This is a genomic window from Actinosynnema sp. NPDC004786 (assembly GCF_053601135.1).
This window is the reverse complement of record NZ_JBSGBG010000012.1, coordinates 1-57,394: the sequence shown is the minus strand read 5'-3', so window position 1 is coordinate 57,394 and position 57,394 is coordinate 1. Positions and strand designations below refer to the sequence as shown.

Genomic DNA, 57,394 nt, shown 5'->3' with positions numbered 1-57,394 from the left:
GACGGCGGTCGTGGCGCTGGGGCTGGTGGGCGCGGCCTGGGTGGCGTTGCGGGGGCGGCGGCACGGGCCGGCGTTCGCCTGCACGGCGGTGGTGTGCGCGTTGCCGGTGGTGGGGGTGTTCGGCGCGCGGTCGGTGGTGACGGTGTCGGTCATGGCGGACCTGCCGACGTTGCGGGTGTTGACGTGGGCGGCGGTCGTGGTGGTGCCGCTGGTGCTGGTGTTCCAGTGGGCGACGTGGTGGATGTCCCGTGCGGCACGGTGACCGCAGGTACGTCGTCGTCCTGTCGGCGCTGGCGGTCGTCACGGCCGCGGTGGTGTTGGCGCAGGCCGAGGTGGTGGCGTCGGTGCTGGCCGGCGGGTGGTCGGCGTGGTGGCTGGTGGCGGTGGTCGCGGCGCGCGGGCTCGTGGTGTGGGGCGGGCGGGTCGTGGCGCAGCGGCACGCGGCATCGGTGAAGGCGTCGTGGCGCAAGCGGGTGCTGCGCGGGGCGGCCGGGTCCGGGGAGCGGGCCGGGTCGGTGGCGACGCTGGTGGTGAAGGGCCTGGACGCGGTGGAGCCGTACTTCGCCGGCTACCTGCCGCAGCTCGTGGTGGCGGCCGTGGTGCCGGTGGCGGTGGTGGCGCGGTTGTCGTTCGCGGACCTGGCGTCGGGCCTGGTGGTGCTGGTGACGTTGCCGTTGGTGCCGGTGTTCGCGGCGTTGGTCGGGATGCGCACGCGGGACCGGACGCGGGCGCAGTGGGCCGGGTTGGCGGTGGTGGGCGGGCACTTCCTGGACGTGGTGCGCGGTCTGGGCACGTTGACGGTGTTCGGGCGGGCGGCGGCGCAGGCGGGGACGGTGCGGGCGATGGCGGGGGCGCACGCGGAGGCGACGTTGCGCACGTTGCGGGTGGCGTTCCTGTCGGCGTTGGTGCTGGAGCTGGTGGCGACGCTGTCGGTGGCGCTGGTGGCCGTGCCGGTGGGGTTGCGGCTGCTGGAGGGCGGGGTGACGTTGCGGGTGGCGCTGCTGGTGCTGCTGCTCGCGCCGGAGGCGTACCTGCCGCTGCGCGCGGCGGGCGCGCAGTTCCACGCCTCGGCCGAGGGCCTGGCCGTGCTGGAGGCGGCCGCCGCCCACGCGTCCCCGCCCGGTGCGGTCACGCGGGATGCCGGGTCGGAGGGGGCAGGGGAGCCGGCGGACGTTTCCTCGGCCGCGCAGGGGTCTCGGCCGAGCGGATCGCCGACCGCGGCGCTTTCCCGGCGGGACGAGCCGCCGGCCGCGCGAGGGGGCGGGCTGTCGGCCGCGCACGGCTCGCCGCAGGGTTCGCCGCCGGTCGAGCCGCCGGCCGCGCACCGGTCACAGCCGCACGAAACAGCCACCGCGCCGCGATCCGGGCCGCACGCATCGGCCGCACACCGGTCCCACCCGGCCGAAGCGCCGGCTGCGCAGGCGTCCCCGCCCGGGGGATCCCCGATCTTCATGCTGCCACAACGGAACGGCGGGGCGAAGGGCGCGGACGCGGCCTGTGGACAACTCGGCGTGCCGGCACCCGACCTGCGGTCCGCCGAGATCGTGGTCGACCGGGTGGTCGTCCGCTACCCCGGCCGCGCGAGCCTGGGCGAGCTGTCGTTGCGCATCGCGCCCGGCGAGCGGATCGCGGTCGTCGGGCCCAGCGGCGTCGGGAAGAGCACGCTGCTGGGCCTGCTGCTCGGCTTCGTGACGCCCGCGTCCGGCCGGATCACGGTCGGCGGCGTGGACCTGCGGGACGTCGACCGGCGGTCGTGGCTGCGCCAACTCGCCTGGGTGCCCCAACGGCCCACGCTGTTCCCCGGCACGGTCGCCGACAACATCGCGCTCGGGTCGTCCGGTGACGTGCGGGCCGCCGCGGCGGAGCTGGGGTTGGGGCACCTGGTGGACGCCGGGCACCCGCTGTCCTCCGGCGAGCGGCAGCGGGTGGCGTTGGCGCGGGCGTTGCTCCGGGACGAGGCGCGGTTGCTGCTGTTGGACGAGCCGACGTCCCGGTTGGACGGCGGGACGGAGGAGGCGGTGTTGCGGGTGACGCGGCGGTTGGCCCGGGGTCGGACGGCGCTGCTGGTGGCGCACCGGCCCGCGGTGCTCGACGAGGTGGACCGGGTGGTGGCGCTCCGGTGAGGCGGCTGGTGCCGGCGGTCGCGGCCGGGGTGGCGGCCGAGTTGGCCGGGATCGGCCTGATGACGACGGCCGTGTGGCTCGTCGTGCGGGCCGCCGGGCAGCCGCCGCTCGCGGCGTTGACGGTGGCGATCGTGGCGGTGCGCGCGTTGGCCGTGGCGCGCGGCGGGCTGCGGTACGCGGAACGGCTGGCCGGGCACTCGGCGGTGCTCCGGCACCTCGCCGACCTGCGCGGACGGGTGTACGACGCGCTGCTGCGCCGCCCGCTGGCCCGCGGTGACGCGCTGACCCGGCTGGTGTCCGATGTGGACCGGGTGCAGGACGCGCTGCTGCGCTGCCTGCTGCCGGGCGCGGTGGCGGCCGTGGTGGGGCTGGTCGCACTGGCGGCCACGGGGTTCGCCTGGCCGCTCGTGCTCGGCCTGGTGGCGAACGCGTGCGTCATCCCGGCGATCGCGCACCGGATGGCGGTCCGGCACCTCGACGCCCTCGCCCCGCTGCGGTCCGAGCTGGCGGAGCGGACCGTCGTGCTGCTGGACGGCGCGGCGGAGCTGACCGCGTTCGGCGCGCTGGACCGGGAGCTGGCCGCGACCGGCCGGGTGGTGGACGCGCTGGCCCACCGGGAACGGCGGGGCGACGCGGTCGCGGCGGTGTGGGCCGCGGCGGCCGTGGTCGTGCAGTTCGGGGTGGCGCTGGCGTTCCTGCGGTCGGGCGCGCCGGCCCACGTCGTGCTCGGCTCGGTCGCGGTGCTGGAGGTCACCCTGCCCCTGGCCCCGGCCGCCCAGAGGTGGGCGGAGGCGCGCGGCTCGGTCCGCCGCGTCCGCGACGCGCTCCGCGCCGAGCCGGTCCCCGCGCCGCACGTCGAGCTGCCGGCCGGACGCCGGGTCGGCGTGGTGGGCGCGAGCGGCGCGGGCAAGAGCACCTACCTGCGGGCGTTGGCCGCCGCCCACCCCGGTGTCGCCAAGGGCGTGCTGGACGACGCCCACGTCTTCCACGCCACCGTGGAGGCCAACGTGCGCCTCGCCCGCCCGGACGCGTCACGCGAGGAGCTGGACCGGGTGGCCGCCGTGGTGGACCTGGACGTGCCGTGGGACACGGTCGTCGGGGAGGACGGCGACGCCCTGTCCGGCGGCCAGCGCCAACGCCTGCTGCTCGCCCGCGCGCTGCTCGCCGACCCGGACGTGCTGCTGCTGGACGAGCCGGTCGAGGGCCTGCCCGTCGACCACGGCGACGCCGTGCTGCGCCGGGTGCTCGACCACGCGCGCGGCGCGGTCGTGCTCGTCACCCACCGCCTCGCCCCGCTGGCCGGCTTCGACCACGTCCTGGTGTTCGAGGACGGCCGCGTCGCCCGGGAGGGCACGCCCGCCGGGCTGGCGGCGTCCCCCGGCCACTACCGCGACCGCTGGAGCACCGAGCGCATGGCGGGCCGGTCCTCCGCGGGCACGTCCACCGGCGACGGCAGCCACTCCCCGTCGAACGGCTCGAACTGCGTCAACGTGGAGGACGCCACCGGCACGCCGCACCGGCGCAGGGCGGTGACCGCGATCTGAGCCGCCATCGGCCCGAGCTGCCGCAGGTCCCGGTTGCGGTGCTTGCGCACCCCCAGGTTGACCTGGGCGATCCCGTCCAGCCCGTAGCGGGCGTGCGCGTCGAGCAGCAGCCCGATCTCCACGCCGTAGCCGGGCGCGAACGGCACCGACTCCAGGAACTCGCGCGTGCCCGCGTACTCGCCGCCCAGCGGCTGCACGACACCGGCCAGCTCGGGCCGCAGGGCGTTGAGCAGGGGTCGGGCCGCCAGCTCGGTCACCCGGCCGCCGCCGGTGCTCTCCAGCCGCAACGGCCGCCGGTAGAAGCCCTTCACCAGGTGCACGTCGCGGGTCAGCAGCGGGCCGAGCAGCGCGGGCACGAACTCCGGGTCCGGGTCCACCAGGTCGGAGTCCAGGAACACCACCAGGTCGCCGGTCGTCGCGGCCAGCGACCGCCACAGCACCTCGCCCTTGCCCGGCCGGGGCGCGAACTGCGGCAGCACGTCGGTCCGGTGCACGACCCGCGCCCCGGCCGCCGCCGCGCGCGCCACCGTCCCGTCGCTCGACCCGGAGTCCACGACCACCAGCTCGTCCACCAGACCGCCGAGCAGCGGCCGGACCACGCCGACGACGCCGCCGACGGTGGCCTCCTCGTCCAGCGCGGGCAGCACCACGCTGACCGTGCGGCCGGCCTTGCGGGCCACCAGCTCCGGCACCGTCCACCGCGGGCGCTGCCAGGTGTTGGCGGCGAACCAGTCCGCCATCAGGCCAACGCCCTCAGCACCCGGGCCGGCGGGCGCGTGCCCGCGATGCTCGCCACCATCTCCACCACATGCCGGGTCTGCCGCACCTGGTGCGCCCGGAACACCTTCGCGCCGGTCCACGCCGCCACGGACGTCGCGGCCAGCGTGCCGTCCACCCGGTCGTCCACGTCCGCGCCCAGGGTCTCGCCGACGAAGTCCTTGTTCGACAACGCCATCAGCACCGGCCACCCGGTGGCCACCAGCTCGTCCAGCCGGCGCAGCAGCTCCAGGCCGTGCCAGGTGTTCTTGCCGAAGTCGTGCGTCGGGTCGATCAGCACGCCCGCCGCGGGCACGCCCAGCGCGACCACCCGCTCGGCCCGCGCCACCAGCTCGGCCGCCACGGACGCCACCACGTCGGCGTACCGGACGCGGTGCGGGTCGGTGCGCGGTTCGAGGCCGCCGGTGTGGGAGCACACGATGCCCACGCCGAACTCGGCCGCCACCTCCGCGAGCCGCGGGTCCGCGCCCGCCCACGTGTCGTTGATCAGGTCCGCGCCCGCCTCGCACACCGCGCGGCCGACCTCGTGCCGCCACGTGTCCACGCTGATCACGAGGTCCGGGTGCCGCTCGCGGACCGCCGCGACGAACGGCACGACCCGCCGCGCCTCCTCGGCGGCGTCCACCACCTCGCCCTTCGAGCCGGCGCGCACCCCGCCGATGTCGACGATGTCCGCGCCGTCGGCGACCGCCCTGTCCACCGCGGCCATCGCCGCGTCGTCGGCGAAGGTCGCGCCCCGGTCGTAGAACGAGTCGCGCGTCCGGTTGACGATGGCCATCACCAGCGCGCGATCCCCGGCGACCTCTCGTGACCCGAACCGCATGACCGCATCGTGCCACGTCGCCCGACGGGGTGAGCTGCGTCACAGACTTCTGCTACTGACGAGTACGGTTCGTGTTTACTCGCCGGTAACACCCTGCGTGATCCCGGTCACGGTCAAGGAGGACCTCGTGCGCCGATCACTCCCCCTGCTGCTCGCCGCCCTCGTGGCGCTCGTCCCCGCCCCGCCCGCCCAGGCCGCGCCCGGCTTCGCGGTGTCCTACGAGACCATCCCCGGCGAGGGCGGCACCCCGTTGCGGGCCTTCGTCGTCACGCCCACCGGCCGCGGCGGCGGCCCCTTCCCGCTGCTCGTGATGCCGTCGAGCTGGGGCGTCAACAACATCGAGTACGTGGGCGCGGCCGCCAAGCTCGCCTACCGGTCCGGCTACTCGGTGATCAGCTACACCTCGCGGGGCTTCCACGACTCCGGGGGCGAGATCGACGTGGCGGGCCCGGACACCGTGGCCGACGTCAGCCGGGTGGTCGACTGGGGCCTCGCGCACGCCCACGGCGACCCGGCGCGGATCGGCGTCGCCGGCATCTCCTACGGCGCGGGCCAGTCCCTGCTCGCCGCCGCGGCCGACCCGCGGATCAAGGCCGTGGCCGCGCTGAGCACGTGGACCGACCTGGCCCGGTCGCTGTACCCGAACGAGACGGTCGGCACGCAGGCCGTCGAGCTGCTGCTGGCCGCCGGCCGGCTGACCGGCCGGCCCGGGCCGGTGCTGCGCGAGGCCGAGGCCGCCTACCGGGAGGGGCGGTTCGCCGACGTGCTGCCGATCTCCCCGCCGCGCTCCCCCGCCACCCGCGTGTCGTCCATCAAAGCCGCGGTGATGATCGGCAACGCGTGGAACGACGGCCTGTTCGCGCCGAGCCAGATCACCGACTTCTTCGAGGCGCTGACCGGTCCCAAGCGGCTCATGCTCTCCCCCGGCGACCACGCCACCGCGGAGCTGTTCGGCGCGGCCGGGCTGCCCGACGAGATCTGGGCGTCGGTCGGCCGCTGGTTCGACCACCACCTCGCCGGCGTGGCCAACGGCATCGACCGCGAGCACCCCGTGCAGGTGAAGCCGAACAACGGCGGCGGCTGGCGGTCGTTCCCCACGTGGGCCGCGGCCACCGCCCGGACCGAGACCGTGCCGCTGGCCGCGGACCGCATCCGCGCCGGGTGGCCCACCATCGCCGAGAGCGGCACCGTGCTGGTGTCCGGCGCGTTGCAGGGCTTCCTGAACCTGCCGGTGGGCGTGGCCACGCCGCTGGTGGACCGGGGCGCGGCGGCGGTGTGGCGCGGACCGGTCCAGTGGACCGCGACCACGGTCAGCGGCACGCCCCGCGCGCACCTCACCGTGACGCCGAGCGCCGCGAGGACCACCCTGTACGCCTACCTGTACGAGGTGAACCCGCTGGGCCTCGGCGCGCTGGTCACGCACAAGCCGGTGACGCTCGCCGGCACCGCCACCCGGACCGTCGACCTGGACCTGGAGCCGGTGGTGTGGAACGTGGCCGCGGGCAACCGGCTGGTGCTGGTCGTGGACACGGTGGACGCCCGCTACCAGGGCTCCAGCACGCTCGGCTCGACGGTCGCGTTCGGCGCGGACTCGTGGCTGCGCGTGCCGCTGGGCTGACACCTCGCCCGGCCGACACCTCGCAGGGCCGACCGCACCACACGGCCGACCGCCCCACACGGCCGGCGTGCCGCTACGCCTCCGGCAGCGCGGTGACGGCGGCCTCGGCCAGGGTGGTCGCGAGGTCGCAGAGGGGGCGGTCCCCGTCGGCCCCGGGCTCGCGCACGGACAGCTGCACCAGCTCGGTCAGCCGCCCGTGCCGGCCGGGGTCGGACCGGTGCACGGCGCGGACGGTGCAGCTGCCCTCGCCGTCGTAGCCGGGCGTGACGAACGCCGCCCGCCCGGCCAGCCGGGTGGGTCGCCCGTCGCCCGCGTCCAGCGGCGCGGACCGGTCGAAGCGCAGCTCCACCTCGACGTCGTCCACCGCGCCGTGCCAGCCGCACTCCCACCGCCCGAACCCGACCCGGGGACGGGCGACGTCGATCCCGGGCACGGCCGCGGTGAGCGCCCCGGCGTCGAGCAGGGCGCAGGCGTCGAGGTGCGCGAGCGACCCGGACGGGAAGGCCGGCCGCCGGGCGATCCGCCCACCCGAGGCGTGCGCCCGGTCCAGCACGCCGGCGGCGGTGTCGGCGGCCACGTCGGCGATCTCGCACAGCGGCGCGGTCCCGCGCTCGTCCGCGTAGTCCGCGCGGACCACGACCACCGGACGACCGTCGCCGGGCAGCCTCAAGGCGCGTTCGCACGAGTCGCTCTCCTCCGGCCACGCCACCACGTCCACCGCGCCCACCCGCCGCGCGGCCGTCGCGCCCTCCTCCGGCCGGGAGTCGGTGAACCGCACCTCGACGTCGACCCGGGCCGCGCCGCCGCCGGGGTCGATGATCACGTCGCACCGGTGGAAACCGCCATAGGCCGGGTCCAGTTCGGTCCGGCCGAACCCGCCGAGAGCCGCCGGCCGCACGAGCGCGCACGGATCGGCGGTGCGCGGGTCGCCGAACACCTCCACCCCGCCGAACAGGCCGAACGCCCAGCCGAACCCGGCCGCCGCCTCGACCGCGACGGCCGCGACCACCGCCACCCAGCGCCACCACTTCACCGGCCGCCGGCCCGGGACCCGCACCGGTCGCGCCACGACCAGCCGCACGTCGCCGTTCGCCTGCACCACCGTGTTGGCCGAACCGGACACGAATGCCGACTGGGTGACCGGTGACGCACGGCGAGTGACCTCATCACGCACCGCGCCAGGGTGCCGCGCGCCCGTGGTGTCCGCAGGCCGAAACGCGATGACCCACGTGTCGAACGACCGACCCTGACAGCGGTTGACAGGATTTCCTGACAGGATCCCCGCCATGGAATCCAAGTCGACGTTCAAGATCACCCGATGGGACCAGACCGTCTACGACGAGGCGGAGCCGCAGCTGGGCCGGGCGTTCGTGGACAAGACCTACAGCGGGGTCATGGAGGGCACCAGCACCGCCGAGCTGACCATGTGCCAGCCGTCGGACGGCTCGGCGGGCTACGTGGGCACGGAGCGGTTCGTCGGCACGGTCGACGGCCGCGCCGGGACGTTCGTGCTCCAGCACGGCGCGATCATGTCGCCCGCCGGCGAGCAGTTCTGGGGCCACATCGTGCCCGGCTCGGGCACCGGCGAGCTGGCCGGCATCTCCGGCACCGCCCGGCTGGAGCACGAGCTGATCACCCTGGACGCCGACCTTGGCTGACCGGGAACGGGTGATCGCCTACCGGGTCGCCGCCCACCAGTTCGACCGGACCACCGCCGACGCCGCCGACCTGCGCGTGTTCGACCTCGGCGTGCAGGACTCGGAGCGGTCGGCGGCGCCGGCGCTCGCCGCCCGCCTGGACCGCGTGCCCGACCTGGCCGCCGCGTTCACCCTCACCTGGAGCGTGCGGGGCGCGCCGCACTGGCACCGCGCGGACGAGGCGCCCGCGCTCGCGGCCCGGCTGTGGCCGTTGAGCGACGGCGACGCGGTCGCCCGGATGGACCGGCCGCCGGTCGAGGACGGGCGGGCGGCCCTGCGCGAGGTCGCGTCGGCGCTGCGGGAGGTCGTGACCGAGCCGATGACGAAGGGCGAGGCGTCGTCCCGGCTCACCGCGCGGGTGCGGCCGGAGCTGACCGCGTGGTGCCGCGGCTGCGACGCCACGCACGTGCTCGACCCGGTGTTCCGGCAGGCCGTGCTGCCCGCCGGGCTGCGGTTCGACCCGGCGCAGCGGACGGTCACGTTCGTGCCGCTGGAGCACCGGCGCGCGGTCCCGGACGCCACCGAGGGGTTCGACCGGCTGGTCACCGCCTACCTGCGGCTGCACGGGCCCGCCGGGCCGGCCGAGGTGGCGCACTACTTCGGCGCGCCGGTCCGCGACGTGAAGGACGCGTGGCCGGACGACCTGGTCGCCGTGTCGAAGCGGGCGTGGCTGCCGGCCGACCGGGTCGAGGCGTTCGAGAACCCGCCGGAGCCCGAGGTGGTGCGCCTGCTGCCGCCGCTGGACCCGTACCTCAACGCCCGCGACCGCGACCTGCTCGTGCCGGACAAGGCGCACCAGAAGCAGGTGTGGCGCACCCTCGGCCGGCGCGGCGCGCTGCTCGTGGACGGCGACATCCTCGGCACGTGGCAGGCCAGGGCGACCGGCGGCCGGCTGGACGTCAAGGTCTCGCCGTTCGTGCCCCTGGACGTCGACATGTTCGCCGAGGAGGCCGACCGGCTGGCCGCCGCCCGCGGGCTGGAGGAGGCGCGGGTCAGCTAGCGCACGCGTCGAGCGCCGCGTCCACGTCCTGCGTGACCACGAGGGAGTCGAGCGCGAACCGGGACACGAACCCGCGTTCGCGCAACTCCTCCAGCCACGACAGCAGGCCGCGGTAGTGGCCGTCCACGTCCAGCAGCACCACCGGCTTCGCGTGCATGGCCAGCACCCGCGACGTCCACACCTCGAACAGCTCCTCGCAGGTGCCGATGCCGCCGGGCAGCGCCAGGAACGCGTCGCCGTGCGCCTCCATCAACGCCTTGCGGTCCCGCATGGTCTCGACCACCAGCAGGTCGTCGGCGTCGGTGTCGGCCACCTCGCGGTCCACCAGGCCGCGCGGGATCACGCCGGTGGTGCGGGCGCCGCCCTCGCGGGCCGCCCGCGCCACCGCGCCCATCATCGACGTGCGGCCGCCGCCCCACGTCAGCGACCAGCCGCGGGCCGCGATGCCCGCGCCGACCGCGGTCGCCAGCTCCAGGTAGCCGTCCGGGACCGTCCGCAACGACCCGCAGTACACCGTGACGGCGGTCAATGCGCGTCCGCCCAGGCCTTGTGCGCGTCGTTCACCACGCGCACCGCGTCGTCGATGTCGTCGGTCAGGTACAGCAGGTCCAGGTCCTTCTCGCCCACCTTGCCGCTCGCCAGCACCGAGTCGCGCACCCAGTCGTACAGGCCCTGCCAGTACTTCGTGCCGAACAGCACCACCGGGAACTTCGTGACCTTCTTCGTCTGCACCAGGGTCAGCGCCTCGAACAGCTCGTCCAGCGTGCCGAACCCGCCCGGCAGGCAGATGAACGCCTGCGAGTACTTGATGAACATGGTCTTGCGCACGAAGAAGTAGCGGAAGTTCACGCCCAGGTCGACCCACGGGTTCAGGCCCTGCTCGAACGGCAGCTCGATGCCCAGCCCCACGGAGTACCCGCCCGCCTCCGAGCAGCCCCGGTTCACCGCCTCCATCGCGCCCGGACCGCCGCCGGTGATCACCGCGAACCCGGCCTCGGCCAGCGCGCCGCCCAGCTTGCGGCCGATCTCGTACTCGGGGTGGTCGCGGCCGGTGCGGGCCGAGCCGAACACGGTCACCGCGCTCGGCAGCTCGGCCAGCGCGCCGAACCCCTCGACGAACTCCGCCTGGATCCGCAGCACCCGCCACGGGTCGGTGTGCACCCAGTCGCTCGGGCCGCGCGAGTCCAGCAGGCGCTGGTCGGTGGTGGTCAGCTCGTCCCGCCGCTCCCGGCGCAGCACGACCGGTCCGCGCTGCTTCTCCCTGGGGTGCTCGTCCACGCCATCCTTCATTGACCGGAGTCTAGCCGCGCGGCCCGGCTCACCCGAGGAACCGGCGCAGGACGTCCGCGCACCGCACGATCTGGTCCACCGGCACGTTCTCCTGCCGGGTGTGCGCGAGCGTCGGGTCGCCGGGCCCGAAGTTCACCGCGGGCATGCCCAGCGCGGCGAAGCGGGCCACGTCCGTCCAGCCGAGCTTGGCCACCGGGTCGCCGCCGGCGGCCGCGACCAGCTCCCGGGTGGTCGGCGCGGTCAGGCCGGGCAGCGCGCCCGGCGAGCTGTCGGTCACCGTCACGTCGTAGCCCTCGAACACCTCGCGCAGGTGCAGCTCGGCCTGCTCCGGGGAGCGGTCGGGGGCGAAGCGGTGGTTCACCGTGAGCACCGCCTCGTCCGGCACGACGTTGCCCGCCACGCCGCCGCTGACCCGCACCGCCTGCAGGCCCTCCCGGTAGCGGCAGCCGTCGATGTCCACCTGCCGCGCCTCGTACGCCTCCAGCCGGCGCAGGGCCTCGCCGAGGGCGTGGATCGCGTTCACGCCCATCCAGCCACGCGCGGTGTGGGCGCGGGCTCCCTTCGTGCGGACCTCGACGCGCATCGTGCCCTGGCAGCCCGCCTCGACGACGCCGTTGGACGGCTCGCACACGATCGCCAGGTCGCCGCGCAGCCACTCCGGCAGGTCCCGCTCGACCCGGCCCAGGCCGTTGCGGACGGCCTCGACCTCCTCGCAGTCGTAGAACACGAACGTGAGGTCGTGGCGGGGCTCGGCGACGGTCGCGGCGAGGTGCAGCATCACCGCGTCGCCGCCCTTCATGTCCACCGTGCCGCAGCCGTGCAGCACGCCGTCCTCCAGGCGGGACGGCAGGTTGTCGTTGACCGGCACGGTGTCGAGGTGGCCCGCGAGCACCACCCGGGACGGGCGGCCGAGGTTCGTGCGCGCCAGCACCGCGTTGCCGGACCGGGTGACTTCCAGGGGGGTCTGCTCGCGCAGCGACCGCTCGACGAGGTCGGCGAGGCGGGCCTCGTCGCCGGAGACGCTGGGGATGTCCACCAGCGCGGCGGTCAACGTGACGGGATCGGCGGCGAGGTGCAAGGTGTCGGCCACCCGGCGCACGTTACCGTTGACAGCCGTGAGCACCGCAAACCCCACCGGCGCGTACGGCGTCGGACTCGCCACCGTCACCCCCACCGGCGCCGTGCTGGACACGTGGTTCCCGTCGCCGTCGCTCGGGACCGCGGAGCCCGGCGTGGCCCTGCTGTCGGCCGCGGAGGTCTCGGCCGAGCTGGGTGAGGCCGCCGCGAAGCAGCTCGGCGCGGACGCCGAGCGGGACGTCGAGGTCGTCGGCGTCCGGGTCGGCATCGGGTCCCTGGCCGACGCGCCCACCTCCACCTACGACGTGTGGCTCCGGCTGCACCTGCTGTCCACGCGGCTCGTGCGGCCGCACGGCGCGAACCTCGACGGCGTGTTCGGGCTGCTCAACAACGTGGTGTGGACGAACTTCGGGCCGTGCGCGGTGGAGGGGTTCGAGCAGACCCGGCTGCGGCTGCGCGCCCGCGGGCCGGTCACCGTGTACGGGGTGGACAAGTTCCCCAGGATGGTCGACTACGTCGTGCCGAGCGGGGTGCGGATCGCGGACGCGGACCGCGTGCGGCTGGGCGCGCACCTGGCGTCCGGGACGACCGTGATGCACGAGGGGTTCGTGAACTTCAACGCGGGCACGCTCGGCGCGTCCATGGTCGAGGGCCGGATCTCGGCCGGCGTGGTCGTGGGCGACGGTTCGGACGTCGGCGGCGGCGCGTCGATCATGGGCACCCTGTCCGGCGGCGGCAAGCAGGTCATCTCGGTCGGCGAGCGGTGCCTGATCGGCGCGAACGGCGGCCTGGGCATCTCGTTGGGCGACGACTGCGTGGTGGAGGCGGGCCTCTACATCACCGCGGGCACCAAGGTGACCGGCGCGGACGGGGCCGTGGTCAAGGCGGGTCAGCTGTCCGGCATGTCCAACCTGCTGTTCCTGCGCGACTCGACCACCGGCGTGGTCAAGGTCCTGCCCCGCAAGGGCACGGGCGTCGAACTGAACGCCGCCCTCCACTCCAACACCTGACCAACCCCCGCGCGTGTCCTACGTTCGGAACGCGCGTGTCCTACGTTCACGTACCCCGAGTTGAACGTTCGGAACGCTGCTGGTTGTTCTGAACGTTCAACTCGGGTGTTCCGAACGTAGGACACGCGTGACGCGAACGTAGGACACGCGGGGTTAGGTGGTCAGGCGGGTGGTGGCGGTGGTGATGGCGTGGTCGGAGGCGGTCAGGGCGATGCGGACGTGCCGGTCGCCCGTCGGGCCGTAGAACGTGCCCGGCGCGACCAGGATGCCCCGGTCCGCCAGCCACGCGACGGTGTCCCAGGCGTCCTCGCCGTCCCGGCTCGACCACAGGTACAGCCCGGCCTCCGAGTGGTCCACGGTGAACCCCGCCGCGGTCAACGCGGGCAGCAGCACGTCCCGCCGCGCCCGGTACCGCTCACGCTGCTCCGCCACGTGCGCGTCGTCCTCCAACGCCGCCGTCATGGCCGCCTGCACGGGCCGGGGCACGATCATCCCCGCGTGCTTGCGCACCTCCAGCAGCGACGCCACCAGCGCCGGGTCGCCCGTCACGAACCCCGCCCGGTACCCGGCCAGGCTGGACGACTTCGACAGCGAGTGCACCGCGAGCACGCCGTCCAGCGAACCCCCGGTCACCGACGGCGCGAGCACGGACACCGGCGACGCCATCCACGCCAGCGCCAGGTAGCACTCGTCGGACGCCACGACGGCCCCCACCGCCCGCGCGTCCGCCACGGCCTGCGCCATCCGCTCCGCGTCCAGCACCCGGCCGGTCGGGTTGGACGGCGAGTTCAGCCACACCAGCGCCGTCCCGGGCGGCGGCGGCTCGCCGTCGGCCAGCCGCACCACCGACGCCCCGGCCAGCCGCGCGCCGACCTCGTACGTCGGGTACGACAGCGCCGGGATGGCCACCACGTCACCCGGCCCGAGGCCCAGCAACGTCGGCAGCCACGCCACCAGCTCCTTGGACCCGATGGTCGGCAGCACCGCCACCGGGTCGAGCCCGGTCACGCCGTGCCGCCGCGCCAACGCCCCCACCGCGGCCTCCCGCAACGCGGGCGTGCCGTGCGTGGTCGGGTAGCCGGGCTCGTCGGAGACCGACGCGAGCGCCTCGCGGATCACCGGGGGCACGGGGTCCACCGGCGTGCCGATGGACAGGTCGACCACGCCACCGGGGTGCGCGCGCGCCGTGGCGGCGTGGTCGGCCAGCGAGTCCCAGGGGAAGTCCGGGAGCCGCCGCGAGGCGCCGGAGATCACTCGTGCGACGCCTGCGGCGGGAGGGCCTTGATGAAAGGCGGGTCCGCGCTGACCTTGCCGACCTTGGACGCGCCGCCGGGGGAGCCCAGCTCGGCGAAGAAGTCCGCGTTCGCCTTGGTGTACTCCTTCCACTCGTCCGGCACGTCGTCCTCGTAGTAGATGGCCTCGACGGGGCACACCGGCTCGCAAGCACCACAGTCGACGCACTCATCCGGGTGGATGTAGAGCATCCGGTCGCCTTCGTAGATGCAGTCGACGGGGCACTCTTCGATGCACGCCTTGTCGAGCACGTCCACGCACGGCTGGGCGATCACATAGGTCACTGCGCTCTCCTGCTCTTGTTCTGGTCCACACCGCGCAAGCCGGAGAGTACGCGGCGAAGTCGATTGTCCAACGCGCAGGCTTGCCTTATCAGCACCGTGCTCCAGCTCACAGACCGCCGTCCGGCCGCGCGGGGCACGATGCCGTGGTGCACGACGTCACCGAGTTGGAGCAGCGGTGTGCCGACGCGTGGCCGGCCCTGGTCGACCGGCCGCTCGGCCAGTGGCGGCTGCGGGCCGCCGGCGGGTTCACCGGACGCGCGAACAGCGCCCTGACCACGGGCGATCCCGGCGTGCCGGTGCCGGACGCGCTCCGCGAGGTGATCTCTTTCGCGACCGCGCACGGCATCCGGCCGACCGCGCACGTGGTGGTCGGCGCGCCCGCCGAGGCCGGGGTGCGCGCGGCCGGCTGGCGGGTCGACCTCGACCACCCGGGCGGCGCGGAGTCGCTGGTGATGACCGGCCGGCTTGATCGGTTCGCCACCCCGAAGCCCGCCGACGTGGTGGTGGCCGGCTCGCCGCCTCCCGGATGGTGGGAGCTGGCCGCCCAGCCGGACCCGACGCCCGCGCAGCGGCACGTGCTGACGTCCGGCGAGCGGGTCGGGTTCGGCGCGGTCGTGCGCGACGGCCGGGTGCTCGCCGCGGTGCGCGGCGCGGTCGTGGGCGACCTGCTGCACGTGGCGCGGCTCGCGGTGCGGCCCGAGGCGCGGCGGCGGGGACTGGCCCGGCGGCTGATGGCGGGCCTGGCCGCGTGGGGCCTGGACCGCGGCGCGACGACGTGCGCGCTCCAGGTCGCCGAGCACAACGAGGCCGCGATCGCGCTCTACGGGTCGCTGGGCTTCGGCGAGCACCACCGCTACCGCTACTGGGTGTCGAACCACTCGTAGGCGGCCGCGCGGACCCGTTTCAACGCCGAGCGCTCGCCGAAGTAGTCGCCCACCACGCCGACGACGGGCAGCATGCCGAGGGCCTGGTGGCGGAGCCGGCCCTGCGGCCGCTTGTCCAGCTCGTCCTCCAGCTTCCAGAGGACCTTGGCGAGCTTCCAGATCGTGCCGCCGATCGCGCGGAACGTGGACCGCCCCCGCAGGTCCTCGGTCAGCTCGGCGGTGCGCTCGTCCTCGTCGCGCCGGTCCACCGGCAGCCCGTCGACCTCGCGTTGGAACAGCACGTGCGCGAGCAGCCGCACCCGGTCCTCGGTGGAGGTGAACCCGTGCTCGCCCGCGATCGCCGACAGCAGCAGGCCCTGCCCGGCCGCGCCGAGCGCCGACTGGACCGGCAGCCGGTCGGCCAGCACGCCGCCGAGGCCGGGCAGCGCCGCGACCAGCGACACCACCCGGCCGACCCGGTTGAGCCAGAACTCGTCCCGCCCGGTCACGTCCAGCCGCGCCCACGCGGCCGTGCCGGGCGCCTTCACCGACGCCAGCTGGTCCCACAGCCGGTCGACGAGCGTGCGGTCGGCGTCCCGCTCCACCTCGCGGTCGCGCAGGCCGAGCAGGTTCGCGTCGCGCAACGCGTCCAGCAGCGGACCGGTCGCCCGCACGAACGGGCGCAGCGCCCGCACCACGTCCCGGTCAGTGATCGCCTCGGCCACCGGCGGTCCTCCCCATGTGCGCGCCCACCGTGACGGCGCCCGGCAGCGCGCCCCCGGCGAACAGCGCCAGGGTGCGCCAGTCGTTGAGGAGTACCACGTCGCCGCCCGGTCCGAACAAGCCGAACAGCAGCAGCGTGCCGATCCACACCAGCAGCGGGGACACCACGCCCAGGGTGCGGCGCGCGTGCCAGGACGCGGCCACCACGAGCAGCGGCGTGGTCACGATCGCGAGCACCACCGTGATCGGGAACGGCAGGTCGTCCACCCGCGGCAGCAGCGTGCCGTCCAGCCGCAGCGGCAGGAAGAACAGCTCCAGCACGGCGAGCGCGAACGCCGCGACCGCGATCCCGACGAGCGCCAGGCGATCGCTCAATCCAGCCCCCCGAACAGGTCCGTCTCCGCGCCCGCCGCGGGCCCCCTGGCCAGCACGTAGTGCTCGGCCTGCACGACGGGCTGCGCGATGCCGTTGGACAGCGCGTAGGCGGCCCGGCCGGAGCCGTCCTGCCACACGCTGATCTGCGTCGAGTGCGCCCGCAGCGCCCGCAGCTTCGCCACCAGGTGCTCGGAGATGTCGATCGTGGTGGTGATGGCGGCGTCGTCGGTGACGGGCAGCTCGCCCTCCTCGGGCAGCCGCCACGGCAGGTCGGGGATCTCCGCCAGCGCCGCCGCGCCCGCCTCCACCGCCGACCGGGACGTGACCGCGTGGAACACCCGGTCCACGTCCGTCGCGGCCGCCGTGGTGATCTCGTGCGCCCGGATGTGGTCCGGGTGGCCGTAGCCGCCGAACGCGTCGTAGGTGACCACGACCTGCGGTTTCACCGACGCGATGATCTCGGACAGGGCGGCGACCTGGTCGTCGAACGACCCGTTGACGAACGCCCGCGGGTGCCCGTTGGCCGCCACGCCCGCCATGCCGGAGTCCCGCCAGCGGCCGATGCCGCCCAGGAACCGGTGGTCGGTCACGCCCAGCGCGGCGCACGCCGACCTGAGTTCCGCGACCCGGTACCCGCCGAGCTGGTCGGCCGCGTCGGCGGTCAGCTCCTGGAGCGCGGGCGGGATGATCTCCCCCTCCTCGCCGAGGGTGCAGGTGACCACGGTGACGTGCACGCCCGCCGCCGAGTAGCGGGCGATCGTGCCGCCCGTCCACAGGCTTTCGTCGTCGGGATGTGCGTGTACCAGCAGCAACCGTGGTGGAGCAGTGAGCGTCACCGGATGAGAGTAATCGGCCGCCGCCGCGGTTCGTGCCACGAGGGTCACGTCACGCGGCGGCGGCCGGGCGGCTCAGCCGACGAGCGCGGGCACCACTTCGGCGAAGTGGCACGCCGAGAGCGTGCCGCTGCCGTCGCCGCGCCGTTCCAGCTTCGGCTCCTCGACGGCGCAGATGTCCTGCGCCTTCCAGCAGCGGGTGCGGAAGCGGCAGCCCGACGGCGGGTTCACCGGCGACGGCACGTCGCCGGTGAGCACGATCCGCTGGCGGCGGCGCTCCACCTTCGGGTTCGGCACCGGCACCGCGGACAGCAGCGCCTGCGTGTACGGGTGCATCGGCCGGGCGTAGATGTCCTCCCGGTCGCCGATCTCGATGATCTTGCCGAGGTACATCACCGCGACCCGGTCGGAGATGTGCCGCACCACCGACAGGTCGTGCGCCACGAACAGGTACGCGAGGCCCAGGCGCTCCTGCAGCTCCTCCAGCAGGTTCACCACGCCCGCCTGCACCGACACGTCCAGCGCGGACACCGGCTCGTCCAGCACCACGAGCTTCGGGTTGAGCGCGAGCGCGCGGGCGATGCCGATGCGCTGGCGCTGGCCGCCGGAGAACTCGTGCGCGTACCGGTTGCGGTGCTCCGGGTTGAGGCCCACCAGCTCCATCAGCTCGTTGACCCGCGCCTGCACGTCCCGGTTGCCGCCCTCCGGCACGCCGTGGATCTTGAACGGCTCGGAGATCAGCTCGTTGATTTGCCAGCGCGGGTTCAGCGACGCGTACGGGTCCTGAAACACGATCTGCATGTCCCGGCGCACGCCGCGCAGGTCCTTGCCGCGCAGCCGGGTCAGCTCGCGGCCCTCGAACTTCACCGAGCCGGACGTCGGCTTGTGCAGCTGGAGGATGGCGCGCCCGGTGGTGGACTTGCCGCAGCCCGACTCGCCGACCAGGCCGAGCGTCTCGCCCGGGTACAGGTCGAAGCTCACGCCGGACACCGCCTGGACCTGTCCCACCGTGCGCGGGATGATGCCGCCGCCGCGCACCGGGAACGACTTGACCAGGTCCTTGACCTCCAGCAGCGGGGTCTCGCCCGGACGGCCGCCCGAGGCGAGGCCGCCGGCCTGGGGGTTGATGTCGGTGGAGGTCATGAGGTCGGGTTCTCCTCTTCGTGCAGCCGCGCTTCGACCACGTCGAGGTCCTCGCTCACCGGGACGTCCGGGTTGGCCATGGTCAGCGCCGCGGGGTTCTCGACCACGCCGATCTCGTCGTGGGCGAACAACCGCTGCGGGTTCTCGATGGTGGCCAGGTGCGCGGAGCGGTGGCACCGCGCGAAGTGGCCGGGCCGGTCGGTCTCGAGCAGCAGCGGCTCGGTCCGGCGGCACTCGTCGATCGCCAGCGGGCAGCGCGGCGAGAACGAGCAGCCCTGCGGCAGGTTCATCAGCGACGGCGGCGCGCCCTTGATCGGGGTGAGCCGCTTGCCGAGCATGTTCGGGTTCGGGATCGAACCCAGCAGGCCGACGGTGTACGGCATCCGCTGGGCCTCGAAGACCTCGTCCACGGTGCCCTGCTCGACGACCGTGCCGCCGTACATGACCTGCACGCGGTCCACCATGCCCGCCACCACGCCCAGGTCGTGCGTGATGACCATGATGCCCGCGCTCGTCTCGTCCCGGATGCGCAGCAGCGTGTCCAGGATCTGCGCCTGCACGGTCACGTCCAGCGCCGTGGTCGGCTCGTCCGCGATGATCACGTCCGGGTCGTTGATGATCGCCATGGCGATCATCGCGCGCTGCCGCATGCCGCCGGAGAACTCGTGCGGGTACTGGGCGGCGCGGCGGTCCGGCTGCGGGATGCCCACCAGCTCCAGCGCCTCGACGGCCTTGGCCCACGCGGCCTTCTTCGACACGTCGTGGTGCGCCTGGTGCGCCTCGGCGAGCTGCCAGCCCACCGTGTACACCGGGTTCAGCGACGTCATCGGGTCCTGGAAGATCATCGAGATGCCGTTGCCGCGCACCGGCTGCATCTGCTTGTAGTTCAGGCCCACCAGCTCGCGGTCCTTGAACCTGATCGACCCGCCGACCTTCGCGGTCTTGGGCAGCAGGCCCATGATCGCCATCGACGACACCGACTTGCCCGAACCCGACTCGCCGACGATGCCCAGCACCTCGCCGGGGCCGAGGGTGAACGACACGTCGCGCACGGCGTGCACGGTGCCGTCGTCGGTCGGGAAGTCGACCGACAGGTTCTCGACCCGCAGCAGCTTCTCGCCGCCGGCGGTGTTGTCGAAGATCGACTCGGTCACGGCCGTCATCTGATTGCCACCTCCGGCGGCGGTCACGTCCACCTCGCTCATGCCTTCACCCTCTTCTGCCGCGGGTCGAAGGCGTCCCGGAGACCGTCGCCGATGAAGTTCACCGCGAGCGAGATCAGCACGATGAACACGAACGGGGTGAGGAACAGCCACGGGTGCAGCGTCAGCTCGTTCTTGTTGAGGCTGATCATCAGGCCCAGCGACGTGTCCGGGCTCTGCACGCCCAGGCCGATGAACGACAGCGCGGCCTCCAGCAGCACCGCCTGCGCGATCGCCAGCGTGGCGTTCACGATGATCACGTCCACGGTGTTGGGCAGGATGTGCCGGAACACGATCCGGAACGTGGACGCGCCCAGCGCGCGGGCGGCCTCCACGAACTCCTTCTCGCGCAGCGACAGCACCATGCCGCGGATCACCCGGGCGATCGACAGCCAGCCGATCAGGCCCAGGTACAGCGCCACGATCAGCCAGTTGCTGCCGCCGCTGCCGCCCGCCACGGACACCACGAAGCTGTTGCGGACCAGCACGGCCGCGATGATCAGGCTGGGGATCACCAGCAGCAGGTCGATGAAGCGGCTGATCAGGGTGTCGACCCAGCCCTTCATGTACCCCGCGACCGCGCCCAGCACCACGCCGATGACGGTGGACAGCACGGCCACCACGATCGCGATCTGCAGCGAGAACTGGGTGCCGCGGATGATCAGGGCGACCATGTCGCCGCCCAGCCGGTCGGTGCCGAACGGGTGGTCGGCGCTCGGCGGCAGGTACCGCTTGAAGCCCAGGTCCGTGTACGGGTACTTCCAGAACAACCCGCCGAAGAAGGCGAACAGCACCAGGATCACGAACAGGACCAGGCCGAACAGCGCGGCCTTGTGGCGGGCGAACCGCCGCAGGATGACCTGCCACTGCTTGCGCGCCGTGGTCGTGTCGAACGTGCTCGCCTCGCCCTGCTGGGGCGCGGGAGCCTGCGCCACGGGGGAACCGATCTCAGTCAAGGCGAATCCTCGGGTCCAGGAAGGCGTACAGGATGTCCGCGATCAGGTTGAACACGATGATGAACACGGCCGTCAGCATCATGAAGCCGAGGACCTGGTACGGCTCTTTCCGCTCGATCGCCTCGACGATGAACTTGCCCATGCCGGACCAGCTGAAGACCGTTTCGGTGATCACCGCGCCGCCGAAGCCGGCGCCGATGTTCAACGACGAGACCGTGATGATCGGGATGAGGGCGTTGCGGAACGCGTGGCGGAAGATCGACCGCCGCTCCGAAATGCCCTTCGCCTGCGCCGTGCGCACGTAGTCGGCGTTGAGCGTCTCCAACATCGACGCGCGCTGGAAACGGCTGTAGAGCGCGAACTGGATGACCACCAGCGAAATGGTCGGCAGGATGTACGCGCCGCTGTACTGGAACACCTGCTCGCCGAAGCTGCCGCCGAACCCGTCGCCCGGCGGGCCCGCGGTGATGATCCACCGGTCGGCGCCGATGGACTCCAGCCAGTTGTTCAACTCGATGCCGCCCGCCTTGAGCACGAGCGCCACGCAGAACAAGGGCATCGAGAACATCGCGAACGATATGCCGGTCGCGGTGTAGTCGAATATCGAATACTGTCTCACCGCGCCGACGACGCCCACGGCGATGCCGAGCAGCAGCGCGATCAGCTCCGCGCCGATGATCAGGCGCAGGGTCACGCCGAACGCCCTGGTCAGGTCTTCCTTCACGGGCTTGCCCGCGTTGCCGGGGACGACGGACTCGCCCCAGTCGCCGGTCACGAAGTTGCCCGCCCAGCTGACGTAGCGCTCCATGAACGGCTTGTCGTAGCCCGTCCGCTCGTAAGCGGCGGCGATCTCCGCCGGTGTCCGGGGCTTCGCGAGCTTCCACTCACCCAGGGGATCGCCCATGGCGTTGACGAGTCCGAAGCATAGGAATGAAGCGACGATCAACAGCGGAATCGAGATCAACAACCGCCGGATTATGTAACGGAACATGACGAGTCTCTAGTCTCCCTAGGCACCCCCGCGTGCAAGCGTGGGAGCCTACCGGACGCGGACACCGTCCGGGGGGCCGGTGCTTGTGGCACCGGCCCCCCGGCGGTTGGGTCGTGCTTCACATCACTGGACTCTCGGCGAGCCCGGCGTCGTAATTACTTCTTCTGCCAGGCGTACAGGTTCCAGGTCACGCCACCGCCGACACCGATGTAGGAGATCGGGCCGATGTCCGCGCTCGACGCGGCGAAGTCGGTCAGCTGGAACAGCGGGATGCTGTGCAGGTCGTCCCGCATGATCTTGTCCGCTTCGTTCATCATCGTGATGCGCTTCTGGTAGTCCAGCTCGCCGTTCGCGGCTGCCCACTTCTCCGTCAGGGCGGCGGAGTCGTAGTTGTTGTAGTTGCCGGAACCGCCCTTGGACTTCTGCGCGTAGTTGCCGTACGCGCCGGCCTTCAGCGGCTGGCCGACCCACGCGAACAGCGCGGCGTCGAACTCGCTGGCCGGGAGGCGCTTGTCGTTGAAGTCCGCGGCCTGGTCGGCCACGATCTCGATGCCGGCCTGCTTGCACTTGTCCTGCAGGATCCGGACCGTGTCCGAACGACGCTGGACGATCTTGTGGCCCAGCTTGAAGGAGGCGCGGAACTCGCCCTTGGTGTAGATGCCGTCGGCGCCCTGCTTCCAGCCGCCGTCCTCGAGGGTCTTCTTGGCCGCCGCGACGTCACCCTTGCCGATGTCGCCGTAGTGGTCCTCGTAGCCGACCTCGTTCGGCTGGAACGTCAGGCTGCCGAGCGGCTTGGCGTTCGGGTCGACGTCCGCGATCAGCTTCTCGACCAGGGCCTCGCGGTCGAAGCACTGGGCGATCGCCAGGCGCAGGTCCTTGTTCTCCTTGAACAGCGGGACCGCCATGTTGAAGTCGACGTGCTCGTAGGTCTGGCCACCGGCCGCGTAGACGTCGAACGCGCTGTCACCGCGGAGCTGCTGGGCGACCGCCGGGTCGGCCTGCGGCGCGATGACGCTGACTTCCTTGTTCTGCAGCTGCTGGGCCGCGGACTGGGCGTCGGTGTTCGTCTTGAGGATCACCTTGGCCGGGCCGCCGGGGTTGCCCCACCACTTCGGGTTGCGCTCGAGGACCGTCTGGTCCTTGAGGTCCGTGGAGACGATCTGGTACGGGCCGCCGGACAGGGCGACCGCCGGGTCGAAGCCCAGCCAGCCCTTCGTGTAGAAGTCGGCGACCTTCTGGACCGTCTCGTCGTTCTGGGCGGGCGTCACCTTGGTGATGTCCGCGACGCCGGTCTTCTGCTCCAGGATGTGCGCCGGCAGCAGGCTGTCGCTACCGGGCTGCGAGAACAGGCCGCGGTAGTCCGCGAACGGCTTGTCCTTGAAGAACGTGGTGGTGATCGTCTTGTCGTTGTCCGAGCACTCGAGCTTCTCGATGTTCTCGTAGCCCGTGGGGGACGAGTCGAAGATCGAGGCTTCCTCGCCGCCTTCGCCCTTGACGGTGGCCTTGCTCGTCGCGGCCAGCCACTTCAGGTAGAAGTCGTCGCAGTCGATGGGCTCGCCGTCCGACCAGACCGCGGCCTTCTGGACCTTCCACTCGATCGTCTGCGGGTCGCTCGACGTGACCTTGACCGACTCCATCAGGTCGCCGTCGACCTTGATGATGACCTTGCCGTCGACCAGCTCGGTGATGTAAGGCGAGGGCTGCACGTTGGACAGCGCGATGGTGCTGGAGAAGTTGTTCGTCGCGCCGATGTTGTTGTTGTAGTTGTGGAAGCCCTCCTCCACGGCGACCGCGACCTCGCCGATGTCGTCCACCTTGGGACGCTTGAACAGCTCGTCCTGGCCGCCGATGGCGCCGGGGTCCAGGTCCTGCGGCCCGCTCTGGTCGCCGCTGCCCGAACCGCCGCCACCGCACGCGCTCAGCACGAGCGTGGCTCCGGTCAACAGCGCAAGCGCCGAGACAGCCTTTGATCTCCTCATCGACACGTGCCCTCCTAGCACTGGGTTGGAGCGACCGTTTGAGCCGACTTCCACCCATAACCGTGATGTGCCAAACGCGCCCCGAACCGACACACCGTTGCAGCACGATAAGAAGCGGCGCGCGGCACGGTCACTGCCCATCGGCCGATCGTGACCAAAGGGTGACACGTTGGTCGCAGCACGCAACTCCGTCGTTACCCGGTGGGAGCGTTCGTTAACCGGACGGCGAGAATACTGTCAATACTGCACCGCGAACGCATCTTGAAGCCAGTGTTTCGTCCGGGTCAACGGTCAACGGTCTTCGCGCTCCCAGGCGCGCGCGGTGCTCAGCGGACCGGCGAACGGCGCGCCCGCGCCCACCCCGGTGGCCTCCGGGAGGACCACCATCAGGTCGGCTACCTGGAACAACGGCAGCGAGACGGCCTGCTGCCAGAGGACCGGCTCGATCGTCCGCAGCGCGTCGGCCAGCAGCACCTCGCCGCTGAGGGCCTGCTCGATGACCGGCTGGACCGCCTGGTCGCAGAAACCCGACAGATTCGCCGGAATGGGTGTACCGCCGTCGTCCTGTGACGGCCGGCACCCGAATGTGGATGCCAGAAGGGCCGCGGAATCGCCGGTGTCCACCTGGGGGACGACGGCAATGTCGACCACCTCATTGGGCGCGGCGGTATCCGACAGATCTTGGCCGAACAACTCATTGGGCTGCGTTGTCAGGACGCGCGCGGCGATTCCGGACAATGACAGTTGACGTTGGACTCGGTTCGCGATGGCCACGTACGGCTCGATCCCGGCCGGTGCGGCGATGGTCAACTCGAGCGGCTTGCCGTCACGCTCCCACTGCCCGCCCGCCGGTCGGGTGTAACCCGCTTCGGTGAGGAGTTGCGCCGGGTCACCGGCCTTGGGGGGCATGGTCGGGGTGTAGCCGGGCTTGCTCGGGGGGATGACCTGGGCGTCCGCCCGGAGCTTCGCACTGGGCCCGCTGCGGACGCCGAGCGCGATCAGGTCTTCGCGGTCGAGCGCGTTCATCACCGCGGTGCGGACGCGGACGTCCTGCATCTGCGGCGCGGCGGGGCGGAAGAGGAGTTGGACGACCTCCGGGCGCGGGACGACGACCGTGGTGAGCGGGTTCGTCCGGGACAGCTCCTCGACGTCCTTGGTCGCGATGGCGTCGGCGCGCAGGAGGGCGACCTGGGCGTCACCGGTGTTGAGGGCCTCGATCGTGTCGTGCTGGCTCGCGCGGCGCAGGACCAGCCGGTCGAGCGCGGGCGGCTCCTCCCAGAACCGGTCGCTGCGCTCCAGCACGATCTCGCCGCGCGGCTGGTCGAGCGACCGGACCGCGAACGGCCCCGCCGTGGCCGGGAAGCTGTCCGCGAGCGCCGCCCCCCACCCGCCGGGGGCGTCTTTCAGCAGGTGGGCGGGCAGGAGGTGGCGGAACAGGTTCCGCCAGCCGGGGTACGGCCTGCTGAACCGCACCTCCACCACCTTGCCGCCCTCGCGGCTGGCGATGTCGTCGATGAGCCGGTACCCGGCGGGGTCCACCACCCCCGGCTCCTCCCGCATCCGCTGCCAGAGGTACACGAAGTCCTCGGCCGCGATCGGCGCGGAGTCCGACCAGCTCGCGTCCCGCCGCAACGTGTACGTCACCGTGTACGGCTCCGCGCTGGTCACCTCGGCGCTGACCACGAGGTCCAGGTCGAGCCGCGGACTGCCGTCCGCGTCGGTCCGGAACGTCGAGGGCAGCAGCAGCGAGGCGAGCGCCGTGGTGACCGTGCTCTGGCTGGCCAGCGTGTGGGGGTTGTACCCGCCCTTCACGTCGTCCATCCCGACGACGATCTCGTTCTGCTTCTCCTTCGGGACGACCGTCATCCCCGGCGTCGACGGCACCAGGGGTGGCGGGGGCGTCGCCGTGCAGCCCGCCAGCACGAGCGCAGCCACCACCGCAAGAACCGTTCGCGTCCCCATGGGTACGAGCGTGCCAGACGGCGCTGACAGTTGACGCCCAACCCCACGACTCCCGCTACCCCGACCGGCCCACCGCCCCTCCCGCCGCTCCGCTCACGCACGCGCGCGGTTCGCCGGGTCCGCGGTCGAGTTCCGGGTCGTCGGGTTCGGGCTCCGGGCCGGCGTCAGGTCGGCGCGGGAGCCGGGATCAGGGCCGGGGGCGGGACCGGGATCGGAGTCGGGATCGGGATGGGAGCCGGGGCCGGAGTCGGGATCGGACCGGAGTTCGGGCCGGGTCGGGGGCCGGGGGCGGGGTGGTAATGGTCGGGGTGGTGATGGTCGGGGTGGTCGGTCGCGGTTTCCTCATGTTCCAACCGAGGGACCGTAACAGTGTTTCCGTACACTTTTGGCCGATGTTCACCCGATCGTGTTCGGCGGCCCTGGGCGACCGGTCCTGGGACGACGACGGCACCCCGGGCCGGAGCCCGAGGTGCCGTCAGCACACCCTATATATAAGGAGCGGCGGTCAGCCCCGCAACTTGTTGCGGTTGCGCTCGCGGCCGCGCTGGTTCGCGTCCAGCGTCACCTTCCGCACCCGCACGACCTCCGGCGCGACCTCGACGCACTCGTCGGCGGCGCAGAACTCGAGCGCCTCCTCCAGCGACAGCTTCCGCGGCCGGGCCAGGGTCTCCATCACGTCGGCGGTCGACGTGCGCATGTTCGTCAGCTTCTTCTCCCGGCACACGTTGACGTCGAGGTCCTCCGCGCGCGGGTTCTCGCCGACGACCATGCCCTCGTACGCCTCCGCGCCGGGCTCGACGAAGAACGTGCCCCGGTCGGCGAGCTGGATCATCGCGTACGCGGTGACCTGGCCGGACCGGTCGGCGACGAGCGAGCCGTTGTGCCTGGTCCGGATCTCGCCGGCCCACGGGCCGTAACCCTCGGACACCGCGTTGGCGATGCCGGTGCCGCGGGTCTCGGTCAGGAACTCGGTGCGGAAGCCGATGAGGCCGCGCGACGGCACGACGTACTCCAGCTTGATCCGCCCGGTCCCGTGGCCGGCCATGTTCTCCATCCGGCCCTTGCGGTTGGCGAGCAGCTGGGTGATCGCGCCCAAGTGCTCCTCCGGCGCGTCGATGGTCAGCCGCTCGAACGGCTCGTGCAGCTTGCCGTCGATGGTCTTGGTCACGACCTGCGGCTTGCCGACGGTCAGCTCGAAGCCCTCGCGCCGCATCTGCTCGACCAGGATGGCCAGTGCCAGCTCGCCGCGGCCCTGCACCTCCCAGGTGTCGGGCCGCTCGGTGGGCAGCACGCGCACCGACACGTTGCCGACCAGCTCCGAGTCGAGCCGGGCCTTGACGACCCGCGCGGTCAGCTTGGTGCCGCCGTTGCGGCCGGCCAGCGGCGAGGTGTTGACGCCGATGGTCATCGAGATCGCGGGCTCGTCCACGGTGATCCGCGGCAGCGGCTCGGGGTTGTCGACGTCGGCGAGCGTGTCGCCGATGGTGATGTCGGGGATGCCGGCGATGGCCACCAGGTCGCCCGCGCGCGCCTGCTCGGCGGGCACGCGGTCCAGGGCCTCGGTGATCAGCAGCTCGGTGATGCGGACCTTGTGCACGGAGCCGTCCTCGCGGCACCACGCCACGGTCTCGCCCTTGCGGATGCGGCCGGCCTCGATGCGGCACAGCGCGATGCGGCCCAGGAACGACGACGCGTCGAGGTTGGTCACCAGCGCGCGCAGCGGCGCGTCGGCGTCGCCGGTCGGGGCCGGGATGTGCTTGAACAGCACGTCGAACAGGACGTCGAGGTTCTCCTCGTCGGGCAGGCCGCCGTCCTCGGGCTGGTTCAGCGACGCGCGGCCGGCGCGGGCGGAGGCGTAGACGACGGGCAGGTCGAGCACCGAGTCGTCCGCGCCGACCTCGGTGGCCAGGTCGAGCAGCAGGTCGTGGGCCTCTTCGACGACCTCGGAGATCCGGGCGTCGGGGCGGTCGACCTTGTTCACCACGAGGATCACGGGCAGGCCGGCGGCCAGCGTCTTGCGCAGCACGAACCGGGTCTGCGGCAGCGGCCCCTCGGAGGCGTCCACGAGCAGCACGACGCCGTCGACCATGGACAGGCCGCGTTCGACCTCGCCGCCGAAGTCGGCGTGGCCGGGGGTGTCGACCACGTTGATGGTGACGGGCCCGTCGGGCGTCTGGCGGCGGACCGCGGTGTTCTTGGCGAGGATCGTGATCCCCTTCTCGCGCTCCAGCTCGCCCGAGTCCATGACGCGGTCGACCAGCTCCGCTCGTTCGGAGAAGGCGCCGGACTGGCGGAGCATGGCGTCGACGAGGGTCGTCTTGCCGTGGTCAACGTGCGCGACGATCGCGACGTTGCGCAGGTCGTTGCGGACCAGCGTTTCCTTGATCGACGCGGTGGCCGTGGGCACGCGGAACTCCTAGAGCTGTGTGTGCGAGGGAAGCCAGGCGCCGGACGTGGATCGCGCGCAGCCTGAATACAGCTTACCGGGCGGCGTGCCCTTACCACACAGGCACGGCAGGTGAGGTCAGCCTCACCTACTCTGAGGACACCCGGATGAGTGGAGCACAACGCGTGGGCAAGGTCAAGGTGAAGAAGAAGTGCTGCCGATCGACGCCCCGGTGCAAGAGCTGTCCGGTGGTCGCGCTGCTCAAGGCGAAGAAGAAGGCGGCGAAGAAGGCCGCCAAGCAGGAGCGCAAGGAGAAGAAGAAGGCCGCGTGAGGGCGGCCGCCCGGCCGGCGCCGGGTGGAGCGGGGCCGTGGCCGGTCAGCCGGACACGGCTTCGTTGACCCTGGCCAGCTCGGGGGCGGTCCGGGTGGCCTGGAACTCGACCACCTGGCACTTGACCAGCTTGCGGATCACGAACGGGTCGGTGGCCAGGAGCGCGTCCAGCTTCCCGCGCGACATCGGTCGGGCGATGATCACGGCGCCCGACCGGGGCACCTGACGGCCCGAGACCAGGAAGTTCCCGGCCTCGTACTGCTTCTTCAGCCACTCCACGTGGTCCGGGAGGGCGTAGTCGACCTCGTCCAGCGGTGCGATGTACTCCAGCAGCACGACGTACATGGGTCGAATGTAGCCCCGTGACACGCCGGGGTGACGCGCTAGAATCCGGGTTGTGCGCGCTCTTCACACGTTCTGGTGGTCCGCCTTCCGGCGGCCCTGAGAACTGCGCGCAGACGAACGCAGGCCGCCCGCTGGGGCGGCCTTCGCGGTTTCCGGGGGTCTCTTCGAGCGGGCACACCCCGAAGGGATCACCATGGTCAGGCTGTCCGCGATCACCCCGTCCGGCCCCGTCCAGCTGGGCAACTACCTCGGCGCGATCCGGCGGTGGGCCGCCGAGGGGACCGGGGAGGACGTGTACTTCATCAGCGACCTGCACGCGATGACCACGTCGCACAACCCGTCACGGCTGCGCTCGCTGACCCGGGAGCAGCTGGCGGTGCTCGTCGCCGCCGGCGTGGACCCGCGGTCGGTGGCGGTGCAGTCGGACCTGGTCCGCGAGCTGGGGGCGTTGACGTGGGTGCTGGAGTGCACCTGCACGTACGGCGAGGCGGCCCGGATGATCCAGTTCAAGGAGAAGTCGGCGGGCCGGTCGTCGGTCCGGTTGAGCCTGCTCACGTACCCGGTGCTGATGGCGGCGGACATCCTGCTGCAGGGCGCGCACGAGGTGCCGGTCGGTGACGACCAGCGGCAGCACGTGGAGTTGGCGCGGGTGCTGGCGCGGCGGTTCAACGGCACCTACGGCGAGGTGTTCGCGGTGCCGCGGGCCGTGGTGCCGCCGACCGCGGCGCGGGTGCGCGACCTGGCCGACCCGTCGCGGAAGATGGCGAAGTCGGCGAAGGACGCGGCGGGCACGGTGTTCGTGCTGGACCCGCCGGACCTGGTGCGCCGCAAGATCCGGCGTGCGGTGACCGACGACCGGGGCGAGGTGCGTTACGCGCCGGAGGAGCAGCCGGGGGTGGCGAATTTGCTGGAGATCCTGGCGGCGTGCACCGGGAAGGACCCGTTTGAGCTGGCGGGTTCGGTCCGGGACTACGCGGAGCTGAAGGAGGCCGCCGCGGAGGCGGTGGTCGAGGAGCTGCGGCCGGTGCGCGAGGTGACGCAGGGCCTGCTGGACGACCCGGCCGAGCTGGACCGGGCCCGCGCGCACGGCGCGGAACGCTCCCGCGACCGCTGCCGCCACCGCCTGGACGCCGCCCTGCGCCTCTCGGGCCTCAACTAACCCCGCGTGAGTCCTACGTCCAGAACGCGTGTGTCCTACGTTCGCGCACCCCGAGTTGAACGTTCAGAACAAGATCGACTGTTCTGAACGCTCAACTCGGGTGTTCTGAACGTAGGACACACGCGTTCCGAACGTAGGACACGCGCGTTCTGGACGTAGGACACGCGCGGGTTGGGGCGGGGTCACGGGAGGAGGGGGTGGAGGGCGGGGAGGAGGACGCGGTCGGCGGGGAGCCAGTCGACGGTGTCCAGGTCGATGGCGGAGAGCCAGCGCAGGGCGCGGTGTTCGACGGCGGTCGGGGTGCCGGAGGTCAGGGTGGCGGTGTAGGCGCGGAGGAGGAGGTCGTCGGTCAGGGGGATGTCCGGGCCGAGTTGCGCGCCGGGGGTGACGGTGACGCCGAGTTCTTCGGCGCACTCGCGGATCACGGCCGCTTCGTCCGTTTCGCCTGGTTCCACCCGGCCGCCCGGGAGTTCCCACCTGCCCGCCGCCTCGGGCGGGTAGCTGCGCTGCTGGGCCAGGAGCCGCCCGTCGTGCACGATCGCCGCGCCCACCACCACCCGTGCGCCCAGCAGCTCGACGCTGCGCCGCGACACGGCCGCCGCACGCGCCCGCAGCACCTTCAGGGCCAGGCCGCGGCCCACCAGGACGTCGGCCAGCCGCCCGACCGGCCCGCCGGGGCTCGACCACTCCACCGAGTCGACCACCATCGTCCCGCCGCCGGTGTGCCGCAGGTCCGTGACCAGGCTCAACCGGGGCAGCGGCCCGTCGACCAGCGCCGCCGACACGCCCGTGGCGTCCGCCCTGGTCACGGCCAGCGTCCCCCGCAGCGGCCCGACGGACCCGGTCAGCGACGCGCCGACGTGCAGCACCGGCCCGCCGCCCGAGATCCGCACGCCCAGGCCGCGCACGGCACGGGCCAGCAGCCGGGCGTCGAGCAGCGCGGCGGCGACCGTCCGCAGCGGGGCGTCGACCAGGGTGGTGGCTCTCAGCTCGGGCACGGTCGCCGATCCTGCCACCACGGCGTCACCGGTAGAGCGGCCAGCGCACCTCCAGCCGCGCGCCGCCCTCGGGCGACTCGCCGGCCCGGATGGTGCCGCGCCGCCGCCGCACGAGGTGCGCCACCAGCGCGAGGCCCAGGCCGAACCCGCCGGTGGCCCGGCCGCGGTCGGACTCGACCCGGTAGAAGCGGTCGAACACCTTCTCCCGGTGCTCCTCGGGGATGCCGTGCCCGTCGTCGTCCACGAGCAGCCGCACCTCCCGCGCGGCCGGCAGCACGGAGATCCGGATGAACGTGCGGGCGTAACGGGCGGCGTTGCGCAGCAGGTTGTCCAGCACCAGCTCCACCTCGGTGCGCGCGGCGGAGATCAGGCACGCGCTCATCGGCGCGGCCAGCCGCACGAGCAAATCCGTCTCGCCGAGCCGGTCCACCGCGGCCTGCGCCTGGAGCACCAGGTCGACGGGTTCGGCGCGGGGCAGCTCGCCGGTGTCCGCGCGGGCCAGGATCAACAGCGCGTCGACCAGCGCGGACAGCCGTTCGGACTCCTCCACCACCGATTCGAGGACCTCGATGGAGAAGTCCGGGTCCGGGTGGGCGACCGCCACCTCGGCCTGCGCCCGCACGGAGGTGACGGGCGACCGCAGCTCGTGCGCGGCGTCACCGGTGAACCGGCGCAGTCGTTCGGTGGCCTCGTCGCGTCGGGCCAGCAGGGCGTTCAACGCCTCGGCGAGCGCTTGCAGCTCGTCCCGCGCGGCCGGCACGGGCAGGCGCCGGCCGCGCGGCAGCTCGGCCGCGGCGAGCCGCATGCGCTCCACGGGCCGCAGCGACGACCGCACGGCCAGCCACGTCGCGATCCCCACCAGCCCGGCGACGAGCACGGCGGCCAGCGCGAGCCAGCGCGTGCCCAGCCGGTTGGCCTCGCGGTAGCCGACCAGGGTGTCGCCCGCCACGTGCAGTTGCGGTGTGCCGTCGGCGGCGAACTCGACCCGCCCGATCCACCGGTGCGCGCTGGGGCCGTCGATGCGCAGCACCCGTTCACCGGCCTTGAGCGCCCGGATGTCGGCCGGGGTCAGGTCGGGCCGCGGGCCGCCGTCGAGCGGGTTGCCCGCGGTGTCGAGCACGCGGACGTCCTCGGCTTCGGCCAGCTCCAGGTCCACCGCGTGGACCTGGACCATCCCGATGAGCCGCGGGGCGAGCAGGGTGAACGCGAGCAGGCACAGCAGGGCCACGCCGGTCGCCACGACGGTGATGCGGAACCGCAGCGTCCGCCGCAGCCACCAGCGGTGGGGCCACCACCGGCGCAGGTTCACCGGCGTCGGGTCCCGGCCGACCCGATCGCCGCGTCGAGGTCGGGGGTGGAGGCGAGGTAGCCGTGGCCGCGCACGGTCCGCACGACCTCGCCCGCGCCCATGGCGTCGAGCTTGCGCCGCAGGTAGCCGACGTACACCTCGACCGCGTTGCGGGTGGCGGCCTGCTCGTCGCCCCACACGGTGCGCAGCAGCTCGTCCTTCGTCACGACCGACCCGGCCCGCCCGGCCAGCACGTCGAGGACCGCGTACTCGCGCGGCGACAGCGACACCGGCTCGCCCGCCCAGCTCACCTCGCGCACCGCGCGGTCCACGACCAGGTCGCCGAGCTTGAGCCGGCGTCGCCCGAGGTCGGCGGAGTTGCGCCGCAGCAACGCCCGGACCTGCGCCACGAGCACCACGAACGAGAACGGTTTCACCAGGTAGCCGTCCGCGCCGAGGTCGAGGCCGTCGGCCTGGTCGACTTCGCCGTCCTTGGCCGACACCATGAGCACGGGGGTGCGCACGCCTTCGGCGCGCATCCGCTGGAGCACCCGGTAGCCGGACAGGCCGGGCAGCATGATGTCCAGCAGCACCACGTCGAACGCGCCGGTCAGCGCCACGCGCAGGGCGTTGGGGCCGTCGGCGGCGGTGACCACTTCCATGCCCTCCGCGGACAGGCCGCGTTCCAACGCGCGCCGCACGCCGATCTCGTCGTCCACTACCAGCACCCGTGGTCTCACGCCCACCAGCATGCCCCGTGAGGAGGACAATCGGCTCGGGAGTCTCAGTGCGCTCTCAGCCTCGGGGCCGCTCTCAGCGTGGTCTCAGCGCCGCCGGTGGAGGGTCTGTGTCGTCGGGTCGCACGGGGCTGCCCGGCAGGAGGAGGGGACATGAACCGCAGAAGGGTGACCGTCGTGGCGGCGGCGGTCGGCGTGGTCGCCGGCGCGACGGGGCTGGGGCTGCTCGCGATGCCCGCCGGGGCGGGGCCCGCGCCGGTGCTGCCGGACGTGACCGCCGAGGCGCTGGTCGAGTCCGTGCTCGACGCGAAGCCGACCGCGTTCGGCGGCACCGTCGACGTGGACAACGACCTGGGCATCCCGGCGATCGCCGGCGTGCCGCAGCTGTCGGACGGCGCGAGCAGCCTGCGGATCTGGACCGACGGCGAGGGCCGGGTCCGGGTGCAGCTGCCCGGCGGCGACTCCGAGCGCACGTTCGTCGACGACGGGCAGACGGGGTGGCTGTGGAACTCCGCCGAGCAGACGGTGGCCAAGCTGCCGCACGGCTCGTTCCAGGACGCCAAGCCGGACCTGACCGGCGAGGCGAAGGCCGCGCCGACCGACCCGGTGACGTTGTCCCGGCAGGTCGTGGCGGCGATCCAGCAGTACAGCGACGTCACCGTGGACGGCACCGCGCGGGTCGCGAACCGGCCGGTGTACGAGCTGGTGCTGACGCCGAAGCCGACCGAGAAGACGGTGCTGCGCGAGGTGCGCGTGGCGGTCGACTCGGAGCTGCGGGTGCCGCTGCGGGTGGCCGTGCTCACCAACGGCACGGACGCGCCCGCCGTCCAGGTCGGGTTCTCCGAGCTGAACGTCGGCCCGCAGGACGCGTCGCTGTTCTCGTTCACCCCGCCCCCCGGCGCGAAGGTGACCGAGCCGCAGGCGCAGGAGCCGTCGGCGGAGGACAAGGCCGCCGCCGAGAAGGCGTTCACCGAGGCGAACCCGCAGGTCGTGGGCGAGGGCTGGGACGTCGTGCTGGCCGCCCGCGTGCCGCGTGACGCCCTCGCCGGCCTCGCCGACCGCCAGGAGCAGAACGGCCGCGAAGGCCGGTGGCAGCACCGCGGCGAGGGGCAGGAGATCGACGTGCAGGGCCTGCTGGACCAGGTCGGCAAGAAGGTGAGCGGCGCCTGGGGCTCGGGCACGCTGATCACCACCCGGGTCGGCGGCGTGCTGATCGCCGACGACGGCCGGGTGGCCGCGGGCGCGGTGCCGGAGCAGGTGCTGGTGGACGCGATCGGCCAGGTCAAGTGACCACCTCGACCAGCGCGCGGGTGGAGCCGGTGGGCGCCGGCTCCACCCCGGTCCTCGCGGCCCGGACGCGGGGGCTGCGCAAGGTGTACGGGCGGACGGTCGCGGTGGACCGGGTGGACCTGGACGTGCCGAGCGGCGCGGTGCTCGGGATGCTCGGCCCGAACGGGTCCGGCAAGACCACCACGATCCGCATGCTGCTCGGCCTCGTGCGGCCGACCGAGGGGGAGGTCGAGCTGCTGGGCCGGCCGCTGCCCGACGGCGTCGCCCAGGCGTTGCCGCACGTCGGCGCGCTGGTCGAGGGTCCGGGCTTCCACCCGTTCCTGTCGGGGCGGGAGAACCTGCGCCGGGCGGCGGCCTTCGAGCCGCTGCTGGCCACCGGCGACATCCGGCAGGCCGTGGAGGACGCGCTGGAACGGGTCGGCCTCGCCGCCGCCGCGCACCGCCGCTACCGGGGCTACTCGCTCGGCATGAAGCAGCGGCTCGGCCTGGCCGCCGCGCTGCTGGTCAAGCGCAAGCTCATCGTGCTGGACGAGCCCACCAACGGCCTGGACCCGGCCGGCACCCGCGAGGTCCGCAAGGTCATCGCCGACCTGCACGAGGCCGGCAGCACGGTCGTCGTGTCGTCCCACCTGCTCAGCGAGATCGAGGCGACCTGCACCCACGTCGCCGTCCTGCACCGGGGGACCGTCGTCGCGCAGGGCGAGCTGGCCGAACTGCTGCACGCCGACAGCAGCTCGCTGCTCGTCGTGACACCGAACGTGGACGAGGCCCTGAACGCGTTGCGCGCCGCCCGGATCTCCGCGCGCCCCATGGAGGAGGGCGTGCGCGTCGAGCTGATCGGCGCCACCGCCCCCGCCGTCGTGGAAACGCTGGTGAAGGCGAACGTCCCGGTGCACGAGGCCCGCCGCCACCGCACGGGCCTGGAAGACCTGTTCGCCCGGCTCACCGAAGCCGAGGAGACCGAGCACAACCTGTCCGCCGTGGACACGATCGAGGAGGGCGTCCGATGAGCGCGCTGGTCGCCACCCGCGCCCCGCTGGGCCGGCAACTGCGCTCGGAACTGCGCTGGATCATCCGCCGCCCGCGCACCGTCATCGGACTCGCGTCGCTGTGCCTGGTCCCGATCCTGGCCGGCATCGGCCTGTGGTTCGCCGCGGACGGCGACGGCCCGGCAGGCCCCGGCCTGGCCGCCATCATCTCCGGCAACGGCCTGGTCCTGCCGGTGTTCACGCTGTTCCTGGCCCTCCCCCTCCTGCTGCCCCTCGTGGGCGCGATCTGGGCGGCGGACGGCCTGGCCGGCGAGTCCCAGCACGGCACGCTGCGCGGCCTGATGATCTCCCCCGTCGGCCGGTTGCGGCTGCTGGGCATCAAGGCGTTCGGCGTCGCCACGATGACCCTCTTCGCCGTGACCCTGATCGCCCTCGTCGGCGCCGTCACCGGCGTGGTCCTGTTCGGCGGCGACGGGATGCTGACCCTCTCGGGCAACACCCTGTCCGTCGGCGCGGCCCTGGGCCGGATCGTCCTCACGATCCTCCTGGTCACCGTCCAGGTCTGGGGGGTGGCCGCGATCGCCCTGGCCATCTCCGCCTGCACCGAGCACCCGCTCGTCGTGATGGCCGCGACGATGGCCGGCGTCATCGTCTTCGCCGTCCTGGGCGTGTTCAGCGCCCTGGACTGGCTGCACCCGTACCTCATCACGTCCGCGTGGGACGGCCTGATCGACGTCATGCGCGACCCGCTGCCCACCGAACAGCTGTGGCGCAGCACCGCCCTGGCCGGCTGCTACGTCCTGATCGGCCTCTCACTGGCCGCGATGCGCCTGGCCACCAAGGACAACTGACCTACACACCCGGCCAACCAGCCACACAACACAACAAGGGTTCCGTGTCATCCCGCCGACCTGGCGCAGCCCTACCGCGCGTGTCAAGGGGGCACTTCCAGCCCTACCGCAACAGTGGGCTGGAACCGCCCCCTTGACGCGTGCGGTAGCCCTTGTGGAGGTCGGCGGGATGACACGAAACCCGACCCACGCCGGTACAGGGGCTTGACCACCAAACCCCGTCATCCTGCTGGCCTGCCCGTCCGGCGAGGACGCTTTTGATCTTTCACGCTTTCCCACCCTGATCCCCGATCACCGCCACCCCATCGGGATCCACCACCAACCTGACCAGCTCCCCCACCACAGGCGGCTCCACCACGGCCGCCACCGCCTCGAACTCCCCCTCCAACCGATCCTCCGACCGATCCCCCGACCGATCCCCCACCGCCCCCCTCAACCTCACCACCAACCGCACGTGATCCCGCCGATGAACCCGCTCCACCACCTCCGCCTCGATCCCCCCTGACGGATCCACCCGCAACGCCGTCGCCCGCAACCCCACCCGCCCCCGAACCCCGACCAACTCCTCCGCCGCCTCCGCCCCGAGCACCCTCCCGCACCCGAGGAACCGCGCCGTCTCCACGTCCACCGGCCGCTGCCACACCGACGACGGCTCCCCGACCTGCACGATCCGCCCGGCCCGCATCACCGCCACCCGGTCCGCGAGCGTGAACGCCTCGTCGTGGTCGTGCGTCACCACCAGCGCCGTCGCCCCCGCCTCCCGCAGCAGCCGCGCCAGGTCCACCGCCAACTGCTCCCGCAACGCCCGGTCCAACGCCGACAGCGGCTCGTCCAGCAACAACAACCGCGGCCTCGGCGCGAGCGCCCGCGCCAACGCCACCCGCTGCTGCTCGCCACCGGACAACTCGGTCACCCGCCGCGCCCCGTACCCGCCCAACCCGACCAGCTCCAGCAGCTCGGCCACCCGCTTGCCCCGGGCCTCCCGCTCCACCCCCCGCATCCGCAACCCGAACGCCACGTTCCCGGCCACGTCCCGGTGCGGGAACAACTGCCCGTCCTGGAACACCAACCCGAAACCCCGCCGGTGCACGGGCGTCCCGGCCAGGTCCGCGCCGTCCCACGACACCGCGCCGCCCGCGACCGGCTCCAATCCCGCCACCGCGCGCAGCAGCGTCGACTTCCCGCACCCGGACGGCCCCAGCAGCGCCACCACCTCACCGTCCCCGACGGTCAGGTCCACATCGGACACCGCGAGCACGGGACCGTACGCCACGCTGAGCCCGTCCACCCGCAACGACATCAGAACTCCCCACCGCTCGGCACCCGCAACCGCTCGATCACCAGCACGGCCGCCGTGGTCACCACCATCAGCAACGCGCACGCCGCGTACGCCATCTGGCTGTTCAACTCCCCCGGCCGCGACATCAGCCGCGCGATCACCACGGGCAGCGTCGGCGCGTCCGGCCGGGCCAGGAAGCTCGTCGCCCCGAACTCGCCCAGCGCCACCACGAACCCGAACCCGGCCGCCGCGAGCAGCGACCGCGACGCCAGCGGGAAGTCCACCTCGCGCCACACCCGCCACGGGCTCGCGCCCAGCGTCGCCGCCGCCTGCCGCAGCCGTTCGTCCACGGCCCGCAGCACCGGCAGCACGATCCGCACGATCAACGGCGTCACCACCAGCGCCTGCGCCAGCGGCACCAGCAGCGGTGACGTGCGGAAATCACCCGGCAGGGCGTTCATCGTGATCAGGTAGCCGAAGCCGAGCGTCACCGCCGACACGCCCAGCGGCAGCATGAGCGCCGTGTCCAGGGCCTCTGCGAACCACGACCCGTGCCGCCGCAACCCCACCAGCACGACCGCCGACGTCACCCCGACCAGCAGCGCCACCACCGTGGCGTCGGTCGCCACGCGCACCGAGTTCAGCGCCGCGTCCAGCCCCGACACCGCCAGCGTGCCGCGCTCGCCGGTGCCCGCCAGCGCGGCGTAGCCCGCGAAGCTCCACCCGTCGTGCGTCGCCAGGGACCGCACCACCAGCCCCACCACCGGCGTCGACAACGCGGCCACCACCAGCCACGCCGCCGCGACCACACCCCACTCGCCGCCCACCGGGCGACGGGGCGGCTCCACCCGCAGCGGCAGCCCCCGCTCCCGCCGCCGGCGCGCCAGGCCGCCGACCACCAGCACCGCGATCACCGCCGCGAACTGCAGCAGCGACAACGCCGCCGCGCCGGACAGGTCGAACAGCTCCACCGTCCGCAGGTAGATCTCCGTCTCCAGGGTGCGGTGCCGCGCCCCGCCGAGCACCAGCACCACCCCGAAGCTGGTGGCGCAGAACAGGAACACCACCGACGCCGCCGACCCGATCGCCGGCGCCAACGACGGCAGCACCACCGACGTGAACGCCCGCACGCGGGACGCGCCCAACGCCCGCGCCGCGTCCTCCGCGCGCCGGTCCACCCGCGCCCACAGCCCGCCGACCGTGCGGGCGACCACCGCGACGTTGAAGAACGCGTTCGCCAGCACGATCGGCAGCACACCCCCGTCCGGCCACAACGCCCGGAACGCGAGCCCCACCACCACCGTCGGCAGCACGAACGGCACCATCACCGCGGCCCGCACCACCCCCGCGCCGCGCACCCGGCAACGGGCCAGCAGGAACGCCACCGGCATGCCCGCGACCAGCGCCAACGCCGTCGCCGCCGCGGCCTGGCCGAGGGTGAACCCGACCAGGTCCCAGGTGTCGGCCCGCGCCAGGACCGGCAGCGGTCCGCCCTCGCCCAACCCGAGCGAGACGATCGCCGCCACCGGCCAGGCGAAGAACACGCCCAGGAACACCAACGGCAGCAACGCCGCGAGCGCCCAGGCCACCCCGGACCCCGGCCGCCGGCCGCCACGCGCCCCGGACCCCGCGCCACCGGACGCCCCGAACCCCCGCCCGCCGCGCGAACCCGACCCGAACCCCCGACCGCCGGACGACCCCGACCCCGAACCCCCGCGCGAACCGGAACCGGGACCGGACCTCAGCCCTGGACCAACGCGCGCCACTGCCGCACCCACCGCTCCCGGTTGGCGTCGACCTCGCCCGCCGGCAGCGACCGCGCCTCGGCGGGCAGCGGCGCGGCCTTCGTCCACGCCTCGGGCAACGCGACACCCTCGCGCGACGGGTACACGTACATCTGGCCCGGCACGTCCGCCTGCACCTGCTCGCCGAGCAGGAAGTCCACGACCTTCTTCGCGTCCTCGGGGTTCTTCGCGCCGTTCAGCACCCCCGCGTACTCGACCTGCCGGTAGCAGGTGTCCAGCAGGGCCTTGGTCCGCGGCGTGCCGTCGTCGCCGATCTCCGCCGACGGCGACGAGGCGTAGGACACCACGACCGGCCTCGGCCCCTTGCCGCTGGAGCCGGAGAAGTCCTGCGTGTACGCCTCCTCCCAGCCGCTGACGACCTTCACGCCGTTGGCCTTGAGCCGGCCCCAGTAGTCCTGCCAGCCGTCCTCGCCGAACTCGGCGATCGTGCCGAGCAGGAACGCGAGGCCGGGCGAGGACGTGGCCGGGTCCTCGACCACGAGCATGTCCTTGTACTTCGGGTCGGTCAGGTCCTCGTACCGCTGAGGCTCGCCGAGGCCCGCGAACGCCGCGACGTCGATGTTCAGGCACACGTCGCCGACGTCCACCGCGTGCAGCCGGTTCGGCGGGTCGAGCCGGTAGCGCTGCGCGCCGTGCTGCGCCTCCGGGCTCGCGTACTCGGCGAACACGTCCTCCTTCAGCGCGCGGGAGGCGAACGTCGAGTCCACGCCGAAGGCGACGTCGCCGATCGGGGCGTCCTTGGTCAGGACCAGCTTGTTCGTCACCTCGCCCGCGTCGCCACTGGCCAGCGGCTTGATCGTGATGCCGGTGTCGGCCTTGAACCGCTCCAGCAGCTCCGGCGACAGCGCGAACGAGTCGTGCGTCACCAGCGTGACCACCCGCTCCCCCGCGGGCGGCGCGTCGGACGTGGTCACCGAACAGCCCGTGAGCAGCGCGAACGCGGTCACGGCGGGCAGCACTCGTCGGAACATCATCTCTCCCTACACCGGCATGACCCGGATCAGGTGTGGACGGTCGAAGGCTCGCGCGCCTTCCTCTCAGCCCGGCGCAGCACCGGACTCCCGTGGCGAACGGGCAGCTTACCCCGCGCGGTGGCACGATCGGGGCCATGGCCGAGCTGCTGACCGACGACCAGGTGACCGCCGCGCTGACCTCGCTGCCGTCGTGGCGGGCGCAGGACGCCGCGCTGGTGCGCACGGTGGAGCTGGAGAGCTTCGCGCAGGCGTTGCAGGTGGTGAACCGCGTGGCGGAGATCGCCGAGAACGACAACCACCACCCGGACATCGACATCCGGTGGCGCACGCTGACGTTCCGCTGCAGCACGCACTCCAGCGGCGGGATCACCGCCCTGGACGTGTCACTCGCGGAGGAGATCGACGGGGTGCTCGACGCCGTCCGGTGACCCGCTCCGCGACCCGCCGTCCTGTCGGGACGTCGCCGACCGCCGGCCCCGCAGCACGACCGCGATCGTGACCAGCGTGAGCACGCCCACCGCCGGGTAGACCCAGCCCAGCGCCGACTGGTGCCAGGGCCGCGGGATGATCCAGATCGACGGCTGCGCGTTGAGCAGGAACGAGATCAGGTAGCTGCCGATCGCCAGCAGCCAGGCGACCGCCGTCACGGCGGCCAGCCGGTGCCGGGCCGAGTACAGCAGCCACATCAGCGCGGGCACCGCCCACACCCAGTGGTGGCTCCACGAGATCGGCGAGACGAGCAGCCCGAGGAGCTGCACCGCCACGATCATCGCCAACGCGTCCCGCGCCTTCACCGCCGCGTGCAGCGCGAACCCCGTGAGCACGGCCGCCACCACGACCGCGCCGGCGAAGACCGGCCCCGTCCCGATGTCGTGGCCGACGGTGCGGGACAGCGCGCCGCGCAGCGACTGGTTGATCGCGGACCCGACCGGGCCGACGCGGGAGGCGTCGCCCAGCAGGTGGAACCAGTACTCGTTCGACAGGCGCGGCGACACCGCGTACGCCACCGCGACCGTGCCGAAGAACGCCGCGACCGACCACACGGCCGCCTTGTACTGGCGGTTCACCAGGAAGTAGAGCCCGGAGATCGCCGGCGTGAGCTTCAACCCGGCCGCGATCCCGACGCCCGCGCCCCGCGCGGCGTTGCGCGCGGAGACCAGCGTGCCGAGCAGCAGGGCGGCCAGGACGAGGTTGATCTGGCCGTAGTTCAGGGTGGTGCGGACCGGCTCGACCCAGATGAACAGGCCGGTCCACAGCATCGCGCGACGCGGGTCGCCGCTGCCGACGAGCTGGAGCGACTTGCGGGTGACGAACCACAGGCAGGCGAGGCTGACGAGCTGCCAGAACCAGCGGGCCACGCCCCACGGCACCCAGGACAGCGGCACGAAGACGAGCGCGGAGAACGGCGGGTAGGTGAACGGCAGGGCGAACTGGTCGGAGAACTCCTTGAGCCGCCACTCGTACAGCTGCCCGGTGAACAGCTCCGGCGAGGCGTTCCGGTAGACCATCAGGTCCACCATGGTCATCTTCGTCTGGAACGCCACCATCGCCAGGTGGCCGAACAGGGACAGGCCGAGCACCCACGGCGCGAAGGCGAGAACCCGCCCTTCGAGTGTGCGCAGCCCCACTGCCCCCACCTCCACGATGGTGTGAATTACACGACTGTCGGGCCACGAAACCGGGTACCCGAACGTCAAGACGAGTGGGAGATCAACGCAAGGGGAAAATTCGCATGACCACCGACATCGTCGTGTTCACCGTCTCCGCCCTGGGCATGCTGGCCACCGCGGGGGGCGTCTTCGCCCTGGCCCGCCACAGCCGCAACCAGGTGCGCTGACGACTCCGGGCACAGTACCTCGGGGCGGTGCGACGACCGCACCGCCCCGAGGTCTGCCGGGGCCGAGGGCGAAGTCCCGCCGAGGTCGCGCACCCGCGACGAGCCGACGCGGGCGAATCCGCCCCGGCCCCCGCGTCCGACGACACCCGCCCCTCGGACGCCGGGCGATGCCGACGATCAGTAGTGGTAGCGGGCCGCGAGGATGACGATCTCGTCGTCGGCGACGAGGTAGACCAACCGGTGCTCGTCGTCGATCCGCCGCGACCAGGCGCCGGGCAGGTGGTGCCTGAGCGGTTCGGGCTTGCCGATCCCGGCGAAGGGGTCGCGGAGCACGTCCTCGATGAGCTTGTTGATCCGGGCGAGCACCTTGCGGTCGTTCTTGAGCCAGGACGTGTAGTCCTCCCAGCCGTGCTCCTCGAAGACGAGCCTCACTCGCCGCCCTCGCCCGCCGGTGACGCGTCGGGGTCGACGAGCGCGTGCTCGGAGAGCTTCCTCCGGCTCAACGCGTTCTCGTACGCCTTGAGGAGCCGACGGGCGTTCGCCGGCGAGCGGAGGAGGTAGGAGCCTTCGCGCAGGGCGGCGTAGTCCTCGGCGGAAAGCAGCACGGCGTTGCCGTGCTTGGAGACGATCTCGATGGCGTCGTGGTCCTCGTTGACCTTCTTGATCAGCGGAAACAGGTCCTTGCGGGCCTCGCTCGCGGTGATGGACACAGCGGGCACCCCCTCGCTCTGGTACCGGATATGGTACCACTCGAAGGGGTGCCGATGAACCCTCGGACCTGCCGACGCCGTCCGGCCGGACGGCGGGGTCACACGTTGAAGCGGAACTCCACGACGTCGCCGTCGGCCATCACGTAGTCCTTGCCCTCCATGCGGACCTTGCCGGCGGCCTTCGCGGCGGCCATCGAGCCCGCCTCCACCAGGTCGTCGAACGAGACCACCTCGGCCTTGATGAAGCCCCGCTCGAAGTCCGTGTGGATCACGCCGGCCGCCTGCGGCGCGGTCGCGCCCCGCGGGATCGTCCACGCCCGCGACTCCTTCGGGCCCGCGGTCAGGTAGGTCTGCAGGCCCAGGGTGTGGAAACCGGCCCTGGCCAGCGCGTGCAGGCCCGGCTCGTGCTGGCCGATCGACTCCAGCAGCTCCCGCGCGGACTCCTCGTCCAGCTCCAGCAGCTCCGCCTCGACCTTGGCGTCGAGGAACACCGCGTCCGCGGGGGCCACCAGCTCGCGCAGCTCCTTGAGCCTCGCCTCGTCGGTGAGCACGGCCTCGTCGGCGTTGAACACGTACAGGAACGGCTTGGCGGTGAGCAGGCTCAGCTCCCGCAGCAGCGAACCGTCCACTTCGGACTGCGCGGCGAACAGGGTGCGGCCGCCGTCCAGGATCTCGCGCGCCTTCTGGGCCGCCTCCAGCGCCGGGCGGCGGTCCTTCTGCGTGCGGGCTTCCTTCTCCAGCCGCGGGATGGCCTTCTCCAACGTCTGGAGGTCGGCCAGGATCAGCTCGGTGTTGATCGTCTCGATGTCCGCGCCCGGGTCGACGCGGCCGTCCACGTGGACCACGTCGGAGTCGTCGAACACCCGGATGACCTGGCAGATCGCGTTCGCCTCGCGGATGTTGGCGAGGAACTTGTTGCCCAGGCCCGCGCCTTCGGACGCGCCCTTCACGATGCCCGCGATGTCGACGAACGACACCACCGCCGGCACCTCGCGCTCGGAGCCGAAGATGTCCGCCAGCCTGCTCAGGCGGGCGTCCGGCAGCGGCACCACGCCGACGTTCGGCTCGATGGTCGCGAACGGGTAGTTCGCCGCCAGCACGTCGTTGCGCGTGAGGGCGTTGAACAGGGTGGACTTGCCGACGTTGGGCAGGCCGACGATACCGAGGGTCAAACTCACGGTGGGTGAGTCTACGCGCCCCCGCCGTCGTGTCCGATTCCCGCGAGACCGCACGTCCCGCCGCCGGCAGAGTGGGGTCCGTGCTCCTCGACGCCGAACGTGCCTACCGGGCCGTCGCCGCCCGTGACGCCCGGTTCGACGGGTGTTTCATCCTGGCCGTGCGGACGACCGGGATCTACTGCCGCCCGTCCTGCCCGGCCGTGACGCCGAAGCGGCGCAACGCCGAGTTCTACCCGACCGCGGCGGCCGCCCAGTCGGCCGGGTACCGGGCGTGCCGGCGGTGCCTGCCCGACGCGGTGCCGGGCTCGCCGGAGTGGAACCTGCGGGCCGACCTGGCGGCCCGCGCCATGCGCCTGATCTCCGACGGCGTGGTGGAGCGGGAGGGCGTGCCGGGGCTCGCGTCGCGGCTGGGCTACTCGGAGCGCCACCTGACCCGCGTGCTGACCGCCGAGCTGGGCGCGGGGCCGCTGGCGCTGGCCCGCGCGCACCGGGCGCACTCCGCGAGGCTGCTGATCGAGACGACCGACCTGCCGTTCGGCGACATCGCGTTCGCCGCGGGGTTCGCCAGCGTGCGGCAGTTCAACGACACGATCCGGGCGGTGTTCGCGAGCACGCCGACGGCGATGCGCTCGGCCCGCTCGGTCTCGACCACGGCCGGCCGCATCACGCTGCGCCTGCCGTACCGGCCGCCGTTCGACGCCGCCGGGCTGCTGGCGTACTTCCGGGCGCGGGCCGTCCCGGGCGTGGAGCACGTCACCGAGCACTGCTACGCCCGGTCGCTGCGGCTGCCGCACGGCGAGGCGACCGTGCGGCTGGAGCCCGCGGCGGGGTACGTGTCGTGCTCGCTGCGGCTGACCGACCTGCGCGACCTGGGCAGCGCGGTCAGCCGGGTGCGGCGGCTGCTGGACCTGGACGCCGACCCGGTCGCGGTGGACGGGTTCCTGTCCGCCGACCCGGTGTTGCGGCCGTCGGTGCTGGCCCGGCCGGGCGTGCGGCTGCCGGGCAGCGTCGACGGCGCGGAGACCCTGCTCCGGGCGCTCGGCCACGACCTGCCGGGCGAGCCGCTGGAGCACCCCGACGGCCCGGTGACGCACCTGTACCCCGCGCCGGCCGCCGTCGACTCGCCGGTGGCGCGGGCCCTGGCCGACGGCGCCCTGCGGGTGGACGTGGGCCGTGACGCGGACGAGCTGCACGCCGAGCTGTCGGCGTTCCCCGGCGTCGGGCCGCGGGTCGCGTCGTACGTCGTGATGCGCGTCCTCGGCGCGCCCGACATCTCCCTGACCGGCGATGACATCGCGTGGCGCCCGTGGCGCTCGTACGCCGCGATGCACTTGGACGCCATGACCCTGAGGAGGACCGCGTGAGCACCGCACACGTGTCGACCATCGACACCCACATCGGCCCGTTCACCGCCGTCGTCGCCGCCGACGGCGCGGTGCTGGCCGCCGGGTGGACCGCCGGCGCGGACGACCTGCTGCCGCAGGTGTCGCCCTCGCTGCGGCCCACGACGCTCATCCCCCGCCGCGACCTCGGCCCCGTGACCAGGGCCGTGCGCGCCTACCACGCCGGTGAGCTGGACGCGATCGCCGACATCCCGGTCCGGCAGCACGGCGGCGAGTTCCTGCGCCGGGCGTGGGAGGCGCTGCGGACCGTGCGGGCGGGCGAGCCGATCAGCTACGCCGACCACGCCTCGCTGGCCGGCAACCCGGCCGCGGTCCGCGCCGCGGCCACCGCGTGCGCCCGCAACGCCGCCGCCCTGTTCGTCCCCTGCCACCGCGTCATCCGCACGGGCGGCGCGCTGGGCAACTTCCGCTGGGGCGCGGACGTGAAGCGGCGACTGCTGGAGCACGAGTCGGCGCGGTGACGGGCCGCACCGTCGCCGAAATCGGCGAAGCCCGCCGTCGCCGCGGGCGGGCGAGGGCCGGCCGTCGCGGGCGGGACGTCCGGCCGCTGATCAGGCGGGCGGCGCGTGGACCGATCACCGCCGGACCGATCGCCGCCGGACCGGCAGCGGTCGGTCGTCGCGCGAACGGGAGCGACGGATCAGTCGTCGTCGCGCGGACGGGGGCGGCGGGGGCGGTTGCCCTCGCGCGGCGACGCCGGGCGGCGCGGGCGGTCCCGGTCGCCGCCGGACGCGGGGCGGGGGCGCTTCGGGCGGTCCTCGTCGGCGGCCTGCGCGGCCGGGCGGCGGCGGTCGGCCGCGGCCTCGGGCCGGTCGGCGCGGGGGCGCTTCTTCGGCCGCTCGTCCGACTGGGCCTGCTCGGCGCGGTCGGCCCGCTCCGCGCGGTCGGCGCGGCGCGGCTTCTCCGGCTTGCCCTTGGCCTCGCGGATCTCGTCCCTGGTCGGCCGGTTCGGGTCCTTCTGCGTCGTCACCCGGACGATGCCGAGCAGCACCGTGCACGCCGTGGTGATCGCCATCGCCGGGAACCCGTCGATCAGCGGCTTGCCCAGGGTCAGGCCGGCCGAGGCCAGCCCGCCGTCGGGCATGCCCTGGGTGAACACCACCAGCACCGGCACGACGATCGCCAGGATCAGCGGCGGCTGGACGACCGGGCCGAACATCGACCGGCGCTCCACGAACACCACCGCGCCCACGCAGCCCACGAAGAACGTGACCGCGAACACCCAGCCCACGGTCTTCGCGGCCGAGCCCACGTCCACGTAGGTGCCGACGATGGCCACCACGAACGCGATGAGCACCGCCGCCCACCAGGGCAGACCTCGGAACTTGCCGAACATGGCGCGGTCGTTCCAGCGGACGGGGGAGTAGTCCTCGTCCTCCGGCTCGCTGCGCGAGTCGTCACGCGTTGCAGCGGTCACGCACACTCCTCGTCCGGCTCAGTCCCGACACACTCTATTACGCCTCCCGGGCGTCCAAGGGTGCACCGAGGCCGGCTTCGTCGTTCCGCCGCACCAGCGGCAGCGGCGTGACGTCGGACGACGCGTGGCTCAGGGGCTCCACGGCGGCCCGGAAACCTTCCAGCGCGTCCAGCTCCCGCCGCCGCGCGGACAGGAAGCGCTGCAGGTGGGTGCTCGACAGGTTCACCGCGTCGATCGCGCCGTCCGCGGCCCGGTGCGCCCGGGACGCGGCCGCCCTGACCTGCTCCACGTCGTCGGCCAGCGCCCGGTCGGTCACCGCGAACATCGCCGCCGACGCGATCACCGCGAACCCGGTCGGCCCGCACAGGAACACCCGCCGGTCGAGCAGCCAGCGCAGCAGCTCGGGGTCGTTGTCCAGGGCCGCGACCACCGCGCCGTCGTTCGGCACGAACATGATCGTCCCGTAGATGGCGTCGGCCCACCGCTGGTAGCCCTTGCCGGCCAGCTCCGCGGCCCGCGCGCGGATGTTGCGCACGTGCACCCGCAGCGCGTCGGCGCGCTCGGCCGGGTCGTCGGTCTCCACCGCCTCCGCCCAGGTGGCCATGCTCATCTTCGCGTCCACCGGCACGCGCCGGCCGCCGCCGACGTTGAGCACGAGGTCGGGCCGGACCGCGCCGCCGCCCGCGACGTCCACCTGCACGTCGAAGTGGATGCCCTCGCGCAGGCCGAGCACCCGCGCCGTCTCCACCAGCACCTTCTCGCCGAGTTCCCCTCGTCCGCTGACCGAGGAGAACGCCACCTCGTAGCGCTGCAGGGCCGCCCACTGCGCGTCGCCGCGTTCCCGCTCGGCCCGCACCGCGGCCAGCGCGGCGTCGGTGCGCCGCACGCTGTCCTGGTAGAGCCGCCACAGGAACACCAGCGCGCCCGCGAGCAGGAGCGCCACGACCACCGCCGCCGTGCTGAGGACCGCTGTCATCCCCCGATCATCGCGCACCCGTGTCCGACCACACGTTCGAGCGACACGCCGAGCGGGGTTCCGGGCGGGAGCGCCGGGCGGCCCTAGCGTGGCCGGCGTGAAGATCCTGCACACGTCCGACTGGCACGTGGGGCGCACCTTCCACGGCCGCGACCTGCTGCGCGAGCAGGAGTCGGTGCTCGGCGGCCTGGCCGACACCGTGGCGGACGAGCGGGTTGACGTGGTCGTGGTGGCGGGCGACCTGTTCGACCGGGCGGTGCCCAACGCCGAGGCGGTCGCGGTGTGCTCGCGGGTGCTCAAGCGGATCCTCCGGGCCGGGGCGAAGGTCGTGATCACGCCCGGCAACCACGACTCGGCCGCGCGGCTGGACTTCGTCGGCGCGTTCTCCGAGGCGGGCGGGCTGCACATGCGGACGCGGGTCGCCGACCTGCACGACCCGGTGCTGCTGGCCGACGCGCACGGCCCGGTGGCGGTGTACGGGATCCCGTTCCTGGAGCCGGAGACGGCGCGGCACGTGCTCGGCGTCGAGGCCAAGGGCCACGGCGGCGTGCTGACCGAGGCGATGCGGCGGGTCCGGCAGGACCTGGCGGGCCGGCCGGGCGCGCGGTCCGTGGTGCTGGCGCACGCGTTCGTGACCGGCGGCGAGCCGTGCGAGTCGGAGCGCACCATCGCGGTCGGCGGGGTGCAGGACGTGCCGGGCGCGGTGTTCTCCGGGGTGGACTACGTGGCGCTGGGCCACCTGCACGGGCAGCAGACGCTGGCCGGGCACCTGCGGTACTCGGGCAGCCCGGTGGCGTACTCGTTCTCCGAGGCGCGGCACCACAAGTCGGTGTGGCTGGTCGAGCTGGACGCGGGCGGGCTGGCCGGGGTGGAACGGCGGTCGCTGCCGGTGCCCCGGGCGCTGTCGACGCTGAGCGGCGCGCTCGACGACCTGCTGCTGGACCCGGACCACGAGCCGGTGGAGGACCACTTCCTGTCCGTCACGCTGACCGACCGGGTGCGGCCGCTGGACGCGTTGCGGCGGTTGCAGACCCGGTTCCCGCACGCGGTGCACGTGGAGTGGCGGCCGGAGGGCGGGCGGACCGGCGAGCTGCGGTTCGCCGAGCGGGTCCGGGGCCGCACGGACGAGGAGATCGCGTGCTGCTTCGTCGAGGACGTGCGCGGCGACCGGCCGGGGCCGCGGGAGCTGGCCCTGCTGCGCGAGGCGTTCGCCGCGGCCGCGCGCGAGAACGATGCCTGAGGACGAGTCGTGACCCGTGAGGAGGCGGCGTGAAGCTGCACCGGTTGGCGGTCAGCGGGTTCGGCCCGTACGCGGCGCGCGAGGAGGTCGACTTCGACCTGCTCGGCGCGGACGGGCTGTTCCTGCTGCACGGCGACACGGGCGCGGGCAAGACGACGTTGCTCGACGCGGTGGCGTTCGCGTTGTTCGGCAAGGTGCCCGGCGCGCGGGGCGACGTGAAGCGGCTGCGGTGCGACTACGCCGACCGCGACACCCCGACCTACGTGGAGCTGGAGCTGACCGTGCGCGGCCGGCGGTTCCGGATCAGGCGCAGCCCCGAGTACGAGCGGCCGAAGAAGCGCGGCGACGGCGCGACCCGGCAGCAGGCGCAGGTGTCGTTGACCTGGGTCGCCGGGTGGGCCGGCGAGGGGCACAGCCGCATCGACGACGTGGCCCGCGAGGTCGAGGGCCTGCTCGGCATGACGGCTGAGCAGTTCTTCCAGGTGGTGCTGCTGCCGCAGGGCGAGTTCGCCCGGTTCCTGCGCGCGGAGACCGCGGAGCGGGAGAAGCTGCTGGAGAAGCTGTTCGGCACCGAGCGCTTCCTGGACGTGGAGAAGTGGTTCCGGGAGCGCCGCCGGGAGCGCAAGCGCGAGGTCGAGCAGCTCGGCCTGGTGCACCGCGACCTGGTGCAGCGGGTCGCGGAGGTCGCGCTGGAGGACCCGCCGGAGGACGGCGGCGACCCGGAGTGGCTCAGCTCGCTGCTCAAGCGGTTGGACGAGGCCGAGCGCGAGGCCGACCAGGTCGCGGCCGAGGCGGCGGGCGTGCGGGCGGCGGCCGAGCGGGAGTGGCAGGAGGCGCGGGCCCGGCACGAGCGGGTGCGCCGGGTGCGGGAGGCGCGCCGCCACCTCGACCGGTACGCGGAGGTGGAGCCGAGCCTGCGGGCGTGGGTCGCCGAGCGTGACGCGGCGCGGCAGGCGGCGGTCGTCGTGCCCGCGCACGAGCTGGCGGTGAAGCTGGAGCAGCGGCTGGCGGTCGCCGTCGACCAGGAGCGGGCCGCGGCGGCCGCCGTGTCCGCCCTCGGCTACCGGGGCGACGACCTGCGCGGCGACGCCGACCGGCTGCGCGAGGAGGCGGGCGGGCTGACCGGCCTGGCCGCCGAGGCGGAGCGGCAGGTCGCCGACCGGCGGCGGATCGCGCAGTTGGACCGGGACGTCGCGACCACGTCGCAACACTTGGCCGCGCTGGTCGCGCAGCTCGACGAGGTGCCGGCGCGGTTGGCGGCGGCGAAGGCCGCGGTCGAGGAGTCGGCGGAGGCGGCGGCCCGGCTGCCGCAGGTGTCGGGCCTGGCCGCCGCGGCGGCCGAGCTGCCGCGCGTCGAACGCGACTTCGCGGCGGCCGACCAGGCGCGGCGCGAGGCCGTGGACGCGCAGCAGAAAGCCCGCGACCGCCTCCTGGGCATCCGCCGGGAACGGCTGGACGGCATGGCCGCCGAGCTGGCGGCCCGGCTGCGCCCCGGCCGGGGGTGCCCGGTGTGCGGGTCGGCCGACCACCCGGCCCCGGCGCAGCCGATGCTGGACGCGGTGACGGCCGCCGACGAGGAACGCGCCGCCGAGGCCGACCAGCGGGCGCTGGAGCGGCGGCAGCGGGCCGAGCAGGAAGCCGAGCGGCTGTCCGCGCGGCTGGCGCTGCTGCGCGAACAGCTCGGCGACCGACCGCCCGCCGAGGCGGAGCGCGAGCACCGGTCCGTGGCCGCGCGGGCGGAGCAGTGGGAACGCCGCCAGGCCGAGCTGGCCGACCTGGAGGACAAGGTCCAGCGCGCGCTGGAGCGGCGCGGCGCGCTGGAACGCGAGCTGGCGGAGGCCACCACCCAGCGGGCGCAGCTCGCGGCGGCCGTCGAGGAGCGGGGAGCCCGGCTGGAGGAGGCGCGCGGCGACTTCCCGGACGTGGTGACGCGACGGGCGCACCTCGGCGACCTGGCCGACGCGCTGACCGCGCTGGACGCCCGCCGCGCCGCCGTGGCCGAGCACGAGGAGCGCCTGGCCGAGCAGCGGCTGGAGGTGGCGCGGCTGGCGTCGCTCGCCGGGTTCGCCGACGCCGCCGACGCCCTGGCCGCGGCCCGGCCCGCGACCGCGGTCGCCGAACTGGAGACCCGCATCCGCGACGTCGAGAAGACCCGGACGGCGGCCGAGAGCACGCTGGCCGAGCTGCCCGACACCGACCCGGACGCCGAGGTCGACGTGACCGGCGCGGAGGAGCGGTTCCGGGTCGCGAGCGACCGGGCCACCGAGGCCACCACGGCGTTGACGAACGCGCGCACCCGCGCCGCCCGCGCCGCCGACCTGGCCGAGCAGCTGCACGCCGCGTGGCAGCGGCTGGAACCGGTGGAGGCCGAGTACGCCGAGCTGGACGCGTTGACCGACGTGATCAACGGCATGGGCCAGAACGCCAAGAGCATGACCCTGCGCACCTACGTGCTGGCCGCCCGGCTGGAGGAGGTCGCGGTCGCCGCGAGCCACCGGCTGGAGCGGATGAGCCAGGGCCGCTACCGGTTCGTGCACTCGACCGAGGCCGGGCCGCGCGGCACCAGGGGCGGGCTGGGCCTGGACGTGATGGACGACTACTCGGGGCAGCAGCGGCCCGCGAAGACGCTGTCGGGCGGCGAGTCGTTCCTGGCGTCGCTGGCGCTGGCCCTGGGCCTGGCCGACGTGGTCGCGGCGGGGGCCATGCTCGACACGCTGTTCATCGACGAGGGGTTCGGCACGCTCGACGCCGAGACCCTCGAACTGGTGATGACCACGCTGGACGAGCTGCGCGCGGGCGGCCGGGTCGTCGGGCTCGTGTCGCACGTGGAGGAGCTGCGGCAGCGCATCCCGACGCGGCTGCGGGTGCGCAAGGCCCGCGAGGGGTCGTCGCTGGAGCTGACGGCCTAGCGGTCACCGCGCGCCCGGGGAGTCGCTGGGCGGGATCCCGGGGCGGCTGTCCGGGGTCTCGGCGGGCGTTCGGTGTGGCCGGGTGTTCGGTGTGGCCCGGTGTTGGGTCAGGCCCGGTGTTCGGTGTGGCCGGGTGTTCGGTGTGGCCGGGTGTTCGGTCAGGCCGGGTGTTCGGTGAGGCGGTGCGTCGTCCCGGCCACCGGCGCTCGGTGTGAGGCGAGCCGCAGGTGCCGGTGCGCCTCCTCCCTCCGGCCGCACGCCTCCAGGGCACGGGCCAGGCCGGCGTGCGCGCGGGCCTCCTCGTGCCGGTCGCCCGTGCTGCGGGTGAGCGCCAACGCCCGGCGGTGCAGGTCGAGCGCCGACCGCGGGTCGCCCTCGGCGGTCGCCAGCTCGCCCAGGCTGTCCAGCACCTCCGACTCCAGGTCCCGGTTGCCGGTCGTCCGCGCGCCCCGCAACGCCTCCTCCAGGTGCTCGCGGGCCGGCTCGGACCGGCCCTGCCGCAGGTGCACCAGGCCCAGGTTCGCCTGGAGGTGGTCCATCAGGGCGTGGTCGTTGTCCACGTCCGGCACGGCCGCCAGGGCCCGCTCCACGTGCCGCAACGCCTCCTCGTACCGCCCGGCCGCCTCGTGCACCAGGGCCAGGCTGCACAGCACGCCCGCCTCACCGCGCCGGTTCCCGATGGCCCGCGCGATCGACAGCGCCTCCGTAAACACCCGCTCCGCCTCCTCGAACCGGCCGAGGCGGCGCAGCACGACGCCGAGGTTCTTCAGCGCCCGGCCGGTGAGGCTGACGTCGCCGATCCCCCGCGCCACGGCCACGGCCGACTCGTGGTGCCGCAACGCCTCCTCGTACCGGCCCAACCGCTCGTACGCGACCCCGAAACCGGTGAGCGCGACGCCTTCCGCGACGCGGTCGGACCGCTTCCGGGCGGCCGCGAGGGCGTGGGTGTGCAGGGCGAGGGACTCGTCGTGGTGGCCGCGGACCTGGAAGTAGTGCCACAGCGCGGCCGACAGCCGCGCCACGTGCGCCGCGTCGCCGTGCCCGGCGGCGTGCTCGGCGACCGCGAGGAGGTTCGGGCGCTCCGCCTCCAGCCACGCCATCGCGTCGCCCCGGTTCGCCAGGCCGGGCGCCGTGGCCGGCGGCCCGCCGTGGTCGGCGGGGTCGAACAACGCCCGCGCCACCTCGGCCTTGCCGACGTAGTGGTCCGCCAGGGCGTCCAGCGCCGCGGCCCGCTCGTCGTCGCCGTCCACCTCGGCGGCGAGGCCGCGGGCGTAGGTGCGCAGCAGGTCGTGCATCTGGAACCGGTCGTCGGCCGTGCGCTCCACCAGGTGCGCCTGGACCAGGACGTCGACGTGCCGCCGCGCCTCGGCGTCCGTGCCGCCGGTCAGCGCGGTGATCGCGTCGATGCCCAGCTCGTGGCACGGGTGCGCGCCCAGCAGCCGGAACACGCGGGCCACGGCCGGGCCGAGCTGCCGGTACGACCACGAGAACGCCGACCGCAGCGCCGCGTGCGGGTCGCCGTCGTCGTCGAGGCGGTCCAGCCGGTCCTGCTCACGGGTCAGCTCGTCGCCGAGGTCGGCCAGCGACGCCGAGGGACGCCCGGTGGCCAGTTCGGCGGCCAGGCGCAGGGCCAGCGGCAGCCGCGCGCACAGCTCCGCGAGCACGTCCACCGCACGCGGGTCGGCCAGCGCCCGGTCGCCGATCAGCACCCGCAGCAGGTCCCCGGCCTCCTGGGCGGACAGCAGGTCCAGGCCGAGCCGGGTCGCGCCCTCCGTCGCGATCAGCCCGCGCAGCGAGTCCCGGCTGGTCACCAGCACCAGGCACCCCGGCGAGCCGGGTAACAGCGGCCGGACCTGGGCGGCCGTGCGGGCGTTGTCCAGCACCACGAGCACCTGCCTGCCCGCCAGCAGGGACCGGAAGCGGGCGGAGCGCTCGGCCAGGTCCGGCGGGATGTCGCGCGAGTCGACGCCGAGGGCGCGCAGGAAGCCCGCCAACGCGTCCGCGGGCCCGACCGGCAGCTCGGGGTCGTAGCCGCGCAGGTTGACGTAGAGCTGCCCGTCCGGGAACCGGGCCCGGACGCGGTGCGCCCAGTGCACCGCCAGCGCGGTCTTGCCCACGCCGCCCGTGCCCGTGATGACGGCGATCGGCGGCGGCTGCCGGTCGTCGGTGCGGGCGAGCAGCGCGTCCAGCCGCGCCACGTGCTCGGCGCGCCCGGTGAAGCCCACCACGGCGGCCGGCACCTGCGCCGGCTGCGCCCACGCCGACGCCCGGCCGGCCGCCAGGTGCGCGTCCTGGTTGAGGATGTCGAGGTGCAGGCGGCGCAGCTCCTCCCCCGGCCGCAGGCCCAGCTCCCGGTCGAGCAGCACGCGGCCCTCGTCGTAGACGTCCAACGCCTCGGCCTGGCGGCCCGCCCGGTACAGCGCGGTCATCAACGCGCCCCGCAGCCCTTCCCGGAACGGGTGCTTCGCCACCAGCGCGGTGAGCGCGACCACGGCCTCCTCGTGCGACCCCAGCGCCGACAGCGCGACCGCCCGCCCCTCCTCGGCGGTCAGCCGGCGTTCCTCCAGCCCGGCCCGGACGGTGTCCACGTCCGGCCCCGCCAGGTCGGCGAACGGCTCGCCGCGCCACAGCTCCAGCGCCCGCGCGTACGCCGCCGCGGCCTGCCGGTGCCGTCCCGCCCCGGTGTCGCGCCGGCCGGCCCGCACCAGCTCCTCGAACAGGCGCGCGTCCAGCTCCTGGTCCGCGACCCGGACGCGGTAGCCGCCCCGGCCGGCGATGATCCGGTCCTCCCCGGACGGGTCCCGGGCCAGCGCCCGGCGCAGCGTCCACACGTAGGTCTTGACGTTCTGCGCCGCGGACGGCGGCGGCCCGTCCGGCCACAGCGCGTCCACCAGGCGCTCGACGCCGACCCACTCGCCGGCGTGCAGCAGCAGCGTGGCCAGCAGCACCCGCGGTTTGCGGGCGTCGAAGCCGATCCGCGCACCGTCGGACGTCACGACGTCGACCGCGCCCAGGACCCGGAACCGCACTCGGCACACTCCCCCGCGCCGCGACCGTCCCCACGGCCGAGGCGGGTCCGAAGGTAGCGCAGGAACCGGCCCTCCGGGAGCCCGGAACCGGACCGCGGCTGTACCCCGGCTGTACCGGCGTGCCCCACGCTGCTCGCGCGGGCGACCGGCGGTGACCTCGACCGGGGGTGGGCCACGGCCCGTCCCCGCCGCCGGGCGCACGAGACCCACGGCCGGGCGCCGGGCGCCGGGCGGCAACCTCCGCCCGGCACCCGGCCGTGATCCCTACTCGTTCGCCGACGCCAGCAGGCCGCCCCGGTACGCGGCGGCCTGCAACTCGAACAGCTCGAAGTAGTGGCCGCGCCGCGCCATCAGCTCCTCGTGCGTGCCCTGCTCGATGATCCGGCCGCGGTCGAGCACGACGATCCGGTCGGCGTTGCGGATGTTCGCCAGCCGGTGCGTGACCAGGATCGTGGTGCGCCGCGCGGTCGCCTCGCGCAGGCCCTCGAACACGCGGGCCTCGGCCTTCGCGTCCAGCGCGGCGGTCGGCTCGTCGGCCACCAGCACCGCCGCGTCCCGGTACATGCCGCGCGCGATGCCCATCCGCTGCCACTGCCCGCCGGACAGGTCCTGCCCGTCGTTGAACTGCCGCGACAGCACGGTGTCCGCCCCGGCGGGCAGGGTCGCCAGCACCTCGTCCGCGCCGGACTTCGCCACCGCCTCCTCCCACGCCCGCTCGTCCTCGCGCTCCAGCCGGCCGACCGTCACGTTGTGCCGCGCGGTCATCGGCCACTGCGCCGGGTCCTGCGCGATCACCGCGATGGACGAGTGCACCGAGTGCGGGTCCGCCTCGGCCAGGTCCACGTCGTCCCACGCCACCGTGCCCGACGTCGCCGGGAACAGGCCGGTCAGCACCTTGCCGAGCGTCGTCTTGCCCGACCCGTTCTCCCCCACCAGCGCCACGACCTCGCCCCTGGCCACGGTCAGGTTCACGTCCCGCAACGCGGGCTTCGCCGCGCCCGGGTAGGTGAACGACACGTCGGTCAGCGTGATCCGCTCCGGGTCGGCCGGCGCGGTCACCGGCGAGCTGCCCTGCGCCCGTTCCGCGCCCTCGACCAGCAGCTTGCGGTAGAAGTCGATGTAGAACGAGTCCTCGTACAGCGAGTTCACGGCCCGGGTCGTCGACGCCAGCGACGAGAACCCGGTGCGCATGGCCAGCACCGCCGTGCCCGCCAGCGCCAGCTCCATGCCGCCGGTGTGCAGCAGGAGGCCGAGCACGACGTAGGCGATGGCCGTGCCGACGCCCGCCAGCCCGCGCCCGGTCAGGCGCACCAGGTTGGTCCGGTGCGCCATCCGGATCTCGTCCGCCATCAGGCTGTCGGAGATCCGGCGGTGCTCGGCGAGCAGGCGCTCCTGGAGGGTGAGGGCGTGCCGTTCGAGCGCGAAGTCGCGGTCGGTGGCGACCTCCTCCACCACGCCCTTGCGGGTGTTGCGGGTCACCGAGTCGAGGAAGTGCTCGTAGCGCAGCTTGGACGCCCGCGCCGACGCCCAGGCGTTCGCGAACGCGGCCAGCAGCAGCGCCGGCCCGAGCCACGGGTTGAGCAACGCCACCGTGACCACCGCCGCGACCAGCGAGATGCCGCCCGAGACCAGGTCGGCCAGGTAGCGCAGGCTGCTCTCCAGCGAGCGCACACCCCGCCGGCCGCCCTGACGGGCCAGCTCGCGGAAGTCCGCGTCCTCGAACGCGAGCAGCGAGGCACGCACCAGGACCGCCGTGACCTCGTCGTTCGCCTCCCGCGTGACCCGTGGCCGCAGCGAACTCTCCACCGCCGCGACCGCCGTGTCGAGCAGCGCCCGGACCACCAGCGACCCCACGACGACCGCCAGCGCGGGCAGCGCCTCCACCACCCGTTGCGGCGTGGGGCCTTCGCGCAGCAGCGCCGCGAACACGTCCGCCGTGGCCAACAGCCCGAACGCCGTCACCCCGCCGGACAGCACGTGCACCGCGCCCGCCATCAGGGTGAGCCGGGGCGAGGTGCGCCAGGCCAACCGGACCACCATCGCCACCGCCGAGGGCAGGCTCTTGAGCGCCTTCCCCAGGCTGACCGACGTCTCGCCGCGACGACGGGCCCACTTGGGGGTGGCCACGTTCTCCACCCCGATCAGCACCGTGCTCATCGGTCCAGGAAACGCGATCACGGGCCGGCCGCCAACCGGTTACGCCGTCAGCGCAGCTCAGTGCTTCGGGGAGGCGGAATTGTCGGTGGTGGCCGGCAGGATTGACGCAAGGGCTCCCCTTGGGCGGGTGACCCCTGCGGAGCGGTGGGCTCCGGGGGGGGTCGGGGCGCACGTGCCACGCCACGACCGCCGGGTGGTCGCCGTACCGCTCGGCCAGCCGGCCCGCCAGCCGGCGGAAGTCGGCGGAAGTCGGGCGGCGACGGGCACGCGTTGTGCCGCTGCCGGCGCTGCCAGGGGGCGTGGCGCTGGTCGGGGGTGCTTGGCGCTGGGTTGGGGGTTGGCGAAAGCTCAAAAGCTTGGAAAAGCGTCCTCGCCGGACGGGCAGATCAGCAGGATGGACAACCCCGCCCGGATCCCCCTGTTGGGTTGTGGGTCCGGGTTTCGTGTCATCCCACCGACCTCCCGAAGGGCTACCACACGCGTCAAGGGGGCGACATCGGCACACGACCAGGCAAAACCTGCACAACGCCCCCTTGACACGT

Annotated in this window: 50 protein-coding genes and 1 pseudogene (1 of these 51 cut by a window edge); 18 read left to right on the top strand and 33 right to left on the bottom strand. The window is 73.6% G+C overall.

The window, feature by feature from the left end:
• From ACWEFJ_RS13010 to ACWEFJ_RS13000, 3 genes and pseudogenes are all read left to right on the top strand, one after another.
• Positions 1-262: the end of a cytochrome d ubiquinol oxidase subunit II gene (locus ACWEFJ_RS13010; RefSeq protein ID WP_449713865.1), read on the top strand. 584 nt of this gene lie to the left of the window's left edge; 262 of the gene's 846 nt are visible here — the last part of the coding sequence; its start codon lies off the left edge, out of view; its stop codon occupies positions 260-262.
• Positions 249-2,123 carry an ATP-binding cassette domain-containing protein gene (locus tag ACWEFJ_RS13005; protein ID WP_449713864.1) on the top strand — a complete coding sequence of 625 codons (1,875 nt, stop codon included), beginning with the start codon at positions 249-251 and terminating at the stop codon, positions 2,121-2,123. The genes ACWEFJ_RS13010 and ACWEFJ_RS13005 overlap by 14 nt, the downstream gene beginning before the upstream one ends.
• Before the next feature lie 59 nt (positions 2,124-2,182).
• Positions 2,183-3,310: pseudogene (locus ACWEFJ_RS13000) on the top strand (ATP-binding cassette domain-containing protein); the annotation flags it as partial.
• Between the two features lie 197 nt (positions 3,311-3,507).
• On the opposite strand, the gene ACWEFJ_RS12995 reads toward ACWEFJ_RS13000, so the two are convergent.
• Complete coding sequence (locus ACWEFJ_RS12995) at positions 3,508-4,407, bottom strand: glucosyl-3-phosphoglycerate synthase (RefSeq protein ID WP_378093169.1); 900 nt, start codon at positions 4,405-4,407, stop codon at positions 3,508-3,510.
• Positions 4,407-5,267 (bottom strand): dihydropteroate synthase, encoded by an 861-nt coding sequence (gene folP, locus ACWEFJ_RS12990; RefSeq protein ID WP_378093171.1) that lies wholly within the window; start codon positions 5,265-5,267, stop codon positions 4,407-4,409. The genes ACWEFJ_RS12995 and folP overlap by 1 nt, the downstream gene beginning before the upstream one ends.
• Positions 5,268-5,394: 127 nt before the next feature.
• Here folP and ACWEFJ_RS12985 point away from each other — a divergent pair, with 127 nt between their 5' ends.
• A complete protein-coding gene (locus tag ACWEFJ_RS12985) occupies positions 5,395-6,885 on the top strand; it encodes a CocE/NonD family hydrolase (protein ID WP_449713863.1) in 1,491 nt (496 codons plus the stop codon).
• Positions 6,886-6,958: 73 nt separating this feature from the next.
• Here the strand turns inward: ACWEFJ_RS12985 and ACWEFJ_RS12980 are convergent, their stop codons facing one another.
• On the bottom strand, positions 6,959-8,008 hold the full coding sequence (locus ACWEFJ_RS12980) for a hypothetical protein (RefSeq protein ID WP_449713862.1): 1,050 nt from the start codon (positions 8,006-8,008) through the stop codon (positions 6,959-6,961).
• 163 nt (positions 8,009-8,171) lie between these two features.
• On the opposite strand from ACWEFJ_RS12980, the gene ACWEFJ_RS12975 reads away from it, so the two are divergent.
• Complete coding sequence (locus ACWEFJ_RS12975) at positions 8,172-8,543, top strand: DUF3224 domain-containing protein (protein WP_378093177.1); 372 nt, start codon at positions 8,172-8,174, stop codon at positions 8,541-8,543.
• Positions 8,536-9,582 (top strand): DNA glycosylase AlkZ-like family protein, encoded by a 1,047-nt coding sequence (locus ACWEFJ_RS12970; RefSeq protein ID WP_449713861.1) that lies wholly within the window; start codon positions 8,536-8,538, stop codon positions 9,580-9,582. The genes ACWEFJ_RS12975 and ACWEFJ_RS12970 overlap by 8 nt, the downstream gene beginning before the upstream one ends.
• Here ACWEFJ_RS12970 and ACWEFJ_RS12965 read toward each other — a convergent pair.
• From ACWEFJ_RS12965 to dapE, 3 genes are read right to left on the bottom strand one after another with little or no spacing between them, the layout of a single operon-like run.
• Positions 9,575-10,111: an LOG family protein gene (locus ACWEFJ_RS12965; protein WP_449713860.1), complete on the bottom strand. Its 537-nt coding sequence runs from the start codon at positions 10,109-10,111 to the stop codon at positions 9,575-9,577. The genes ACWEFJ_RS12970 and ACWEFJ_RS12965 overlap by 8 nt on opposite strands.
• Complete coding sequence (locus tag ACWEFJ_RS12960) at positions 10,108-10,872, bottom strand: LOG family protein (RefSeq protein ID WP_378094570.1); 765 nt, start codon at positions 10,870-10,872, stop codon at positions 10,108-10,110. Before ACWEFJ_RS12960 ends, ACWEFJ_RS12965 begins: the two co-directional genes overlap by 4 nt.
• Before the next feature lie 28 nt (positions 10,873-10,900).
• On the bottom strand, positions 10,901-11,962 hold the full coding sequence (dapE, locus tag ACWEFJ_RS12955; protein WP_449713859.1) for a succinyl-diaminopimelate desuccinylase: 1,062 nt from the start codon (positions 11,960-11,962) through the stop codon (positions 10,901-10,903).
• 25 nt (positions 11,963-11,987) lie between these two features.
• On the opposite strand from dapE, the gene dapD reads away from it, so the two are divergent.
• On the top strand, positions 11,988-12,959 hold the full coding sequence (dapD, locus tag ACWEFJ_RS12950; RefSeq protein ID WP_449713858.1) for a 2,3,4,5-tetrahydropyridine-2,6-dicarboxylate N-succinyltransferase: 972 nt from the start codon (positions 11,988-11,990) through the stop codon (positions 12,957-12,959).
• Between the two features lie 153 nt (positions 12,960-13,112).
• Here the strand turns inward: dapD and dapC are convergent, their stop codons facing one another.
• Both dapC and fdxA read right to left on the bottom strand, forming a co-directional pair.
• The gene (gene dapC, locus ACWEFJ_RS12945) at positions 13,113-14,213 is read right to left on the bottom strand and encodes a succinyldiaminopimelate transaminase (RefSeq protein WP_449713857.1); all 1,101 of its coding nucleotides are present in this window, start codon (positions 14,211-14,213) and stop codon (positions 13,113-13,115) included.
• Entirely contained in the window at positions 14,210-14,536 is a 327-nt protein-coding gene (gene fdxA / locus ACWEFJ_RS12940; protein ID WP_378094579.1) for a ferredoxin, read from the bottom strand. Before fdxA ends, dapC begins: the two co-directional genes overlap by 4 nt.
• Before the next feature lie 146 nt (positions 14,537-14,682).
• On the opposite strand from fdxA, the gene ACWEFJ_RS12935 reads away from it, so the two are divergent.
• A complete protein-coding gene (locus ACWEFJ_RS12935) occupies positions 14,683-15,420 on the top strand; it encodes a GNAT family N-acetyltransferase (protein ID WP_378094581.1) in 738 nt (245 codons plus the stop codon).
• On the opposite strand, the gene ACWEFJ_RS12930 is transcribed toward ACWEFJ_RS12935, so the two are convergent.
• From ACWEFJ_RS12930 to typA, 10 genes are all read right to left on the bottom strand, one after another.
• Positions 15,396-16,124: a hypothetical protein gene (locus ACWEFJ_RS12930; protein WP_449713856.1), complete on the bottom strand. Its 729-nt coding sequence runs from the start codon at positions 16,122-16,124 to the stop codon at positions 15,396-15,398. The genes ACWEFJ_RS12935 and ACWEFJ_RS12930 overlap by 25 nt on opposite strands.
• On the bottom strand, positions 16,105-16,497 hold the full coding sequence (locus ACWEFJ_RS12925) for a hypothetical protein (protein WP_449713855.1): 393 nt from the start codon (positions 16,495-16,497) through the stop codon (positions 16,105-16,107). The genes ACWEFJ_RS12930 and ACWEFJ_RS12925 overlap by 20 nt, the downstream gene beginning before the upstream one ends.
• Positions 16,494-17,333, bottom strand: coding sequence for an N-acetyl-1-D-myo-inositol-2-amino-2-deoxy-alpha-D-glucopyranoside deacetylase (mshB, locus tag ACWEFJ_RS12920; RefSeq protein WP_378094587.1), 840 nt, complete (start codon positions 17,331-17,333; stop codon positions 16,494-16,496). Before mshB ends, ACWEFJ_RS12925 begins: the two co-directional genes overlap by 4 nt.
• A gap of 72 nt (positions 17,334-17,405) precedes the next feature.
• Positions 17,406-18,473: an ABC transporter ATP-binding protein gene (locus ACWEFJ_RS12915; RefSeq protein WP_378094589.1), complete on the bottom strand. Its 1,068-nt coding sequence runs from the start codon at positions 18,471-18,473 to the stop codon at positions 17,406-17,408.
• Positions 18,470-19,636 carry an ABC transporter ATP-binding protein gene (locus tag ACWEFJ_RS12910; RefSeq protein ID WP_378094607.1) on the bottom strand — a complete coding sequence of 389 codons (1,167 nt, stop codon included), beginning with the start codon at positions 19,634-19,636 and terminating at the stop codon, positions 18,470-18,472. Before ACWEFJ_RS12910 ends, ACWEFJ_RS12915 begins: the two co-directional genes overlap by 4 nt.
• A gap of 38 nt (positions 19,637-19,674) precedes the next feature.
• The gene (locus ACWEFJ_RS12905; protein WP_378094591.1) at positions 19,675-20,631 is read right to left on the bottom strand and encodes an ABC transporter permease; all 957 of its coding nucleotides are present in this window, start codon (positions 20,629-20,631) and stop codon (positions 19,675-19,677) included.
• Entirely contained in the window at positions 20,624-21,622 is a 999-nt protein-coding gene (locus ACWEFJ_RS12900) for an ABC transporter permease (protein WP_378094593.1), read from the bottom strand. The genes ACWEFJ_RS12905 and ACWEFJ_RS12900 overlap by 8 nt, the downstream gene beginning before the upstream one ends.
• Before the next feature lie 155 nt (positions 21,623-21,777).
• Positions 21,778-23,565 (bottom strand): ABC transporter family substrate-binding protein, encoded by a 1,788-nt coding sequence (locus tag ACWEFJ_RS12895; protein ID WP_378094595.1) that lies wholly within the window; start codon positions 23,563-23,565, stop codon positions 21,778-21,780.
• A 327-nt stretch (positions 23,566-23,892) separates the two neighbouring features.
• Entirely contained in the window at positions 23,893-25,563 is a 1,671-nt protein-coding gene (locus ACWEFJ_RS12890) for an ABC transporter family substrate-binding protein (RefSeq protein ID WP_449713854.1), read from the bottom strand.
• A 505-nt stretch (positions 25,564-26,068) separates the two neighbouring features.
• Positions 26,069-27,970, bottom strand: a complete 1,902-nt coding sequence (gene typA, locus ACWEFJ_RS12885; RefSeq protein WP_378094599.1) for a translational GTPase TypA — start codon at positions 27,968-27,970, stop codon at positions 26,069-26,071.
• 146 nt (positions 27,971-28,116) lie between these two features.
• Between typA and ACWEFJ_RS12880 the strand changes: the two genes are divergently transcribed.
• Positions 28,117-28,281, top strand: a complete 165-nt coding sequence (locus tag ACWEFJ_RS12880) for a hypothetical protein (protein ID WP_378094601.1) — start codon at positions 28,117-28,119, stop codon at positions 28,279-28,281.
• A gap of 45 nt (positions 28,282-28,326) precedes the next feature.
• Here the strand turns inward: ACWEFJ_RS12880 and ACWEFJ_RS12875 are convergent, their stop codons facing one another.
• The gene (locus ACWEFJ_RS12875; protein ID WP_378094603.1) at positions 28,327-28,626 is read right to left on the bottom strand and encodes a YciI family protein; all 300 of its coding nucleotides are present in this window, start codon (positions 28,624-28,626) and stop codon (positions 28,327-28,329) included.
• 193 nt (positions 28,627-28,819) lie between these two features.
• On the opposite strand from ACWEFJ_RS12875, the gene trpS reads away from it, so the two are divergent.
• Positions 28,820-29,785 carry a tryptophan--tRNA ligase gene (gene trpS / locus ACWEFJ_RS12870; RefSeq protein WP_449713853.1) on the top strand — a complete coding sequence of 322 codons (966 nt, stop codon included), beginning with the start codon at positions 28,820-28,822 and terminating at the stop codon, positions 29,783-29,785.
• 182 nt (positions 29,786-29,967) lie between these two features.
• On the opposite strand, the gene ACWEFJ_RS12865 is transcribed toward trpS, so the two are convergent.
• Genes ACWEFJ_RS12865 through ACWEFJ_RS12855 form a run of 3 tightly spaced genes read right to left on the bottom strand, consistent with a single transcriptional unit; the run spans position 29,968 to position 32,823 of the window.
• Positions 29,968-30,783: an NUDIX domain-containing protein gene (locus ACWEFJ_RS12865; RefSeq protein ID WP_449713852.1), complete on the bottom strand. Its 816-nt coding sequence runs from the start codon at positions 30,781-30,783 to the stop codon at positions 29,968-29,970.
• A gap of 25 nt (positions 30,784-30,808) precedes the next feature.
• Positions 30,809-32,092, bottom strand: coding sequence for a sensor histidine kinase (locus ACWEFJ_RS12860; RefSeq protein WP_449713851.1), 1,284 nt, complete (start codon positions 32,090-32,092; stop codon positions 30,809-30,811).
• A complete protein-coding gene (locus ACWEFJ_RS12855; RefSeq protein WP_378097904.1) occupies positions 32,089-32,823 on the bottom strand; it encodes a response regulator transcription factor in 735 nt (244 codons plus the stop codon). Before ACWEFJ_RS12855 ends, ACWEFJ_RS12860 begins: the two co-directional genes overlap by 4 nt.
• Positions 32,824-32,961: 138 nt before the next feature.
• On the opposite strand from ACWEFJ_RS12855, the gene ACWEFJ_RS12850 reads away from it, so the two are divergent.
• From ACWEFJ_RS12850 to ACWEFJ_RS12840, 3 genes are read left to right on the top strand one after another with little or no spacing between them, the layout of a single operon-like run.
• Positions 32,962-34,098, top strand: coding sequence for a LolA family protein (locus ACWEFJ_RS12850; RefSeq protein ID WP_449713850.1), 1,137 nt, complete (start codon positions 32,962-32,964; stop codon positions 34,096-34,098).
• Positions 34,095-35,108, top strand: a complete 1,014-nt coding sequence (locus tag ACWEFJ_RS12845) for an ABC transporter ATP-binding protein (protein WP_449713849.1) — start codon at positions 34,095-34,097, stop codon at positions 35,106-35,108. Before ACWEFJ_RS12850 ends, ACWEFJ_RS12845 begins: the two co-directional genes overlap by 4 nt.
• Positions 35,105-35,938 (top strand): ABC transporter permease, encoded by an 834-nt coding sequence (locus ACWEFJ_RS12840; protein WP_378097896.1) that lies wholly within the window; start codon positions 35,105-35,107, stop codon positions 35,936-35,938. Before ACWEFJ_RS12845 ends, ACWEFJ_RS12840 begins: the two co-directional genes overlap by 4 nt.
• 265 nt (positions 35,939-36,203) lie before the next feature.
• Here the strand turns inward: ACWEFJ_RS12840 and ACWEFJ_RS12835 are convergent, their stop codons facing one another.
• The 3 genes from ACWEFJ_RS12835 to ACWEFJ_RS12825 form a co-directional block, all read right to left on the bottom strand.
• Positions 36,204-37,238 (bottom strand): ABC transporter ATP-binding protein, encoded by a 1,035-nt coding sequence (locus tag ACWEFJ_RS12835; RefSeq protein WP_449713848.1) that lies wholly within the window; start codon positions 37,236-37,238, stop codon positions 36,204-36,206.
• Positions 37,238-38,806 (bottom strand): ABC transporter permease, encoded by a 1,569-nt coding sequence (locus ACWEFJ_RS12830; protein WP_449713847.1) that lies wholly within the window; start codon positions 38,804-38,806, stop codon positions 37,238-37,240. Before ACWEFJ_RS12830 ends, ACWEFJ_RS12835 begins: the two co-directional genes overlap by 1 nt.
• Before the next feature lie 152 nt (positions 38,807-38,958).
• The gene (locus ACWEFJ_RS12825) at positions 38,959-39,993 is read right to left on the bottom strand and encodes a thiamine ABC transporter substrate-binding protein (protein WP_378094307.1); all 1,035 of its coding nucleotides are present in this window, start codon (positions 39,991-39,993) and stop codon (positions 38,959-38,961) included.
• Between the two features lie 137 nt (positions 39,994-40,130).
• Here ACWEFJ_RS12825 and ACWEFJ_RS12820 point away from each other — a divergent pair, with 137 nt between their 5' ends.
• On the top strand, positions 40,131-40,424 hold the full coding sequence (locus ACWEFJ_RS12820) for a 4a-hydroxytetrahydrobiopterin dehydratase (protein WP_378094305.1): 294 nt from the start codon (positions 40,131-40,133) through the stop codon (positions 40,422-40,424).
• Here ACWEFJ_RS12820 and ACWEFJ_RS12815 read toward each other — a convergent pair.
• The 4 genes from ACWEFJ_RS12815 to ychF form a co-directional block, all read right to left on the bottom strand.
• Entirely contained in the window at positions 40,380-41,624 is a 1,245-nt protein-coding gene (locus tag ACWEFJ_RS12815; RefSeq protein WP_449713846.1) for a mannosyltransferase, read from the bottom strand. The genes ACWEFJ_RS12820 and ACWEFJ_RS12815 overlap by 45 nt on opposite strands.
• 386 nt (positions 41,625-42,010) lie before the next feature.
• On the bottom strand, positions 42,011-42,265 hold the full coding sequence (locus ACWEFJ_RS12810; RefSeq protein WP_378094301.1) for a Txe/YoeB family addiction module toxin: 255 nt from the start codon (positions 42,263-42,265) through the stop codon (positions 42,011-42,013).
• The gene (locus tag ACWEFJ_RS12805; protein WP_378094299.1) at positions 42,262-42,543 is read right to left on the bottom strand and encodes a type II toxin-antitoxin system Phd/YefM family antitoxin; all 282 of its coding nucleotides are present in this window, start codon (positions 42,541-42,543) and stop codon (positions 42,262-42,264) included. The genes ACWEFJ_RS12810 and ACWEFJ_RS12805 overlap by 4 nt, the downstream gene beginning before the upstream one ends.
• A gap of 98 nt (positions 42,544-42,641) precedes the next feature.
• Entirely contained in the window at positions 42,642-43,721 is a 1,080-nt protein-coding gene (gene ychF / locus ACWEFJ_RS12800; protein WP_449713845.1) for a redox-regulated ATPase YchF, read from the bottom strand.
• Between the two features lie 80 nt (positions 43,722-43,801).
• Here ychF and ACWEFJ_RS12795 point away from each other — a divergent pair, with 80 nt between their 5' ends.
• Both ACWEFJ_RS12795 and ACWEFJ_RS12790 read left to right on the top strand, forming a co-directional pair.
• Complete coding sequence (locus ACWEFJ_RS12795; RefSeq protein ID WP_449713844.1) at positions 43,802-45,085, top strand: DNA-3-methyladenine glycosylase 2 family protein; 1,284 nt, start codon at positions 43,802-43,804, stop codon at positions 45,083-45,085.
• Positions 45,082-45,585: a methylated-DNA--[protein]-cysteine S-methyltransferase gene (locus tag ACWEFJ_RS12790; RefSeq protein ID WP_378094292.1), complete on the top strand. Its 504-nt coding sequence runs from the start codon at positions 45,082-45,084 to the stop codon at positions 45,583-45,585. Before ACWEFJ_RS12795 ends, ACWEFJ_RS12790 begins: the two co-directional genes overlap by 4 nt.
• A gap of 179 nt (positions 45,586-45,764) precedes the next feature.
• Here ACWEFJ_RS12790 and ACWEFJ_RS12785 read toward each other — a convergent pair whose 3' ends face one another.
• Both ACWEFJ_RS12785 and ACWEFJ_RS12780 read right to left on the bottom strand, forming a co-directional pair.
• Positions 45,765-46,541 (bottom strand): DUF6542 domain-containing protein, encoded by a 777-nt coding sequence (locus tag ACWEFJ_RS12785; protein ID WP_449713843.1) that lies wholly within the window; start codon positions 46,539-46,541, stop codon positions 45,765-45,767.
• Positions 46,542-46,578: 37 nt separating this feature from the next.
• Positions 46,579-47,517, bottom strand: a complete 939-nt coding sequence (locus ACWEFJ_RS12780; protein ID WP_449713842.1) for a DNA recombination protein RmuC — start codon at positions 47,515-47,517, stop codon at positions 46,579-46,581.
• Positions 47,518-47,614: 97 nt separating this feature from the next.
• Here ACWEFJ_RS12780 and ACWEFJ_RS12775 point away from each other — a divergent pair, with 97 nt between their 5' ends.
• Together ACWEFJ_RS12775 and ACWEFJ_RS12770 are read left to right on the top strand one after the other, a co-directional pair.
• A complete protein-coding gene (locus ACWEFJ_RS12775; protein WP_378094288.1) occupies positions 47,615-48,757 on the top strand; it encodes a metallophosphoesterase family protein in 1,143 nt (380 codons plus the stop codon).
• Between the two features lie 29 nt (positions 48,758-48,786).
• Complete coding sequence (locus tag ACWEFJ_RS12770; RefSeq protein WP_449713841.1) at positions 48,787-51,666, top strand: AAA family ATPase; 2,880 nt, start codon at positions 48,787-48,789, stop codon at positions 51,664-51,666.
• Between the two features lie 158 nt (positions 51,667-51,824).
• Here the strand turns inward: ACWEFJ_RS12770 and ACWEFJ_RS12765 are convergent, their stop codons facing one another.
• Together ACWEFJ_RS12765 and ACWEFJ_RS12760 are read right to left on the bottom strand one after the other, a co-directional pair.
• On the bottom strand, positions 51,825-54,695 hold the full coding sequence (locus ACWEFJ_RS12765) for a BTAD domain-containing putative transcriptional regulator (RefSeq protein ID WP_449713840.1): 2,871 nt from the start codon (positions 54,693-54,695) through the stop codon (positions 51,825-51,827).
• Positions 54,696-54,959: 264 nt separating this feature from the next.
• Complete coding sequence (locus tag ACWEFJ_RS12760) at positions 54,960-56,852, bottom strand: ABC transporter ATP-binding protein (RefSeq protein WP_378094282.1); 1,893 nt, start codon at positions 56,850-56,852, stop codon at positions 54,960-54,962.
• Positions 56,853-57,394: the final 542 nt, after the last annotated feature.

What these genes read in the sequence shown, in the direction of transcription:
- ACWEFJ_RS12995 (WP_378093169.1), bottom strand. Translation starts at nt 4,407, where the DNA reads ATGGCGGACTGGTTCGCCGCCAACACCTGGCAGCGCCCGCGGTGGACG.
- folP (WP_378093171.1), bottom strand. Translation starts at nt 5,267, where the DNA reads ATGCGGTTCGGGTCACGAGAGGTCGCCGGGGATCGCGCGCTGGTGATG.
- ACWEFJ_RS12975 (WP_378093177.1), top strand. Translation starts at nt 8,172, where the DNA reads ATGGAATCCAAGTCGACGTTCAAGATCACCCGATGGGACCAGACCGTC.
- ACWEFJ_RS12960 (WP_378094570.1), bottom strand. Translation starts at nt 10,872, where the DNA reads ATGAAGGATGGCGTGGACGAGCACCCCAGGGAGAAGCAGCGCGGACCG.
- ACWEFJ_RS12915 (WP_378094589.1), bottom strand. Translation starts at nt 18,473, where the DNA reads ATGACCTCCACCGACATCAACCCCCAGGCCGGCGGCCTCGCCTCGGGC.
- ACWEFJ_RS12910 (WP_378094607.1), bottom strand. Translation starts at nt 19,636, where the DNA reads ATGACGGCCGTGACCGAGTCGATCTTCGACAACACCGCCGGCGGCGAG.
- ACWEFJ_RS12900 (WP_378094593.1), bottom strand. Translation starts at nt 21,622, where the DNA reads ATGTTCCGTTACATAATCCGGCGGTTGTTGATCTCGATTCCGCTGTTG.
- ACWEFJ_RS12890 (WP_449713854.1), bottom strand. Translation starts at nt 25,563, where the DNA reads ATGGGGACGCGAACGGTTCTTGCGGTGGTGGCTGCGCTCGTGCTGGCG.
- ACWEFJ_RS12880 (WP_378094601.1), top strand. Translation starts at nt 28,117, where the DNA reads ATGAGTGGAGCACAACGCGTGGGCAAGGTCAAGGTGAAGAAGAAGTGC.
- ACWEFJ_RS12875 (WP_378094603.1), bottom strand. Translation starts at nt 28,626, where the DNA reads ATGTACGTCGTGCTGCTGGAGTACATCGCACCGCTGGACGAGGTCGAC.
- trpS (WP_449713853.1), top strand. Translation starts at nt 28,820, where the DNA reads ATGGTCAGGCTGTCCGCGATCACCCCGTCCGGCCCCGTCCAGCTGGGC.
- ACWEFJ_RS12855 (WP_378097904.1), bottom strand. Translation starts at nt 32,823, where the DNA reads ATGCTGGTGGGCGTGAGACCACGGGTGCTGGTAGTGGACGACGAGATC.
- ACWEFJ_RS12850 (WP_449713850.1), top strand. Translation starts at nt 32,962, where the DNA reads ATGAACCGCAGAAGGGTGACCGTCGTGGCGGCGGCGGTCGGCGTGGTC.
- ACWEFJ_RS12840 (WP_378097896.1), top strand. Translation starts at nt 35,105, where the DNA reads ATGAGCGCGCTGGTCGCCACCCGCGCCCCGCTGGGCCGGCAACTGCGC.
- ACWEFJ_RS12835 (WP_449713848.1), bottom strand. Translation starts at nt 37,238, where the DNA reads ATGTCGTTGCGGGTGGACGGGCTCAGCGTGGCGTACGGTCCCGTGCTC.
- ACWEFJ_RS12825 (WP_378094307.1), bottom strand. Translation starts at nt 39,993, where the DNA reads ATGTTCCGACGAGTGCTGCCCGCCGTGACCGCGTTCGCGCTGCTCACG.
- ACWEFJ_RS12820 (WP_378094305.1), top strand. Translation starts at nt 40,131, where the DNA reads ATGGCCGAGCTGCTGACCGACGACCAGGTGACCGCCGCGCTGACCTCG.
- ACWEFJ_RS12780 (WP_449713842.1), bottom strand. Translation starts at nt 47,517, where the DNA reads ATGACAGCGGTCCTCAGCACGGCGGCGGTGGTCGTGGCGCTCCTGCTC.
- ACWEFJ_RS12760 (WP_378094282.1), bottom strand. Translation starts at nt 56,852, where the DNA reads ATGAGCACGGTGCTGATCGGGGTGGAGAACGTGGCCACCCCCAAGTGG.